Origin of the sequence: Haloferula sargassicola (assembly GCF_040362925.1) — a bacterium.
Lineage (GTDB): Bacteria > Verrucomicrobiota > Verrucomicrobiia > Verrucomicrobiales > Akkermansiaceae > Haloferula > Haloferula sargassicola.
In genome coordinates, this window is sequence record NZ_BAABRI010000009.1 from 1 (window position 1) to 55,890 (window position 55,890).

Here is a 55,890-nt window from a genome sequence, read left to right on the forward strand (position 1 = left end):
CTCCCGCGACATTTCCATGGGTTAGCTGACTTCATCGCAACACTCGGTAATGACTACTGGCTAGGTTTTGTCATATCTGGACTCTCACCAGATCAGAAGCGCCTCGCTTCGCTCGGCGCACAACGTCAGAGGCCTCCTACACCTGCCCTTGGGCGCGGCCTCGACTGTTGGTTGACGGTTGATGAATCATGGCAGATTGAACTCGCGGCGGGTCAGGTGTTAGGAGCGCCGACTTGTTCTGCGTTGTCTTTCTTGGAGGCGCCGGAGAGCGGTATCGCGAACGAACTCTTCCGAGTCTTCAGAAAGCTGCTCCAGAATGGACTCCGAAACCTTGGCGTTGTTGGCGAGGGCATTTCTCACCGAGGCATCGGAATCGACGGCGAGACGCGCCTGGATGTCTGGAGTGATTCGACGCGTCATGGCGACCTCAGTGCGAACGACAACCCGGGGATCGCTCGAAATCGCCTCAAGGATCTCGACCGGAGCTGTCTTGTTCCGCGCAACCCACTCATTCGCCAGCGAATACCGAGTGATGATCTCTCGCCAGACTTCGATTGGCGCTTCGTCATATCGGAAGCGGTGATAGTCGTCTGGATCTTCGCTCCGCATCAGCGCGAGAAACTCTTGAGCGGTGCTTATCATTTATTTGCAGATTGAGGTAGGGACGCCGGTCATCCGGCGCCCCCCTCGCAGATCCCGGCGTGCGGAATTGCCGCACCGGGCTCCTCGGATGGACGCGCTTCGATTCCGCGACGCCGTTGGTTTCTGTTTCTGACTTCATCGTTTACTCATGCGCTCCCCGCTTGTCGAGCCTCCCGCCAGCTCCAGGGTAACGGGGTTTCCACAATCCTCGGCCGCGGTATCTTCCACCGCTCCCATGCCACGGCAAACTCCGCCCAGGTGAAGCTGCGCCGCTGGCTGCGGCGGTTCCACCCTTTGAAGGCCAAGCGCCGGACGTGATGCAGCAGTTGCCACAGACGCACCGAGTTGTTCCCGATCACTCCGAAGTAGCGGCTGCGAACTACGGCTTTCACCATAAAAGTGCCCATGCCACGCCGCGTTTCAGGAAACCCCGCTCCACCGGCGACTCGCACCTCTCCCGGCGCGGGCCAATCCCGGAGCGATTCGCCCCGCGGCCCCCGCGGAGGTCGTCAAACGGCCATCCGCCGCCGCCCGATCACGGCAAGTCGTTGACCCACAGACGCGGATTGAAACCGCAAGAGCGATAGCCACACCGCCCGTCCAACCCGCCTGGGCCCGTTCAACAACCGATAGCTTCGGGCTACCGTCCGAAGCTATCTTTGGGGTTGGCCTTCTTTGGTCGATAACTCTGAGGTTTTTGCCTGCCGATCGCGTCGAAAGGACTCTCGAACAAGAAACCACATCCGGTCGCAGTCCGCCGGGCTTCCCCTCAACAAGATGAATGTCTTGCTCTTGCTCAAGATGCACTCATCAAAGCGCTCCGGCTCGAACGCCCGGTCAACAAGCAACTGATTGAAATCGGTCTCCAATATCTGGGTCCGCCACGAATCCGGCAGTTCGAGAAACACCGTGCACCGGCAATCCGGCGTCTTTCTGCTCACGGTAAAATCATAGCGATTGGTATCTTCGTCGAAGTCGAGGCTGCCAACGCACCCATAGGCGTAGAGCAGGTCCGTAAGGAGCACCCCGTAGTCCCCTTCCACACGATAGTCCTCGGTGAACACAAGGGCACCCTCTAATCCGGACCCTTGAGCAGTGGTAATTCTCGATTGCGAGTGCATCAGATCACCAAGCGCTTGCTTCTGCAACTGGACTCCCGCGGCCTCCCGCATACGGTTCATGGCCGGTATGATTTGCTCCCCCTTCTTACCGTGAAAGGTGATCTCAACCGCCCAAGGGTTGTAAAAGCTCAACGCATCGGCAGCGAGAGTTCCGAACATCAGAATACCGGCAACGAGAAGCATTGGGATCGCTCGCATGATATCGAGTAGGTTTGGGGCAAACATCAAAGGCCTCTCACCCCGCAACCGGGAGCGCGCCTTCCACTGCGGGTTAAAGGTTGTAGGTACGGAAATCATTGGGACTCCGAGCGCGTTGCCGGTTGTCCAGCACCGCCTTGGTCGCTGTTTGTTCGATGCAGCCCATAGCCGTCCATGACGATCTTTGAAATCCCCGGGCTCTGGAACCACGCTAGAATCTGAGCGTATCCAGAATCGCCCCGATTCCAAAAGGCGTTGCCTAGCTTCTGCTTCATCAAGCCCTCCGAATTGTGTTCGTAGTAGGCAAGGGCAGCTTTCGGTGAATGCTCGATCTGCGTGAGGAACGGCTCGATAGGAATCCCGGTCTTGGCGATCGCGCAGATTAGTTCGTCGATCGTCCATCCCTCTTCGTCATCGATTGCCTCTTGAAGTGCCGCCTGAAAAACATCCTGGAGAGCTCGTCGGCGGGATTCGGGCCAAGCAGTTGGTTGAGTCTCGGCAATTGCTCGTCCTGTGATCTCTATATCCGGCCACCATCCGTCTTCGGTGCAACCGACCTCGAGAATCCGTGGAAGGAAATACATGTAGTCGGCCACCTCACCCACGGTCAGAAATGCCGATGAAGAATACGAGGCTAGCTCGCCGCCAGTGATCGCCCTGAGGGGCTTGGACAGGAGAGTGCAAATATTCTTGTCGTCGATGCAGCATGGGCATCCGCCGATCTTGTGCGGCTTTGGCACGTCCCGGAACGCAGCGTAAAGAGAATCGATGCTATCCGAGAGTGACTTCATTTCTTCGCCGAACGTCGTGTGTGTCGAACCTGCGGTCGAATTCGTGAGGAAAGCAGGAGGGGCGGCCGGCCACGTCGGGAGCATTTTTGAGGAATGCTCGGGACTTGGTTGGGTCATCCTCCTACCTTCCCCGCTCGGTTCGAATCACTGCAGCCTCGCCCGGCGCATGCTCGAACACAAGACAGAAGGCCTTCCAGGGGGAATCCCGCGTGGTGGAAGGGCCAGGAGCAAAGCGAAGTGCCACGAAGGGATGCGAGCCGCAGCGGGCATGGGCCCCTCTCACCGCCGCCCACCGCAATCCCATGTTCGCCCCGCCATCCAAGCGGCTCATTGCACGCGGAAAACCGGTCAAAGTGACCCTCTGCGCCATCGCCCGAAAACTCCTCGTCGACCTCGTCACCCAACTCAAAGAAGAAATCGGAACGTCATCGTTGCTAAGGTGTGCCGCCCGGGAATTCATGACGGCCACCCCGAATCAGGAGAGTATTCCTACCAACCGTTCGACTTCTCAAGATGGATGCTGTCGAGGGTCGGCAACACCGACTTGAAGGCGATATTTTCGCTTGGAACCTTCGGATGGTAGAAGACATCCATCCTCAGCGCTTTCGTCCAACCTGAGCCAGAAACTCGTCGTGTGCGACTGGCGTCACCGCCCCTGAATCCATCTCCGCTTCGCGGCGATCAAGCTCCTCCTCGTCGGCAGAAGCCGGAAAATCAGGGATCTTGTCGAGGAGGTAGGCTAGCAATCCGTTTCGCTCCTCCAGCGTCAATTCGTCGGCCTGCTTCTGGACTTCGGCGAGGTTCACCATGGGAAAACTCTACCCGACGGACGGCAGCTCGCAAGCATTCTGAGCCAACGTCGTGTGTGTCGAACCTGGGGTCGAATTCGCGGGAAAGCAGGAGCGGCGACCGGTAACGTCGGGAGCTTCTTGAGGAATGCTCAGGCCTTGCCTGGGGCACCCTCGTAACGACATCGTTGCTAAGGCCTACTACGCCAGCCCTTGGCCGCCGCCTCGCCAGTAAGTTGGAGGTTTAATGGTCATGTTGGATTGAAATCGCGCCAGAGCAGGTGTTGAGAGCGACGCCTTCTTCGCCGTTGTGGACTCTCGTCACTTTTGGGCTGTATCACCGGAAAGTGCTGACGTCACATGATTAACGGCAGTCTCCAATGAATCGAAGTATCGGAGAGCGTATTGGGCAACCAAGCCTTCGCAGAGTTCGCGATGCTCCATCGCCCTGTCCCATCCATGGTCACGCTTTCTCCGCTCTTCGACACGCCTGCGATGCTCGTCCTCAGCGAGAAGCACAATGACAACCTCATCAGGATTCAATCTCCCCTCGTCGATCGCATCTGCCACGGCAGTCGTGCCAACATACCAACAGACACATTCTCCAGACCTCCGCATCCATTCAAGAATACCATTGAGATTCTCGCGATCTCTCACCTTCCAATCAATGTTTTTGCCCTTGTAATTCGCTAGTGAATCGCCATCAGTCGAGATACTCCGGAACCGCGGGTTATCAGCTCTAAATGTCGATTTTCCGGTTCCAGTCGGAGCTATGAGAAGGCATCCTGTCATAATAATTTCTTGCGATTGAGGTAGAGACGCCAGTCATCCGGCGCCCTCTCGCATATACCGGCGTGCGGAATTACCGTACAGGGCTCCTCGGATGGACGCGTTTCGATCCCGCGACGCCGTTGGTTTCTGTTTCTGACTTCATCGTTTACTCATGCTCTCCCGGCTTGTCGAGTCTCTCGCCAGCTCCAGGACAACGCGGTTTCGAGTTCCGGAAGCGCTGCCTGAGTAAAACGGCAAACGCCGTCCTTTGAGCGTCTGCGTCGAACCAGTCGACCCTACTGCCGACCATGCGGGCCAAGGTCGTCACGCCGTCTCGTTAGCCTTTTCTTCCGAACGGGAACCATGAGCGCTTCTTGGCAACAACACTCGCCCGGGTTGGATTCAGGATCTCGGATACACCCTGCTTGTCGAATCCATCGAACAGCGCTTCGGCACCTTCCTTCAACTTCAGTTCCATCTCGTCGGAGTGGAGAGGAACCACGCTGTGAAAGTGGATGGTCTTGTCCGAGTCGATCGCCAGTTCGTGGAAGTCCTGAGGGAGAGTAATCGGAGGGAGCAGAATGACTCCCGTCATTCGCGTATTGGATGCGAAAGGCTCAGGTGGATTACCGTTGGGAATCGTGTGCATAGCCCAAAGCCATGTCTGATACTCGTGAGGAAACCTCGCCAAGAATTTGAGCATTCGAATGGGCCAATAGCTCGCCTCATCCTTCCATGATTCCTGCGACATCGGCCAAGCTGGCGGCAAGGAAATCAGCAACTCCGAGAATCTGAAGCCGGAACAGTCTTCCGGAGCGTTCATGGCGCGATCACTCATTCCGGATGTCACCAAAGTATAGCAGTTCCGGTCGGGACGTGGCTCCACAATGTGAATATCGACATGCACCAAATCAGAAATGACCTCGTGGAAAACAGTGGCCACCGGGCCAACGTGGGCCTCGATATGCGCAGTGATGCGGTCAATATTCTCGGAATCTCCAATCGCGAACTCGAACTCGCGCTCTCGATTTTGATGCCGGTGGATCGGCGCTCCTGACTCGGATTGTTCCATGGATTCTTGGGATAACGTCAGAGGCCATCAACCCCGCCACCGGAGCGCCAGCCCGATTCAGCTTACAGGTCACTCACCTATCCTCAAGCTTCGACTCGCGGCGGGTAGCGGGGTTGGGTGCGCCGTCCTGTCAGCTCCTTTTCGTGATTGTGTCGCACTCATGAAGAATCTTGGCGAAGTGCTTTGGAATTTCACTCCGGGCCTCCATCACTTGCTCAGTTCCTTCACCAAAAGAGGCGGCGATAGAGCCCCAATGACCGAGTTCCCTGAGGGACTTAGCTAGCTCCGGGTATCGGCTGACTCGACCAGCGGACAACTCGAGTCGTTCTCGCATTGGGGCGAACCTTTCCTTCTTGGACTCTGTCGGTCGATAATCCAGCGCGTATTCCTGCGCTTGACCGGCCAACTCCTCGATCTCAAAGAGTCGCTCTACTTCTCTCTTCCAGAGCACACTACGTTTCTCCCTCGTCAGCGTGAGTCGAGTATTGAGGAGCAGGCTAATCACGGACGTGAGGGCGGCAATTGCTGCCGCCGCGAGGGTGAGATATTCCTTACTCATTTCTTGAGCTAACGTCATGATTGCCTAACCCGTGGTAAATTCGCGAAGGGAGCACGAGGGCAGCCAGTAACGTCGGGAGCATTCTTGAGGAATGCTCGGGACTTGGCTGGGTCACCCGTCCTTCCCCGCTTGGTTCGAATCGGTGCATGAGCAGCCTCGCCTGAGGCGTGCTCGAACACAAGACAGAAGGCCTTTCAGGCGAGGACGTCGTACCATCAGCCGCTGCATCCAGCCCGCCCGGCCCCACTGCCAGGCCACGCGGGAGAAGGTCGACACCCCGGAAGCCAGGGAGCGCTACAGCCACCGCATGGGCACCATCGAACCGGTCTTCGCCCATCTACGGCATGCCAAAGGCCTCACCCGGATCCACTACCGCGGCCGGAAGAAAGTCGCCGTGATCTGGAAACTGTGGTGCATCATGCACAACATCGGCAAGATCGTCCTCTACCGTCCCGGCTATGGCACGGGAGGAGCAGTCACCGGGTGAAGAGAGGCCCTTTCCTCGCCCGTCAGGCCCCCCAGACCCTACGGCGGGCGTCGTACTTAACCGATCCGCTTCATTTCCGCCGATCCAGCCCCAAATCCTGCGAACCCCCTCCTTCATCTACCGGATTCAGAAGCACTGTTTTTCAGGGAGCTTCGGGGGTTTTCAGACGGTCTCGTTCGGGCTCTTGTTTTCTTCGCGACCTTTTTCTTGGGTGCCTCAGCCAAAACCAACCTTTGGATCTTAGTCTTAGTCTTGAGATCCTTGAAGAAACGGTTTGTTGTGAACGTCTCGTCATCGGCCATCTCGTCCTTGACCAACGTCTTGACTATATCCGTAGCGGCCGGAATAAACTTGCGTGCTTCGGCTAGATCGTAGGGGTCTATGCCTCGAACTTCGCAAAGCTCATGCACTGCAAAAAGCACGTGGTAGCCACCGTCGATTAAGAAAAGAAGTGATGCATCAACCTTTTCTTTGTTCCGTATCTTCTTTTGCAGTGTTCGCTTCCTTATTTGGATCTCGTCGTAAATCCGTAAGGAAACCAAGAGTTGCTGGGGGGTGACTTCATTGTTGAAAATAGTGCCGTAAAGATCTCGAAAGACTCGTGCGCGGTCCTTTTTTGCAACCTCAGGTAGCCCGTGCGAATATGCGAGATGCGACTGCCCGGCTGATAACGCATCGATACGCTTGTTTTTAGGCTCTTTTGAGTGCTGTCGTGCCTTCCGTTCGTAGAAGAGTCCTAGATCCCTAAATGACTCTTCAAGTTTCTTCTGGATATCGTCATTCGAATGAAGATCTCGTGTGTTGATTGGAGTCTGACTATTGGTGGCCTCTGCAATCTTGGACGTGATATCTCGATTTCGAGTTTCGTAAATCCTTCCCAGCACAAGCACGTTTTCAAGTTTATCAGGATCGTTCAAATGAGCTTCAAAAAGCGCATTTGAAGTCTGGCCTCCATTTACTATCTGAACATTAGTAAGTGAGATTTTGGGACTCCTGCGTCCGGGTATATAGGAGAACGAGTCGCATGTCATCGTGATGCCGTTATTCAGATACCAAAACTCTGAACTCTCATCAGACAGTGCCGTTTCATATATCTTCTTGTTCACGGCGTTTCTCTTCGTGAGGTAGACGCGAACATTGTCATTGAAAGCATCATGTCGGACTTTTCCTTCGTCCTCAGGATCCGTGATTAGCTTGACGATTTCATTTGCTTCAAAAGTGCAGATAATACCGCGAATATTCCCATCGCTTCGTTCGAAGTAGTTCTTATCAACGGCTCTAAGTTCGGCATCAATCTTGGGCTTCTTTCGCTCAAGAAACATCTGCACAATCGAATCAAGGGAATGGTGATGCACCTCAAAGGAGTTGTAGTCCTCAAGCGACTCCCTAACTCGATCCTGTTGAGTCGACACCATCGGCTTTGTGTTTCCACAGAAGTGGACGTGAAAAGTCGGATCAGGCCTCTCGAGAGCACTCCAGATCTCTTGAACCTTAGCCCAGAGAATTGGATTACAGGTTTGCTCCATCCCATTGCTCTCGTTCAGGAGATCAGCACAGAATGAGAGAATTTTATCAATCTCGTTGGAAGGGAAGTTGTTCTTCGCTTTCTCGAATGTTCCGACATGTTTGAACTGGAAAAGGTGGATGTCGTTACAATCTCCCCGATCATCGACAAATACCGCATCTACGCCTCGATCGTTACTCCCGTCGGTAATGCTGTCGGTGACTTCCTCGGGGGAAAGTTCAAGTAGGTATTCAAGTGCAATGTGTGCGAAAGCTTTTTTCTCCGTTGTGGCGTAGTCGGACTCTCCAACGTAAGCTTTGCATTTTTGCACAAGAGCGTTCCAGTCGATCAGTGTGGCCATAGGTGAGGTGGTTTTCTTCCCGAACAGTGTTTTACATCGACTCGTGGTATCCGAAAGGTGATGCCCCGAATCGGGATATCCACTGTCATTACCCGACTGTAGACGGCGGGTCAATGCGGGGAAGGATGGTCAGGGGACGGGGGCGGGAGCCGGGGGGTCTTGGGGCTTGCGCTTGGGGGAGCGCTCGACGCGGGAGGCGCTCTTCCAGGCGGCGAGGACTTCGGGCTGGGAGGCGAACTTGTTTTTCATGATGGAATCCAAGCGGCTGACCAAGGTCTGGATTTTGCCCAGGATCTGGCCGATCGCGGCGGTGCTTTCGACGCCCTCCTGGTTGTCCTCGTGCTTGGCGGCATTGCAAGTGGTCAGGGCGTCGCGGTCTTCGCGGAGGTCTTCAACGAAGTCGGAAGAGATCTCGAAGGCGAGGAACCTGGCACGAAGGGTCGCTTTGGCAGTTGCTTGTTCGGGTGAATCTCCGGGCTGGTCTTCGAAAAGCTCGAGGAGAGCATCGGCGTGGGTGGTGATGGGCGTTTCGGTCAGGGCCTCCGGGTAGCGGAAGGCAGCGGGAGAAAAGTCGGGGTCATCCAAGGCGATGGCGCGGGCGGTGCGGGAGATGGCCTTGAAGTCTTCCAGCAAGGCAGCCAGCACCGACTCCTTGCTGACAGGTCCACGGAGCTGGCCCACACGGGCCTGCTCGAGCTGCTCGAAGAGGGGGTCGAGCTGGGCAAAAAGCTCCAGCGCTTTGGAGCCGGGAGCGAAATCGTCAGCGCGGGTTTGGCCGAAGGTTTGAACCCGAACGGCGCGTTCGGTGCGGCGGATGTCTCGATCATTCATGGTAGGATTTGCAGTGTTTACGTGTTTACCGAAGTCATTGCGGAACATGGCAAATCCGTCGGGGATGCGAAGCAGTATGTCGCACGGTCAGGGAAAAAGTTTGTCATGGCGCGGCGTCCGCCAGAGGGGGCTTGGGACGGGAGAAGCGGATGGTGGGAAGCAAGCCATGCGTGACAAGCCACGGGGCCCCGCCGGTTTGAGAAAAGCGCGCACCTACTCCGATTCGAACTGCACCGACCCCGGATCAAACACGCACCGACTCGGGATCGAAGGCGCACCTACTTGGATCGAACTGCACCGACCCTGGATCGAACTGCACCGACCCTGGATCGAACTCGCACCGACTCGGGATCGAAGGCGCACCTACCCTGGATTGAACACGCAGCCACCTTGGATCGAACTGCACCTACTCCGGATCGAACTGCACCTACCCCGGATCGAACGCGCACCTACCTTGGATCGAACTCGCACCTACCCTGGATCGAACTCGCACCTACCCTGGATCGAACACGCACCTACCTTGGGTCGAACGCGCACCTACCCTGGATCGGACACGCACCTACCTTGGATCGGACACGCACCTACTCGGGATCGCGATCGACGCAGGCGTAAGCGAATATCGGTGAACGTGCGGACCCTTCCGACGCCCCTGCCGGGGCTTGGGTTTCCAGGGGGGCGGGGTTCCCACGGGGTGAACCCCGTGGCTACTTGCCTGCGCCCCGTTGGGGCTTTGGAACGGAAGCAACTCTTACGGGAGAGTGAACATGGACCGGTCGGGGACCGAATCCGCGCTGCCTGGGCCCGGATGCGTGCATGCCCAAGATCGGACGCGCACCGTCCGGGACCGAACGCGCACTGTCCGGGACCGAACACGCACCTACCCTGGATCGGACGCACACCTTCCTTGGATCGAACGCGCACCTCCCCTGGATCGAACGCGCGCTTACCCGGGCTTGCTTCGACGCCGCTGTCGCTAAGCCTGCCATGCCAACATCCAAGTCCAATCGACTTCGGTGTCTCAGTTCGGGACATCGTGGATGTCCCCAGGGGCCTTTGCAGGATCCTATCGTCGCAAGAGGCTGGCCGGATGGAATCCGCCGCCACGGGTTAGAGCGGGAGCAGTCGGTTGGCTTGGACCAGCTTGTCGGGATTGCGGATGGCGTAGACGGCCTTCACGCGGCCAGCTTCGAGGGCGAAGGTCATGGCGGTGAGGGAGCCATCGCCACTGCGGGTGAGGATCCCGGGGGAGCCGTTGATTTGCACGAAGTGGACCGGCGGCGGCCCGGCGGGGTGATGACGCCGGAGGCCGATGAACATGCGGGCGATGCGGTCGGGACCGTAGATGGGGAGCAGGGCGGCGCGGACCTTGCCGCCGCCGTCGCTGTAAAGCACGGCGTCCTCGGTAAGGAGGCGGATCAGCTCGGCAAGCTCGCCGGTCCGGGTGGCCTCGACGAACTCGCGGACGAGGCGCTCGGCTTCGTCGGTGGCGGGCCGGGCGGGTGGTTTGCCGAAGCGGGACTTGGCGCGGGAAACGATCTGCCGACAGGAGGCGGAGGATTTCCCGACGATGGCGGCGATGCGGTCGTAATCGTGGCCGAAGGCCTCGCGCAGGAGAAAAACGGCCCGATCGACCGGCGGGAGGGTTTCGAGCAGAAGCAGGAAGGCGATGCCGAGCGAGTCGGCGAGGTCGGCCTCGGTGGAGGGGGCGGTGGTTTCCGCGAGCAGGGGCTCGGGCAGCCAGGTGCCGACGTATTCCTCCCGCTGGCGGCGGGCGAGGCGGAGCTGATCGATGCAGAGTCGGGTGAGGGTGGTGGTGAGCCAGGCCTGCGGCTCGCGGATCGCGGTGGGATCGGCCCGGTGCCAGCGGAGAAAAGTTTCCTGCACCATGTCCTCCGCCTCCATCACGCGACCGAGCATGCGGTAGGCGATGGAGAACAGGAGGCGGCGGTGGCTTTCAGGATCGGTCATGAGGCGGGTATCGCTCAGGCGGCCGGTTGGACGGGTAGGCGGAAGCCGACGCCGAAGCGATTCCAAGCGTTGATGGTGGCGATGGCGAGCGTGATCCAGGTGAGCTGGACTTCATCGAAGTGGGCGCGAATCGCGGCGAAGTCGTCCTCCCCCACATGGCCGCCGGGGAGGAGGGTGAGCTTCTCGGTCCACGCCAGGACGGCCTGCTCGGCGGGCGAGTAGAGGTGGGCGGCCTCGCGCCACGCGGGCAGGAGTTGGAGCCGCTGGGCGGACACGCCGGCTTTCACGGCGTCGTTGAAATGCATGTTCATGCAGTAGGCGCAGCCGTTGATCTGGGAGGCGCGGAGCTTGATGAACTCCAGCTGGACCGGATCGATGCCGGCGCTGCGGACGGCGTTTTCGAGGGTGAGCATGGCCTGCATCGCCTCCGGTGAGGCTTTCCAATGTTCGAGACGGGCCTGGGTGGTGTCGGTGGTTTTCATCCACCCGGGATGACGGGGGACGCGGGTCTTTTGTGACAAGAACTTGAGGAAAATGATCTCCCGATCACCCGGCGGTCGGAAGCGGTGCGTTGCGGGCGATCAACTCCTCCGACTTCAGCTTTTCCCAGAACTCGAACGGAATCCTGGCCTCAAAGGACCTGGCGTTTTCCTCGGCTTGCTTTGCATCGCGGGTGCCGGCTTGCTTCGACGCCGCTGTCGCGAAGCCTGCCATGCCAACATCCAAGTCCCATCGACTCCAGTGTCTCATTTCGGGGCATCATGAATTTCCACAAGAGCCTTTGCAGGATCCTATCGTCGCAAGAGGCTGCGCGGAGGGATCCCGCCTCCACGCGGCGCTGCCTCCCCTACGTGGAAGAGGATTGACGACCACAGGGGGCCCGGGGTCAGTGTCCGTATGAAACCCGATGAAACCAAGGAAGACCACCCTCGCCGCCCTGCTGCTGGTCGCCGTTGCCTTGGTGGGTGTCGGCGTGCGTTGGAAATCTTCATCACGTCCGGGCGATGCTTCCTCCGAGGGGAAATCGGGGGCGCTCGCCGAGCGGGCGGGCCGGACCCACGAGCCGGTCCATGCCTCCTCCCGGTCATCGGCCCGCGACCTCGACCGCGTGCTGTTCCGTTTGCTGTCGATCTCCGGCTCGGTGAGGGAGCAAGGGAAGTTCCAGCTTCCCAAGGCGCGGGATCTCCAGGCAGCTCTCGATGAGGTTCCCGTCGATCAGCTGCTCGCCATTCTGGAAAATCTCGATGCGCGGGAGGCGCTGAGTCCTCCTCATGAGGAGTTGATTCATTGCATCTTCGGCGCCCTTGCCCGGCATGATCCCGCGCTTGCCTTGGACACCTACTGGGACAGGGATCACAAGAGCGCGAAGGCCATGCATTTCCGGGTCGATTTCGCCTTTCGCTCGTGGATTCAGAAAGATCCGGAGGCGGCGGTGGCATGGTTCGAGGCGAGGCGTGCGAAGGGACATCTCACGCTGACGGACGCCGAAAAACGGATCGACGCCACCGGTGAGCTCGGCGGCTTGCTCGTCCAGGGCATCGCAGCAGCGGACCCTGCGAAGGCCGCCGAAGTCTGGTCGATGATGAGCGAGGCCCAGCGGTCGGCTTCGCTGGAAGGCGATTGGTTTTCGCGATGGAAGCCCGGGCAGCAACAGGCGGCCGCCGCCTTCCTGCGGGAACATTTCGACCACGATCCCGAGGTCCTCGCCAAGGCGGCCAGCCTGCGCCTGCGGCAAGGATCGCTGGAGGATCTCGGCGGGTTTATCGACGGGCTCTCGCCCAGCTCCGACGAGCGCGCCGCGCTCGTCGGGGAAGCCGTGCGCACGCGGATCGAGGAGGGCGACGAGCTGCGGATCGATCCCGCCGCGGCCCGGGCCTGGATCCTGGCGCAAGCCCCGGACCAGGCCGCGCCCCTTACCGGGGCGGCGCTCGCCCGGATGGTCAGGTGGCACGGTTTCCCCGAAATGGCCGATGCCGCCCGCGCCCACGACGCCACCGACCCGGCGCAGCCCACCCTCGTGGCCTTCCTGATGCAGGCGCCGGAGGAGCAGAGGGCGGAGATCCTTCAGCGGGCGGCGGATCTTTCCGATCCCGCGGCCCGTAGGAAAGTGGAAGGCCGCTTCGGCGGTGCTCCGTAAAGACAGCGGGCGGCACGCTCGGCCCGCAGTGGACGAAAGACGCAGCGCGAAGGCTATGAGGGAGGCACGAGCAGCCGGTAGCCGATGCCGGGTTCGTTGCGGATGATTTCCTCGTCGAGGCCGGCGCGGCGGAGTTTGCGGCGGAGGTGGGCGAAGTGGACGCGGAGGTAGTGGGATTGGTCGGCGGCCTTGGGACCCCAGACGGCTTGAAGAAGATGGGCGTGGGTGAGCACCCGGCCGGCGTGGCGGGCGAGCTGGGCCAGCAGGGAAAACTCGATCGGGGTGAGCGGCACGGGCTTATCCGCCACGGTGACGGCGTGGGCGGCGAGGTCGACGGTGAGTTTTCCTAAAGCAAGCACGGGCTGCTGCTCGGCGGGGGTGACGCGGCGGAGCAAGGCGCGCAGCCGGGCGAGAAGCTCGGGCGCATCGAAGGGCTTGGTGAGGTAATCGTCCGCGCCGTGGTCGAGCGCGGCGACCTTGTCGTGCGGGTCGCTTCGGGCGGAAAGGACCAGCACGGGGAGCTGCGACCACTCGCGGAGGGCGCGGACCACCTCGACGCCGTCGCGATCGGGCAGGCCGAGGTCGAGCAGGAGGAGATCGGGCTGGCTGAGGGCGAGTTCGTGCAGGCCGTGGGCGGCATCGGCGGCGACGCGCACCTCGTGTCCGGCGCCTTCCAGCAGGAGGGTCAGCAGGCGCGTGATCTGCGGTTCGTCATCGATGACCAGGATCCGGCTCATGCAGGCGGATGGTCGGAGGTTCGGACGGGCAGTTCGATCACGAACTCGGCGCCCTGCGGCGTGGCATTTCCGGCGGTCACGGTGCCACCGAGCCCGCGGACGATGCCGGCGACGATGGAAAGCCCGAGCCCGAGGCCGCCGGGGCGGGCGTGGGGGCCGCGGTGAAAGCGGTCGAACACCCGCGCGGGGTCGGCGAGGCCGGGGCCTTGGTCGCGGACGCGAAAACGCAGCCGGTCGGGCTCGGCGAGGCCGGCATCGAGATCGATGGCCGTGCCGGCGGGGGTGTGCTGGCCGGCGTTTGCGAGGAGATTGACGAGGACGGCGAGGGTGAGTTCGCCATCGAGCCAGACCAGCGCGGGGGTGCCGGAGGCGATGTGGATGGCGAACGGGTGGCCGGTGAGATCGTCCTGGCTGCGCTCGCGGGCGGTCTCGCACAGGTCGAGCAGATCCCACCATTCCGGCTGCGGCTGGACTTGGCCGGTTTCGAGCCGGGCGGACTCGACGAGCTGATCGACCACGCGGCGGAGTCGGCGGTGGGCGGCGCGCATTTCGGGGGCGAGGTCCCGGCCGGGAACCTCGTTTTCCAAGGCATCCAGAGCGGCTCCGATGATGGCGACCGGCGTGCGGAGTTCGTGGGAAACGTGATCGAGCAGCGAGCGGCGGAGTTGTTCGCTGCGTTCGAGAAACTCGGCGTGATGGATGGCGCGGAGCAGATGGTCGCGCTCCAAGGCGAGGCCAAGCTGGGCGGCGATGGCGGCGAGGATTTCGCGGTCCGAGAAGGTGAGGCCTCCGTTTTCCGGGGAAATCGAGAGCACGCCCATGGCGAAAGAGCGGCCTTGAAGCGGAAGGTGGAGAGCGGCGGCCTCCGGCAGGTTGGCGGTGCCATGACCGGCGGCCTGTCTTTTCTCGAAGACCCACTCGGCCACCGCTTGGTCGCGCGGGTCGAGTTCGAGCCGCCCGGCGGGATGGGGCGGGCCGAGTTCGTGCGTGGCGTCATCGCGCAGCCGCAGCGCACAGGGCCGGCGGAAGAGGGTCATGATGGTCTCCAAGCAGTGCCCGAGGGTGCGGGGATCGGACTGCGGGCCGGTGAGCGCGCCGGTGATTTCGAGCAGCCGGGCGTGGTGGCTTTGTTGCCGGGACAGGGCGCGCTCGCGTCGCCTCAAGCGGCTGGCCACCGAGCCGATGCTCAGCGCGGCGATCGTCAGGGCGACGAACATGATCGCATCCCGCGGGTCGTGGATTTCGAAACTGTGGAAGGGCTCGGTGAAGAGGAAATTCCAGAGCAGCCCGGAGAGCAGCGCCAGCGTGAGCGTCCCGGGCAGGGCGAAGCGAAGCCCGCCGAGAATCACACCGCAGAGCAGCAGCAGCGCGAGGTTGTCGGCCCCGAGCCAGGGGAAAACGAGGAGCCCGAGTGCTGCCAGCACTCCCGCCACGATCGCGGCGACGGCGATTTCCCGGAGCGTGGCCGAGCGGCCGGCGGGAGGCGGCGATGAAGTCGATGGGGGCGCAGGGGTTTCATCGAGCACGCCGGGCTCGATCGCGACGACATCGATGTCGCCGCTGCTCTGAAGCAGGGCGAGCGCAGGCGGCGGCCGGAAATGGTCGCGCCACCGGTGCCGCGGGGATTTCCCGATGACGATCTGGGTCGCGCCCTGCTCCCGCGCGGCCGCCAGCAGGCCCGCGACGAGGTCGGTCGCTTCCAGGATCGATGCCTCGGCCCCGAGTTCGCGGGCCAGGGCGAGATGGCGGCTCACCCGCTGGGCGTCGTCGGGGCTGAGGGTTTCGTCGGTATTGATGGCGATGGCCGACCACGGGGCGTCGAGCGCGCCGGCCATGGCGCGGGCGCGCCGGATGAGCGCGGGGGAAAAGGGGCTGGGGCCGACGGCGACCAGCAGCCGCTCGCGGACGCGCCAGCTCGGGGCGTGGCGGCGCTGCGAGCGGATGTCATGAAGGTCCACGCCGACGCGCTCCGAGGTGTATCTCAGGGCGAGTTGACGCAGCGCGGTGAGATGGCTGGGGCGGAAGAAATTCGCCGCCGCGGCCTGCGCCCGGTCGCCGAGATAGACTTTTCCCTCCTCCAGCCGACGCAGCAGGTCACGAGGCGAAAGATCGATCAGCTCGATCGAGTCAGCGCGGTCGAGCAGGCTGTCGGGCACGGTTTCCCGAACGGGGACGCCGCAGATGCCGCGGACGATGTCGGCGCGGCTTTCGAGGTGCTGGATGTTGAGGGTGGTGAGCACGTCGATGCCGGCCTCAAGCAGCTCGACCACGTCCTGCCAGCGCTTCGGATGGCGCGATCCGGGAGCGTTCGAGTGCGCGAGTTCATCGACCAGCACCACCGGCGGACGGCGGGCGAGCAGGCCATCGAGATCCATCTCCTCCAGCACGGTGCCGCGGTGGGGAAGCTTTGCCATCGGCTGCCGCTCGAGGCCCTCCAGCAAGGCCGCCGTTTCCTTCCTGCCGTGGGTTTCCACCACGCCGACGACGAGGTCGGTGCCCTGCTCGGCCAGGGCCCGCGCGGCGAGCAGCATGGCGTAGGTTTTCCCGACGCCCGGGCACATCCCGAGGAAGACTTTCAGGCGGCCGTGGGGAGATGCGTCGGTCATCGGGCGGCGGAGAGCTGGTCGAGGGCGAGATTCAACTCCAGAACATTGACCAGGATCGGTGAGCCCGCGAGCCCGGCGATCGGGCGGGAGATGTCGTGGATGAGGCCCTTGAGCTGGGTTTCCTCCAGCCCGCGGGCCCGGGCCACGCGAGCCACCTGATAGCGGGCGCCCGCAAGGCTGATGTCGGGATCGAGGCCGGAGCCGGAAGCGGTGACGAGGTCCGCGGGGATGGGATGGTCAGGGGTGGCACCGTAGCTGGCGGCGATCGCCGCTGCGCGCGCGGCGAGGTCGGGGTTGGTCGGGCTCAGGTTCGAGCCGGCGGCCCCTTGTCCGTCGTAGTCGCAGGCCGAGGGACGGGGATGAAAGTAGTCATCGCGGGTGAATTTCTGAGCCACCAGGCGGGAGCCGATCGGTTTCCCATCCGGCCCATAGAGGATGGAGCCGGTGGATTGCTCCGGAGCGACCACGGCGGCGAAACCCAGCACCGCGGGAAGATAGAGGAAGCCGATGGAGAACACGCAGAAGATGAGGAGTCGGAGGAGAGTCATGGTATCGAAAGTTGAGGGATCACTGAGCGGCGAGAAGATGTTCGAGGACCGGCCCGAGCAAGGCGACGGGCAGGAAGGTGAGTGCGCCGAGGAACAGGATGACTGCGAAGGTCATGAAGCCGAAGGTCGGCGTGTCCGTGCGGAGCGTGCCGGCGGACTCGGCCACGGAGGGCTTGGCGGCGAGCGAACCGGCGATGGCCAGCGGGATGACGATCGGCAGGTAGCGGCCGAGCAGCATGACGATGCCGGTGGCGACGTTCCATGGCGTGGTGCCATCGCCCAAGCCTTCGAGGCCCGAGCCGTTGTTGGCGGCGGCCGAAGAGAACTCGTAGAGGATTTCCGAGAACCCGCGCGGGCCGGAATTGGCGACGGTCTCCGCTCCCATCGGCGTGGCGGCAAAGAGGGCCGTGCCGCCGAGGATGAGCAGCGGGTGAAGAAGGAAGGCACCTGCGGCCAGCGCCATTTCCCGGGTCTCGATCTTTTTCCCGAGATACTCCGGCGTCCGTCCGACCATCAACCCGGAGACAAAGATCGCGATGATCATGAAGAGGAAGAAGTTGATGAAACCCACGCCGACTCCGCCGAAGGTCGAGTTGAGCCACATGCCAGTGAGGGGCGCGATCAGCGTCAGCGGATTGAGGGAGTTGTGCATCGAGCCGACCGAGCCGTTGGAAGTCGAGGTGGTAAGCACGCTCCAGAGCGGGCTGGTGGTGATGCCGAAGCGCAGCTCCTTGCCTTCGAGATTCGGCGTGGAGGCGACCGGCAGTCCGGCAAACCCGGCGGTCGGCGCGGTTTCACCCATGGTGGCGATGGCGAGCTTCAACCCGAGGAAGGCGGTCATCACGGCCACGATGACCGCGGCGTGGCGGGAGCGCCCGACGATGCGGCCGAAGGTCCAGACGCAGGCCATCGAGATGACGGGAATGGCGAGCAGCGACAGGAAGTTCGCCATAAAGCCCGGGCCCTCGAGCGGATGGGTGGAATTCGGTCCGAAGAAACCGCCGCCGTTCGTGCCGAGTTGTTTGATGGCGAGGAAGGCGGCCACCGGTCCGCGGGCGATGGTTTGAGAGGCACCTTCCAAGGTGGTGACCGGGAGCGCGCCCTGCAGCGTCATCGGCACGCCAGCCAGCACATAAAGGAAAGCCCACAAGGTGGCGAGGGGCAGCTGGAAGAAGACGAGGATGCGGGTGAGGTCGCGGGCGAAGGACCCCATATCGCGCCGTCCCGCCAGTCCGCGCGCCAGTGCGAAAAAGGCCGCGATGCCGCTGGCGGCCGAGGTGAACTGCAGGAACATCAGGGTGAGTTGCGTGAGATAACTGAAATTCGCTTCACCCGAGTAATGCTGGAGATTGGTGTTGGTGACGAAGGACACCACCGTATTGAACACGAGAGACATCTCCACCGGACCCTGACGGTCGGGATTCAGCGGCAGATGATGTTGATTCGCCATGACTCCCCAGGTGAGGGCGAACATCAGGGCGTTGAAGCCGAGCAGATGGAGGAAGTAGCGTTTCCATGAGCCACCGGTGAGCGAGGAGACACCGAGAAGCCGCCCGATCCATCGATCCGCCAGACCTCCGGCCGGTGCCTCGACGGCACGGAAGAGGAGAAGGGCGAGCGGCCACGAGATCGCGAGGGCCAGCGCGACGAAGAGCAGGGAGAGGATGAAGGGGTGCATGAGGTTCGGTGTGGGAGTTCAGGCCAGATGGAGCGCGTGCAGCGCGAGGTCGATGAGCTTGATGCAGGGGAAGGGGACGAGGATGCCGCCGAGGCCGTAGATCAGGAGGTTGCGACGCAGCAGAGAGGCGGCATCCATCGGTCGGCAAGTCACGCCGCGCAGGGCCAGCGGGATCAGCGCGACGATGATGAGGGCGTTGAAAATGACGGCGCTCAGGATGGCCGACCGGGGTGAGTGGAGGTGCATCACGTCCAAGGCGGCCAAGGGACCGGATCCTCCGCTCGCGGCGATGCCGACAAACAGCGCGGGCAGGATGGCGAAGTACTTCGCCACGTCGTTGGCGAGCGAGAAGGTGGTCAGCGAACCGCGCGTCATGAGCAGCTGCTTTCCGATTTCGATGATGTCGATCAACTTGGTCGGATCGGAATCGAGGTCCACCATGTTCCCCGCCTCGCGGGCGGCCTGGGTGCCGGTGTTCATGGCCACGCCGACATCGGCCTGCGCGAGGGCGGGGGCGTCGTTGGTGCCGTCGCCGGTCATCGCGACAAGGTGTCCGGCGGCCTGTTCGGCCTTGATGCGCTTCATCTTGTCCTCCGGCGTGGCGCTGGCGAGGAAGTCGTCGACGCCTGCCTCGGTGGCGATCGCGGCCGCGGTGCGTGGGTTGTCACCGGTGATCATCACGGTGCGGATCCCCATTTCGCGAAGCTTCGCAAAGCGCTCGCGGATGCCGCCTTTGACGATGTCCTTGAGATGGATCGTGCCGAGGACGCGGCCCTCGTCGCAGACGACCAAGGGCGTACCTCCTTGGCTGGCGATGCGATCGACTTCTTGCTGCACCTCCTGCGGCCAGGCTCCGCCCGATTGGGTGACGTGAAGTTTCACCGCCTCGGCCGCTCCTTTCCGGATCCGACGTCCGTTGAAATCGACGCCGCTCATCTTCGTCTCCGCGGTGAAGGGAACGAAGCGGGCTTCCATTTCGTGAAGCGCCCGACCGCGGATGCCGTGGAGCTGCTTGGCGAGGATGACGATGGACCTGCCCTCCGGAGTTTCGTCGGCCAATGAGGCGAGCTGCGCGGCCTCCGCCAGATCGCTTTCGCTCACGCCCGGTGCCGCGACGAAGGCGGAAGCTTGGCGGTTTCCGAGAGTGATCGTTCCGGTTTTGTCCAACAGCAGGACATCGATATCGCCAGCGGCTTCGACCGCCCGGCCGGAGGTGGCGAGCACGTTGTGCCGGGTGAGGCGGTCGATACCCGAAATGCCGATCGCCGAAACCAAGCCGCCGATGGTCGTGGGGATGAGGCAGACCAATAACGCCACGAGGCTGGCGAAGCCCGGCATGCCGTCGCCCATGCCTTGCTCGACAAAGTATTCCGCGAAGGGCGGCAGGGTGAAGGTGACGAGGAGGAAGATGAGCGTCAGGGCAATCAGCAGAACACCGAGCGCTTTTTCATTCGGCGTCTTCTGGCGCTCCGATCCCTCGACGAGACCGATCATGCGGTCGAGAAAGGATTTCCCCGGCTCGCAGGTCACGCGGACGACGATGCGATCGGAAAGCACACGGGTACCGCCCGTGACGGCGGAACGGTCGCCGCCCGACTCGCGGATCACCGGAGCGGACTCACCGGTGATCGCCGATTCATCCACGGAGGCGATGCCTTCGATGACTTCGCCATCAGCCGGGATCGCATCGCCGACCTCGCATACCACGACATCACCCGGACGCAGATCGTTGGCAGCCGCGGAGACCTCTTTTCCATCGACAAGCTTCCGCGCCGGCGTGGTGACGCGTATCGACCTCAGCGAGTCCGCTTGCGCCTTGCCCCGCGATTCGGCCAGCGCCTCCGCGAAGTTGGCGAAGAGGACCGTGAACCACAGCCAGAGGACCAATTGGAACTCGAACAAACCCGGCGACCGGAACAGCAGGACCGTGCAAACGAGGGCGCCGAGCCAGACCGTGAACATCACAGGGTTCTTCCACTGCTCCCGCGGGTCGAGTTTGCAGAGGCTGGGAAGCAGGGTGGCGCGAAGCAGTCGTGGATCGAAGAGCGAGGAGCGTGGCTTCATCGACGTCACCCTGCCTCGGAAAACGAGAGACCGGGTGCTAAGACAGATCGCCGCCGCGCTAAGATGTCGTTAAGACGAGCGCACTCAGGTTTTGAAATCGCGGAGCTGGAAGGCGAGCAGGCCGATGATGAAGAAGGTGACGTTGAGGCCGCCGAGGAAGGCGTAGGCTTCGGTCAGTTTCGGCCAGGAAATGTCCATCTCGAAGAGATAGACCCAGCAGCTCATCCGCCAAGTGATGAACCAGTGCTCGAAGGGGCGGAAGAAGGGGAAGTTCTGGAGGATCATGTCCACGAACAGGATCGCCAGGGTGAGGATGGTGGCGGCGGCCGGCTTGATGCGGAAGCAGGAGAACATGAAGGCCAGCGTGGAGAGGGTGATCATGCTCACGCCGATGCCGGCCGCGCCGAGGGCGATGCGGGAAATGCCTTCACTCCACTCGGGATAGACGGCGAAGACCTTCATCTTCGGCTCGGCGATGAAAAGCCCGCCTTCCCAGCCGACGGCGATGACAGCCATGAGGTAGCCGGTGATGCCGACAAAGAAGACGAAGGAGAAGGTATAAAGTGCGGTGGCCGTCCATTTCACCAACAGCAAACGCGCTCGCGAGATCGGCCTGGAGAGAACCAGCCGCAGGTTGCCGTCCTCGGTTTCCTTCGCCACGACGTCGCCGGCGACGAGCGCGAAGAAGATCGAGCCGAGCAGGAACATGCTCAGCAGCATGACCATGAAGGTCAGGGTGAGGGAGCTGAAGTAGAAGTCGGACTCGTAGCCGTTCCGCTCCATCAATTTCCTCATGTAGAGCTGCCCGTCGGTCATGCGATAGACCAGGACGATGATGAGTTCCATGATGAGGAACGCGCCGTAACCCATGTAGGTCCGGGGTCGGGCGAAGAGCTTGCGGAGTTCGCCGCGGAGTTGTCGGAGAAACATCATCGGGTGATCTCGAGATAGAGGTCTTCGAGCGAGCGGCGGACGGGAGCGAAGGCGGAGACGCGGACGTGGAGGCCGACAAGCGCGGCGACGATGACGGCGGGATCGACGTCTTCGGGCAGGGTGATGCGTCCGGGACCGAGCTGCTTGCAGCCTTGGAGTTCGAGGAAGGGCAGCGCGACTTCGAGCGGTTCGAGATCGATCTCGAACACGCGTTCATCGCCGCCGATGTCGGCCACGCGGCCTTCGTGAACCCGGCGTCCGGCCTTGAGGATGGCGACGCGATCGCACATCTGCTCGACCTCGGCGAGCAGGTGGGAGTTGAAGAGCACGGTCATGCCCCGCTCGCGGCGGAGGTTCAGGATGAAGTCGCGGAACCACTTGATGCCCTCGGGGTCGAGACCGTCGGTGGGCTCGTCGAGGAGCAGCACGCGCGGCATGGGCAGCAGGGCCTGGGCGAGCGCGAGGCGCTGGCGCATGCCGTGGGAATAGGTGCGGACCTTCGAGCGGATGCGCTCGGAAAGCCCGACCCTGTCGACGATGGCCTGCGTTTCCCGCGGGTCGAATTTTCCCGAGTAGGTGGTGAGGATGCGGAGGTTTTCCCAGCCACTAAGGTACTCGTAGAAGCTGGGTGCCTCGAAGATCGAGCCGACGCGCTTGAGGGCGTTGGCCCTTTCCCGCTGGACGGACACGCCGCCGATCCTCGCCTCGCCGTCATCGGGCGCGACCATGCCGAGGATGATGCCGAGCGTGGTGCTCTTGCCGGCGCCGTTGTGGCCGAGCAGGCCGTAGATCTCGCCCTCCTGCACGGCGAAGGACACGCCTTCCAGGGCGGGCTTGCCATCGAAGCTCTTGCGCAGCGATTCGACCTCCAGCATCACGCTCATTCGTCGTCGATGGAAAAGTTGATCTCGTTGGTGGTGGTCCAGTTGGCGTAGAGGATGTTGGTGCCGTTTTCCTCGCCGCTCTCGTGCCAGTTCTCCTTGTCGTAAACGAGGGGGATGCTCTCGGTTTCGTCGCTGCCGAAAAACTCCAGCCGACCGAGCCGGCGGCCGCTGACCACGGGATTCCAGCCATAACTCGATCCAGTGGCCTCGAACTCGCCCTCATCAGCCGGGCAGTGGAAGACCTCCGGGTTTTCCAGATATTCATCGAGGGTGTTTTCGATCACGTCCTTGTCCTCGTCCTTCGAATCGCGGCCGGTGGCGAGGTCGGGCATCCGCTGGCCGTGGTCCTGGGTGTAGAGCTCCACGCCCACGCCGATCTGGCGCAGGTTGCTCAGGCAGGTGGCGCGGTGGGCGGAGCGCATGCCGGCGCGGACCAGGGGAAATGAAATCCCGGCGAGCGTCGCGACGATCAACAGGGCGACGAGGATCTCGGTCAGGGTGAAGCCCGCCCGCTGCTGGCTCGGTCGGCTCATTCGCGCATCGGAAACTCGTTTCCGGACAGGCCCTTCATCACTCCGTCCATGGCCTCCAACAAGGGCGCCAGGTCCAGCTTGGTGTCGGCGCCCGCCTTTTCAAAGTAGGCCCGCAGGCCTTCCTTCGTGACCTTCGCCAGCAGCTCGTCGCTGACCTCCCGCGCGCGCTGCATCTCCTCCTCGGTGCGGCCTTCCTCGATTTCCCGAAGGCCATCCGCGACGATTTTTTCCCGCTCGGCCGGCGTCATCGCATCGACGGCTTCCATGAAGGTTTCCATCGATTTGCGGAGGGTCAGATCGACGAAGCGCTCCTTCTCGTCGTTGGTCAGCCGCGCGAACATCGCCTCGCCCACGCGGTCTTCACGGGCTTTCTGACGTTCGGAGAAATCGAGGCGATTGAACATCCCGGCGATCTCGTTGAGCTTCTGTTCGCGCAGCTCCGGGTCGCCATCGATGGACGGACCCTGCGACCAGTCCTCGAAGTCCGCGTCGTCGATCGCGTGCTCGATGTTGTCCGCGGTGACGCGCTTCGAGCCGGCGTAGGAGCGGATCGCGAACACCACCGCCCACACCAGCGCCAGGACCAGGACCGCTTGGAGAATGATCCGCCGTTTCGCCATCGCGAGCTAGATTAGACCCGATTGGTGGTCGCGCAAGGTGCCAGAGGCGGGGATTCGTCAGCGCCGGAACCCGGCTTTCAACTCGGCCAGGCTGGTGGCCTTCAGGGCGAGGGCCATCATTCCATAGACCCCGCCACCCGCCGCCACGAGCAAGCCGGCCGCCAGCCAGCGCTGCCACTCGACGCCCGCCAGCCAGCCGGCCAGTCCGCGCGAACCGCCCCAGACCACGAGTCCCGAGATGGCCGCCGCTATCAGGGTACGGGCGAGTTTTTTGACCAGGGCGCGGTCGATCTGCAGGAAACCCCGCAGCCCGCGGGTGAGCAGGAAGACGTTCACCCACGAGGCGATGGAGGTGGCCAGCGCCACACCGAAGTGGCCGATGCCCCACTGGCGGAAGAAGAAATAGAGGCTGAGGGCCGAGCCGACATCGACGCTGACGGTGATGAGCGCGAGCTTGAGCGGAGTGCGGGTGTTTTCCCGCGCGAAAAACCCGGGCAGCAGGACCTTCGTCAGCACGAAGGCCGGGAGTCCAAAGCCGTAGGCCGCCACTGCGAGGCCGGTGGCGTAGGAGTCGGAAGCCGTCCACTGCCCGCGCTGGAAAAGCACGGCCACGAACTCATCGCCCGCCGCGATGAGCGCCGCTGCGGCCGGCAGGGTGAGCAGCATGGCGAAGGCGATGCCCTCCTTCATCCGCTCACGCGCTTCCAGTTCCTTGCCGGAACGCACCAGGCGCGTGATCTGCGGCAGCAGCACCACACCGAAGGCGACGCCGATGAGGCCGTTGGGAAGCTGATAGAGACGGTCGGCCCAGCTGAGAAAGGACACCGCCTTGTCCTGCATGGATGCGATCTGGGTGCCGATGGTGGCATTGACCTGCTGGACGCCGGCGGTGGCCACAGCCGGACCCATGATGACCAGCAGGCGCCGGACCCGCGGGGTGAGCTTCGGTTTCCCCAGACGGATGCCCATGCCATGGCGCTTGCAGGAAATCCACAACATGCCGAGCTGCGCAAAGCCTGCCGCACACACCGCCCACGAGAGCCAGAGGCCGACGTGATACAAGCTTCCCTGGAGGTGCGCGATCGGGACGACGATGAGCAGGACCCCCAGCATCAGGACATTCAGAAGCACCGGCGCGAAGGCAGGCAACGAGAACCGGCCGAGCGAATTCAGCACGCCGCTGAGATGCGCCGACAGGGCCATGCACAGCAGGTAGCTGAACATGATCCGCGAGTAGGCGACGGTGATGGCATACTTTTCCGGCTCGAAGCCGGCGACGAGGATCTTGGCGAACCACGGCATGCCGGGGATGATGACCAGCGTTCCTACGGCAAGCACCGTAGCAAGCCAGGAGAAGGTGTTGCTGGCGAAGTTCCGCGCCTCGTCCGGGCCGTGGTCGGCCAGCTCGCGGTTGAAGAGGGGCACGAAGGCGGTGTTGAAGGCCCCTTCGCCGAAGATCCGGCGGAACATGTTCGGCAGGCGCATCGCCGCCACGAAGGCCTGGCTGTACATGCTGGTGCCGAGATAGCGGGCGACCAGCATGTCGCGGAACAAGCCCAGCACCCGGCTCATGAGGGTGAAACTGCCTACCGAAAAGAGCGAGCGGAGCATGCGGATGGATGGCGAAGTGAGATGAAGGTAAGACGGCCGGACGGTGAAATTCAGTCCGTGGAGGCCCGGCGGAGGCGGTCCATGATCGCCTGGCCGAGGCCGGTATCGCTGACCGGCTCGGCAACGATGAAGTCGAGCCCGGCTTCATCGAGCACGCGCATCACGTGGAACAGCCGGACCGCGGCCTCGGGCAGCTTGCCGCTGCCGGGGCTGAGCGCTTCGACGACCGCCCAGTCGTGGAGCTTCAGGTAGCCGGCCTTGGGGTCCTCCTTGTAGCTGAGGAGCCCGTAGCGCTTGCCGGGTTCCGGCTGGAAGTCCTCCGGCTTGTCGAACATCAGCAGCGGAGTACGAGGGGCATAGTGGCTGGCCAGCTGGCCGGGGGCCTCGGGGGCGTCGATCAGGCGTTTCTTTTCGACGATGACGCGGCCGAAGTTCTGCAGCTCCTTCTTGGTGACAGGCCCTGGCCGGAGGATGTGGATCTCGGGTCGCTTCTCGCCGGGCTCGACGCGGATGATGGTGCTCTCCAGCCCGTCGCGGCAGGCACCGGCATCGACGATGAGCGGGATGCGACCGTCGAGTTCCTTCATCACCGCGCTGGCCGAGGTCGGGGAAATGCGGCCGAAGCGGTTGGCGCTCGGCGCGGCGATGGGCCGGCCGAGTTCCTTGCCAATGCCGCGGAACACCTTGTGGGCGCTCTGGCGGACGGCGACGGTGGGGTGACCGCTGGTCACCAGGTCGGGAATGCGGTCGGTTTTCGGCAGGACGAAGGTCAGCGGTCCGGGCCAGAACGCGGCCATGAGCTTGCGGAGGGTCGGCTCGACTTCGGCAGGGATGGTGGCGACGTCCTCGAGCTGCCGGGCGCTGGCGATGTGGACGATGAGAGGGTCGAAGCTCGGTCGCTCCTTAGCTTCGTAGACCTTGGCGACCGCCTCGGCGTTGAAAGCATCGGCAGCGAGGCCGTAGACGGTCTCCGTGGGCACGGCCACGATTTCCCCGCTGGCGAGCAGGGCGGCGGCTTCGCGGACGGCGGACTTCATGTCGTCGTCCTGGGCGTGGATGATGCGGGTGCCGGGCACGGGTCCGGGATAGTCGTCCACCGGCTGAGCGGCAAGTATTCCGAGGCGGCGAAGCGCGGGGATTCCGCGAATGGATTGGGAACAACCCGGGGTTTCCTCGTGAGAAGAAACGACCTCAAGGTGCCGGGAGGGATGGCCTCACGCTTGTGCCGGGGTTTTCCCACAGCTGTCGAAGCCGTGGAATCCTAGGGGCTGCAAGTGGAACATCGATTCCAGCGATTTATCCACATGATGAAGAAGAAGAACTCTTTTCGGTTTTAAAAAACCCCTCTTCAACCATGGGGATAAAGCGCCCGGGAAAGGATAGGGTCTGAGCCCATGAAAAAAGGTGGCAGCCCGAACCGGGTGCCACCTTGGAGGAGGAGCGAAGCGGGGCCCGATCAGATCAGCATCAGGGCGGGCTGCTCGAGGAGCTTCTTCATTTCCGCCAGGAAGCGGGCGGCCACGGCGCCGTCCACGACGCGGTGGTCGCAGCTGATGCCGAGGTTCATGCGCAGGCCGGGGACGATCTGGCCGTCCTTCACGACCGGCTTCTCGAGGGCGGCGCCGACGCTGACGATGAGGGCCTGCGGCGGGTTGACGATGGCGTCAAAGGACTCGACGCCCCATGCACCGAGATTCGAGACGGTGAGCGTGCCGCCGTCGAATTCGTTGGGCTTGAGCTTCTTGTCCTTGGCGCGTGCGGCCATGTCTTTGACCTCCTTGGAAATCTGGAGGAGCGACTTGGTCTCGGCGTTCTTGATGACGGGGGTGACGAGGCCATCCTCGACGGCGATGGCGACTGCCATGCCGACGCTGGCGAACTGGAGGATCGAGTCGCCAGCGAACGAGGCGTTCACGGCGGGCACGGCTTGGGCCGAGTTGATCGCGGCTTTGAGGACGAAGTCGTTGACGGAATACTTGTTGCCGTGGGTCTGCTCGGCTTGGGAATTGACCTGCTTGCGGAGGGCCATCAAGGGTGCCATGTCGACCTCGGCGTGGAGGTAGAAGTGGGGGATGGTCTGCTTCGAAAGGAGCAGGCGGTCGGCGATGATCTTCCGCATCGAGGAGAGTGGAAGCTTCTCGTCGCCTTCCTTGGCGGTCGGCTGAATGGCTTGCGGAGCGGGGGCGGCGGCTGGGGTCGATGCCTTGGCCTTGGCGGCGGCGGCGAGTCGGTCGGCGGCTGATGCTTGGGAGCTTTGGGCAGGAGCTGCCGGTTTCGAGCCTTCGACGTCGGCCTTTACGATCCGGCCTCCGGGGCCGGAGCCTTCGAGGGAGGAAAGATCCACTCCGTTCTCCGCCGCGATCTTGCGGGCTAGCGGCGAAGCCTTGATCCGGTCGCCCGCATCGCGGTTGGTGGCGGCGGGAGCCGGCGACCCGGCGGGAGCCGGCTGGGAGGCAGGTTTCTCCTCGGCAGGCTTCGGTTCGGTCTCCGATTTGGAAGAAGAAGGGGCGGGTCCGGTGCCGGCGTCGTCGCCATCGAGCACCGCGAGCACGCTGCCGATCGGAGCTTTTTCGCCTTCCTGCACGCGGATTTCAGTGATGGTGCCTTCGTCGAACGCTTCCATTTCCATGGTCGCCTTGTCGGTTTCGACCTCGGCGATGATGTCGCCGATCTCGACGTCGTCGCCGACCTGCTTGTGCCACTTGACGAGAGTGCCCTCGGTCATGGTGTCCGAGAGCTTGGGCATTTCGATGTTGATAGCCATGTTTCTGAAAGAGAGGAACCGCGGGGAGGCTCACCTCTGGGGCGGGGCAAATCCAGCGTTTTCCTTGGCCGGCGGGGAAATGAAAAAGCGGAGTCCGGAAACCGGAACTCCGCTGGATGAGATCGATGAACCGAGAAACTCAGGGAGCGATCGGCTTCATGGTCGGAACCAAGCCGATGAACGGGCTGCCGGAGGAACCTTGGGCGGTGGCCATCTTGCGGGCGGCCTCGGTATTGGATCCGCAGCAGCCTTCCTTGAGGCAGTAGTAGCGGGTGCACTTGGGGCACTTCACGAACACCTTTCTGGTGCGCTCTTCATAGCGGGGAACCTTGGTTTCAGTGACTTCGACAAGGCCGGACTTGGCATCGACGACCTTTTCTTCGCGAACGATGTCGTAGCCGCAGACTTTGGCTTTGTAGGTCTCTTCCTTCACGCCGGCGAAGAAGTTTTTCGCACCGAACATGGAGCAGCAGGAGCTGAAGCCGAGGGAGAGGGCGACGAGCGACAGGAGCAGGGTCAGGTTTTTCATGTGAATCTTTTCGATGAAAAAATCAGAACAGGCAGCAGCAGGACGACACCGCGAGGCACGCGGCGGCGATCATGGCAAGACGGATGAGGTTGAACATTGTTGAAATGCTACGGGCGGGGCACGGACTGGCAACGAAAAAGGGCGGTCTTGACGGAGTTGGACCCGTTCAGCCCATGGTCAGCACCCGGTCGACGATTCGTTTCGGATTGGGAAGCTGCTCGTGCTCAATGTGCGGAGAGTAGATGGCGGGGGCGTCGAGGGTGGTGACCCGCTTGATCGGGGCATCGAGCCAGTCGAAGGCCTCGTCCTGAATCACGTGGGAAACCATGGCGGAGACGCCGCCGAAGCCTTTCGATTCATCGACCAGAACGACCCGGTTGGTTTTCCTGACGGTGGCCAGGATCGCATCCACATCGAGGGGCCGGATCGAGCGGAGGTCCAGAACGTCGGCGGAAATGCCGTGCTCGCTTTGGAGCGTCTCGGCCGCCTCCAGGGCGTGAAGCACCGAGCGGCCGTGGGCGATGAGGGAAACGTCGCCGCCCTCGCGCTTCAAGTCGGCCTTGCCGAGCGGGACCAAGTGGTCGCCTTCCGACGGATCGGGGACTTCACCCTTGGTGCCGTAGAGGAGGGTGTTCTCCATCACGTAGACCGGATCATTGTCGCGGATGGCGGACTTGATGAGGCCCTTGGCGTCGGCCGGGGTGGCCGGGGCGCAGACCTTGAGGCCGGGGAATGAGGCGAACAGGGCCTCGGGCACGTGACAGTGGGTGGCTCCCACGGCGGTGCCGCCGTTGGCGGGGCCGCGCATCACGATGGGGACGTTGATGAGGCCCCCCGACATGTAGCGGACGCAGGCGGCATTGTTGACCAACTGATCGAAAGCGACGGAGTGGAAGGACCAGAACATCAGCTCCATCACCGGGCGCACGCCGAGCATCGAGGCGCCGATGCCCATGCCGATGAAGCCGGCTTCGGAGATCGGGGTGTCCACAATGCGCTTGTCGCCCCATTTGGCCCACAGGCCTTCGGTCACTTTGTAGGCGCCGTTGTACTGGGCGACTTCCTCACCGAGGATGACGACGTTTTCATCGCGGGCGAGTTCCTCGTCGAGGCCTTCACGGAGCGCTTCGCGGTAGGTCAGGGTGCGGGACATCGAAAGTAGATAGGCTGGGAGAGAGGGGTGGGTTGCTACTAGAATCGTAGTAGAAAAATTCAGTCGGTGAAGAAGTGGCGGCCGATCTTCGAGGACTCGGTACCGTGGTCGGATTCCCAATAGACGTCCTGCATGATGGAATCGACGGTGGGAGCGTCGGCCTGCTCGGCGAACTCGACGGCGGCGGCGGCCTGCTGCTTGGCTTCCTGATCGATCTCCTTCACCATGTCCTCGGTAAGCACGGCCTCGTCGATGAGGCGGCGCTCCCACAGACGGATGGGATCGTGGTTCTGCTTGTAGTTCTCGATCTCCTCCGGCGTGCGGTATTTCTTGTGGTTGGCGTCGGCGATACTATGCCCGTAGTAGCGGTAGGTGGCGATCTCGAGAAGGGTGGGCTTCTGCTGTTTGCGCGCCCGCTCCATGGCGATGTGGGTCTTGGCGCGGACCTCGTAGATGTCGGCTCCGTTCACCAGGTCCCACTCCATGTCGTAGGCCTCGGCCCGCTGGGCGAGGCATCCCTTGAAGGATGACGAGCGCTTCTGGGAAGTGCCCATTGAGTAGCCATTGTTTTCGATGATGTAGATGGCGGGGAGCTCGAACAGGGCGGCGAGGTTGAGCGACTCGTGAAAGGCGCCTTGGTTGACGGCGCCGTCGCCCAGGTAGCAGAGGGCGCATCCGGCGAGGCCCTGGTATTTCAGGCCGTAGGCCAGGCCGAGTCCGAGCGGGGTCTGGCCACCGACGATGCCATGGCCGCCCCAGAAGTTCTTGTCGGGCGCGAAGAAGTGCATCGAGCCGCCCTTGCCCTTCGAGCAGCCGCTGGCCTTGCCGTAGAGTTCGGCCATGCATTCGTTCATGCCCATGCCGGCGGCGAGGGCATGTCCGTGGCAGCGGTAGGCGGTGATGGTGTGGTCGTTGTCGCCGCACAGAGACAGGGTGCCGACCGCGACCGATTCCTGGCCGATATACAGGTGGAGGAAGCCTCCCATTTTGCCGGCGTTGTAGTATTTCAGCGCCGCCTGCTCGAACCGGCGGATGCGAACCATCCGGCGATAGAGCTCGATTTTCTGTTCTGCGGTGAGGCCTTGGTTGACGGGCGAGCCCGCGAAATCGAGCTGCTGGGAATCGGCGGAAAACATAGGCGGAGGGGACTTAGGACGGGGGCCGGGCGGGCGCAAGGTTTATTGGCTTACGAATGCGTGGCGGTGGGAAGCGTCGCCGGGTTGGTGAAGCGGGCCGCGGGGCTCAGAGCCGAAAGGAAGGCGGCGGTGAAGAGGAAATTGGCGGCCGCGAGGTTGCGGAAGAAGAGCCAGGTGGGGGCGTATCCCTCGGGCCCGGTCCACTGGGCCTGGACGAAACCGTGGAAGGTCTTTGAATAAAGCGGGTCGAAAAGGAAGGCGACGCTGTTGCTGGCAACATAGAAGAACGCTGCAGCGAGGAGGGAGCCACCCAGGACGGCACCGCGCGATGGGTGGCGGCGGAGCCACAGGCCCAGCCCCACGCAACCGCTGAGCCCGGCGAGGATGCCCAGATGCTGGAAGCCGATGAGCGGGTATCCTTGGATCAGGCTTACCAGGGGGTCGGTGACCATCCAGGCCACGACCGGCAGGAGCCAGGCCGATTTTTTACGGAAGAAAATCAGACTGCAGAGAAAGACAGCGGGCAGGGGGGAGAAGTTCGGCAAGAGGCCGAACGCGCTGATCACGCGGAAGACGATCAGAAGACCCACGAGCAGAAGCGAAGCAAACCATGTTGAGCGCATGGCTCTTCGATGCCGTAGGATGAAGATCGGAGCGAGCCGAAAATGATCGCCGGCGCAAGGGAATTCCGTCATTCCAAGATCATGTCGGAGGTGGATGCATGGATCCGGATGGCGTGGGAGGCCCGCGAGGCGGCCTACGCGCCTTATTCGAAGTTCAAGGTCGGAGCCGTGGTGGTGGGGGAGGGTGGGGAAGTCTTCCGGGGATGCAATGTCGAGAACCTGTCTTACGGGCTCACCCAGTGCGCGGAGCGGGTCGCGATCGGCGCGGGCGTTGTCGCCGGCGAGCGGGTATTCCGATGCGTGGTGGTGGTGGCCGAAACCGCGGTCCCGATCTCGCCATGCGGTGCCTGCCGTCAGGTGCTGGCGGAGTTCGGCGACCCGGAGGTTTGGCTGGTGAACCGTGAGACATCCGTGCGGTTCCGGTTGAGCGAACTGCTCCCGAGGGCCCGCAGCGGCATCCTCGATCTGCCTTGATCGGTGTTCCACGTGGAACGTCGGCCGGTCTTGTATCCGTGCAAACCGCTGCTAGCGTCGCGGCCCCTGCATGTTCCGCTACCCGAAACGATACGATGTCCTGGTGATTGGGGCCGGCCACGCCGGTGTTGAAGCTGCGTTGGCCGCCGCCCGGCTTGGCGCCGAGGTAGCGGTTTTGACCCAGAACCTGGACACGATTGGCCAAATGTCGTGCAACCCGGCGATCGGTGGCTTGGCGAAAGGCCACATGGTCCGGGAGATCGATGCGCTGGGAGGAGCCATGGGCCTGAATACGGACGCCACCGGGATCCAGTTTCGGATGCTCAATGCCTCCAAAGGGCCGTCGGTTCGCGCCCCACGAGCCCAGTGCGACAAAAAGGCTTACCAGTTTCGGATGAAGTGGCTCCTCGAGGGCACCGAGAGGATCGAGCTTCACCAAGGGAACGTGGCGGAGCTGCGGGTGCAGGACGGCCGGATCATCGGCATCCGCACCTCTCTCGGGATGGAAATCGACGCTTTGTCGGTGGTGCTGTCCGCCGGCACGTTCATGCGCGGGCTGATGCATGTGGGCCTTCGGAATGAAAAAGGGGGCCGCATGGGGGATGCCATTTCGACCGTGTCGGACTCGCTCAAGGCCCTCGGGTTCCACGTGGAACGTTTCAAGACCGGCACTCCCTGCCGGTTGCTGGGGACTTCCATCGACTTCTCGAAATGCGAGCGTCAGGACGGCGACGACCCTCCGCCCCGGTTCTCTTTCCTCACGGATACCATTGAACGGGGTCAGCACGACCTTTTCACGCTGAACGCATGGGCGGACCCAATGTTCCACATGGAACAATCACCCTGCTGGGTCACCTACACGAACGCCTCCACGCACGAGGCGATTCGCGAGAATCTCGACCAATCCCCCATGTATTCCGGCGTGATCGAGGGGGTCGGGCCCCGTTATTGCCCTTCGATCGAGGACAAGGTGGTTCGTTTCGCTGAAAAGGAGCGTCATCAGGTGTTTTTGGAGCCGGAGGGACGCCAGACCCACGAGTATTACGTCAACGGCGTCTCCACCTCCTTGCCTTACGAGGTCCAGCTCTCGTTCCTTCGAACGATCCCCGGTCTGGAGGCCTGCCAGATCCTGCGGCCTGGCTATGCGGTGGAGTATGATTACTGTCCGCCGACGCAGCTTCACCCCACTCTGGAGACGAAAAGAGTGGAGGGCCTCTATTTCGCCGGGCAGATCAACGGAACCTCCGGGTACGAGGAAGCGGCCGGTCAGGGCCTCATCGCCGGCGCGAATGCCGCTCTCAAGGTCGCCGGCAGGGACCCCTTCCTGCTGCGGCGTGACCAAGCCTACCTGGGAGTGATGGTCGATGATCTCGTAACCCGTGGCTGCACCGAACCCTATCGCATGTTTACCAGCCGTGCCGAATTCCGCCTGCTCTTGAGGCAGGACAACGCGGACCTTCGCCTCACGCCGCTGGCAGCGCAGCTCGGGCTGGCGGTGGGCGAGCGGGTTGCGCGCGCCGGGCGGAAGAAGGAGGAATTGGATCGGGCCCTGGCATTCGGGCGTCGCTTCAGCCATGAAGGGGTGAAGCTCGATCATTGGTTTCGCCGCGTCGAGAATCGCTGGCACGCACTGCCGGCGGAGATCTTGAAAGAGTTCCACGTGGAACATTGGCCGTTGATCGAGACCGAGTTCAAATACGAAGGTCATCTTCAACGTCAGCAGGTTCAGGTGGCACGGATGGCCCGGGCGGAGGAGAAAAGGATCCCCGATTCCCTCGATTTCCACGAAATCACCGGCCTGAAGACGGAGGCGAAACAGCGTTTTTCGGAAATCAGGCCGGCAACCTTGGGCCAGGCGGGACGGATCCCCGGCATCACCCCGGCGGATGTGGCTGTTCTTGCGGTGTGGCTGGAGAAGGGGAGACCGCCGTCGGTCTGAGCCTTCACTCCTCACCGAAGCCCGGCGGGAGCCGGACCGGTCGCCCCTCTGGCATTTGAACCAGTGCAAGGGCCTGCCGCGCGGTCACCAGCAGTTCGCCGTCGCTCTCTCTCGTCATTTCGAAGTGGCACCAGAAGCGCACGCCACCCACCTCGCCCAAGGTGCCGCGAAGGCTCAACCAATCGCCGAGCCGTGCGGGCCTCCGGTAGTCGATCTCGGTGCGGGTCACGACCGGAAAGCAGCGGGACTCGGTCATTTGCCGAAGGTCCATGCCGAGTCGTGCGGCCAGCCGCGTCCGGCAGGTCTCGATCATGCGAAGGTAGGCGATGTTGTGGACCACCTGACCGCAGTCGGTGTCGAAAAACATGACCTCCTCGCGGGTGACGCACTCGATGGGTGACTTCATGGCCCTACTTTCGGATCCGCCGGACGAACGATCAATCCCAAGGGGACTGCAAAGCCCCCTTGTCGCTGACGTATAAATGACGAGGATGAAGGCGATGAAATGGGGGTTGGCGCTCGGATGGTTGCCGTTGCTTGCGGCGCAGGCAGCTTTTGTGGCTCCGCAGGAAGGTGAGGCTCCGTTTCGACGCGACCGGCTGCCGATCGATGGGGCAACCTTGCGCGACCTTTCCAAGGAATGCGTCCAACAGGCGGAATCCGCGGGAAATGCCCCCGCCGACCAACGAAGGGCTGCCCAATGGTTGGCCATGGCATTGGCGCTCGACCCTGCCAATCGGTCGGCTCGCGATCTGCTGGCCCGCCTTTCCAGCCAGGATGAGGTCGAGCCAGCCACGCTTCACCCGATGGCCCGGACGGCCCAGCTCGCCGTGAATTGGCTCGCCCAGCCCGAGGCGGGCGAGGACGCGGCCCGGTTTACCCGATGCCTCGAAGATCTGAGCGGGGCGAACGAAACCGAAAACGGGGCGTGGCAAGGCTGGGTGGCGCCCTTGGAGGAGTTCATCGGTCCCGAGGAGCCGCCCCCGGGGCAGCCGGAGGAAGCGGGGGAAAAGAACGCCCCCGAGGCGATCTCGTTTTCCGTCCGATCCGACTCCATCCGTGTGCCTTACCGAGAAAACGAGACAGCCTCGGGCAGCGCCCGGGTGATTCCCACGGAATTCACCCTGACGGCTTACCGGGAAAAGGGTGACGAACCCGGCGCGGATTGGCGGATCGAGCCGCCCGATCATTTTTCCGACAAGAGCCGCTCCCTCCAGCTTCAGGTGAAAAAGCGGATTTCCGGCCGGCCCAAACCCGCCAAGCTCACCCGTCTGAAGTTCGATCTGCCGCGCTGGTCCAAGAAGACCGTGGCGGAGCCAGCGCAATTCAACGCGGCCGCCGAGTTGCTCGTGGAGGGCGTCTACCGTGGGGTCGAGCTTGATCCGGAGGTCCTCTTCCTTGCGACGGTGGGCTCCGATGGGAAACTCGGGCTTCCGCCCTTGTTCTGGGAAACGTTGAGGACGCTCGAGCCGGATGAAGGTCGCAGGCTCATCCTGCCATCCGGTGCGGAGGACCTGCTGCCCTCAATGATCACCCTCGACCGCTCCGAGTTCTTTCTCGAGCATCAGGTGCTGCTCGCGGATACTCTGGACCAAGCCCTTCAATGGGCTTCGCTTGAGCCCCTTCCCGAAGTCGCGGAAGCCGGCCAGCTTTTCGATGAAGTCCGGAAGGCCAAGGGAACTCGGTCCTTGGGCAGCTTTCTTGCCATGCCCGGTCCCCGGCAGCGCCTTGCCCGGATCGCCGAGATCCTTCCCGAGCACGCATCGGCCCGAATGCTCGTACTTCGGGGCACCTCCCAGTGGCCCCGTCGGCTGCCGCGGGAAATGTATGCCCGCGAGATCCGCTCGGCCCTCCTTCCGCTGGGTCCCGTCCTGCTCCAGGCCGCCGGGGCTGAATCGGTCGATCCGAGCATGCTTCTGGAGGCCGATTCGCAGTGCCGCCAGCGGCTGGCTCCCGTCGAAAACCTGAGTGAAAGGGTTGATGCGCGGGATGAGCTGCACAACCTCGCCTTCAATGTTTCCAAGTCCCTCGGCAATCTCGCCGGACAGATCCGGCGGCTGGACCGGGACTACCAGACCTCCACTCACCGGATTCAGTTGCTGGTCACGCCGGTCTACCGGGATTTCCGCGAGGCGGTGATGCGGCTGACCGATGCGGTGGGGGACGCCTCCACCTTTCCCGCCCCGCGCAAGCCCTGACTTCGATCTTGCAAAAGCCCCTTCCCGGAGGCCCATTCGGGGCCTCACCCACCCCTTTTCATGAAACGTGGCTTCCGAAGCTTCCTGGTGCTCCTCGGAGTGTTCTGCGGCACCTTCGCTGCCGTCTTTTTCATCCGTAACGGTCCCTCCGGCGTCCTGCGGGCTCTGGGCGCGGCCGACAAGAATTCCAACGGCTACCGGCCCGAAGCCTACACCTTGCCGGAGCGGGCGCCGCTCGATTTCGACGATGTGGAGGTGCTCTCCCGCCTTGATGAAGAATACGCCACGCTCACCGATGCCGTCGTCAAATCCGTCGTCAGCATCAATACCAACGGCGTCCAGGCCCAGCGCTTCTTCGATTGGTCCGGCCGCCAGTTCGTGCGCCCGGTGCCCACCAAAGGCCAAGGATCCGGAGTGATCGTGACCAAGGAGGGCCACGTGGTCACCAATCACCATGTCATTGAGAATCAGCAGGAAATCAAAGTCACCCTGCACAATGGCGAAACCTACGGGGCGCGGCTCATCGGCTCCGATCCGCTGCTCGACATCGCCGTCTTGAAAATCGAGGGAGCCACCGACCTGACGCCGCTCCGGCTCGGGGACTCCACCGGTGTCCGGCGCGGCCAGATTGCTTTTGCCATCGGAAACCCCTTCGGTCTTGGGGAAACCATCACTCAAGGCATCATTTCCGCGGTCGATCGGTCGGTTTCCGATACCCAGCGGGATCTTCTGCAGACCGATGCCGCCATCAACCCCGGCAATTCGGGCGGGCCGCTGGTGAACATCCGCGGCGAAGTCATCGGCATCAACTCGGCCATCTACCGGCCGGACGACCGCGTCAACGCCGGCTTTCAGGGCGTGGGATTCGCCATTCCCTCGAACGACGTCATGACCGCCTTGCAGACCATTCTCGAGCGCGGACAGCCGATCTACGGCTACCTCGGCGTCCGCCGGGTCGACGACCTGGACCGCGCCCTGCGCTATTCCCTGGGCTACGATGGAGAAGGTGCGGTGATCCGGTCGGTGATCGAAAACTCACCGGCCGATCTGGCGGGCCTGAAGCCGCTGGACGTGGTCGTTTCCTACAACGGCGAGAAGGTCGAGAATGTCACCACGCTCCTGAACATGGTCCGCCGGTCGAAGGTCGGAAAACCGGTCCCCGTGGAGATCTGGCGGCAGGGCAAGAAGCAGACTCTCGACGTGACCATCGGTGAAGCGAACGTCACCCCGCCCGCGCCCGCCGAAGTTCCCGGGGAAGACGAAGTTTGGCAAAAAGTCGGCATCACGCCGTCTTCGGCCGACGTCTCGCAGGGCATCATCGTTGAAAAGATCGCCCCCGGCTCGCTGGCGGAGGGCCACCTGCTGCCGGGCGACCGCATCGTCCAGATCAATGGTAGCGCGGTCGGGACGCTCGACCACTTCCGCCAGGAACTCGCTTCCTCGGTGGCCGCGCAAGCGACCGCGCTCACCATCATCCGCGGCAACCGCCGTGGTCAGGTACGGCTGCCCCGCCTCAGCCGATAAAAACGACCTCGCGCGTCCGTTCCCCTTGCAGCGATCCATCCCCTTCCGATGCCATGCGCCACCAAGCTCCCTACCTGATCCTCGCGCTCGTCATCGGCGCCGTGGCCACCTTTCTCCTGCTGAACCGCTTTTCCCCCCACCCGGTGGGGGTGGAAGCCCCGCAGCCGCCCCCGATCACCCGGGCTGAGGATCCGGATCCCGTGCCGTTGCCGGAGAAAATCCCCGCCCTTGAGGAAAACTCCATCGACACCACCGCGGCGGAGTTTCCCGAGGATCCCGGTCCGGGCATGACGCGCCGGGATCCCGGCAGCCTGGTCGGGGAAATCGGTGAGGCCTTGGAAAAGGGTGACCTGCAGACCGCCGGCAAGCTCATCGGGAGCGCCGCCCTCACCCCGGAAGCCCGCCAGCGCCTGGCCGAGCTGGCCGCCGCCGGCTCGCTCAAGCTCAAACGGCCCGATCCCGCCCACGAAGTCGGCGAAATGGAGGTCAACGCCCGCATTCGCTGGTCCCTTGAGCTGGATGGTGCCGAGCCGGGGCGGGATCGCATCCTGCTCGACCTGAACCGCGGGCAAGCGGGCTGGAGGGTCGGGAAAATCACCCTGCCGCCAGGACCCGGGGAGCCGGTGCCCCGAGCCATCGTCGTGGATCCCCTCGGCATCAGCGATGCTTTCCTGCAGGCCACCCTCCGGCAGGACTTCGAGCAGGCGAAGGAGTTCGTCGATACCAGCCGCGTCTCCGACGCCAAGATCGCCGGGCTCTGCATCCTGTTCGAGGAGGGCCACTACCGGCTCAGGCCGGAAAAGCCCTTGCGCGGTATGTTCGAGCGCGACGATGCCGCCGGCTTCCTTGCCAATGTCCTCGCCGGCGACGGGGACGCGATCGCCCAGTTCTCCATGACCCTCGGCAGGTCCGCCGCCGAAGGCTGGCTGGTCACCGAGATCAACCTCGATGAGCTGCTCGCCGACTACGCCCGTCGTTTCGCCGGCGGCGATGTCTACTACACCCCCCTGCTGAAGAACCCCAGGGGCGGCGACACGTTGGTGCTCTACTTCGACTTCGATGCCGACACCCTCTCACCCCGCACCGCCCGCCAGCTCGAGATCGTGGCCGATATCCTGCGGCTCGATGTGGGGAAAAAGCTCACCATTTCCGGCCACACCGACGCCCTCGGCAGTGAGAACTACAACGAGCAGCTTTCCGCCCGGCGCGCTGCGGCGGTGAAGGAATTCCTGGTCCGCAATGGGGTCGACGAGCTGCAGATCGTCACCCTCGCCAAAGGCCAGAGCCAGCCGCGGCGGCCGAATTTCACCGAGTCCGGCGAGGACAACCCCTCCGGCCGCCGTGCCAACCGCCGGTCCGAGATCTACCTCGACTTCTGAAGTACTATACCTACCGTAGAAACATGGCCCGCCCCCGCATTCATCCCGTGTCCGTCGTCCTGCTGCTGCTGGCGGCGTGTCTTGCGGCGTGGGTGTTCCTGCGCGGGCCATCGTCCCGCCTGCCGGATGTCGAATCACTGGCCACCTACCAGACCGCCGATGCGCCGCTGTTCCTGCCGGAGGACGGGAAGCCGAGGCACCGGCTTCACCAGCTTTCCGCCTGGGACCTGGCCAGCGTGCCCGAGGCGGCGCGCTTCGATGCCCCCATGGGCGGTGCGAATGGCGCGCTCACCTACAATGCCCAGCCTTTCTGGGAAATGAACCAGGGGAGGGGCGGCCACCACACCGGCGACGACCTCAACGGCATCGGCGGCATGAACACCGACCTCGGGGACCCCGTCACCGCCACCGCGGACGGGCTGGTCATTTACGCCGGCGAGCCTTCGCCCGGGTGGGGGAACACCGTCATCCTCGCCCACCGCGCGGCCGATGGCCGCCTGCTGCAGTCGATGTACGCCCACATGCACGAAATCGACGTCGCCGTCGGCGCGCTGGTCGCCCGCGGTGACCGGATTGGCATGGTGGGGACGTCCAATGGCTACTACCCCGCGCACCTGCACTTCGAGATGCGGGAAAGCGACGGCGCCGACATCGGCGCCGGCTACAGCCTCAACCCGCTCAATCGTCTCGATCCCGAAGGCACCGTGGCGGAGCTTCGGGGAGCCCCGGCGGATCGCCCGGCTCCCCCGATGTTGCCGCTCGCGATGTTTCGCGACCAGCCGTGGAACCTGCTCGAGCTTTCACCCGAGGATGCGGCCCGCCTGGGCGACATCATGCAGCGGAAATAAGCGTCGGCCGGGGAGGAGTGCTGCCAGGGAACCGCGGCAAATCCGGACGAGCTACCGTTGCTCCGATCAAGGCCTGGCGGGGTTCGCCTGCCGAACCTCCACGGCCCCTGACAGCAGGGCGGAGTCAACACCGCCGCCCGGTGCCGTGCAACGGGTTTTTCAACGCCCGCCGGGACACCTCAGTCGATGGGCAGCCCGGGAAGAATTTTTCGGCTTTTTCAGGAACACCCGATCGGATCGGGAAATGGCCCAAACGATGGGGTGCGAGCGGATCGGACCCCGAATTCCAACTCCCGAAAAATCCCAAATGAAACCCACCTCTCCACTCCTCAAGCTCTCCGTGTCGCTGCTCGCCTGCGGCGCGGCCTCCGCGGGCACCATTGTCCCCGATTTGAACGATGGCAGCGCGGTCTTCAGCAGCACCACGGCCACCACGACCACCATCGGCGCTACCAACCTGGCCGATGGCATGACCATGGCAGCCAGCTTCACTCCCAGCGCGACGGACCTCGCCAACAGCGTGACCGGGGCGGTCGCCATCCTGGAAATTGGCGGCACCACCAGCGGCTCGGGCCTGTGGATCATCGGGGGCAGCGTCTGGTTCCTCTCCAGCTCGGGAAACTCCGCCGCCTTCCCCACCGGGCCGGGCGACACCAGCGGTCTCGGCGATGCCCTCGGCATCCAGCTCGGCACCGTGGCTGCCGGCGTGCCGACCGACATTTTCGCTTCCTTCGATGGCGCCAATGCGACGCTTGTCGTCGGCCAGGACGGAGCGTTCACCACCTACGCGCTGACCGACGTCACTTCGACCTGGAACTGGCGCGGCAACAGCACGGTCAGCCTCGGCGTCCTCGACAACAATCAGCCGACTGCGGGCGTCAACGGCTTCCGTGGAGGTCTCACCGACAATGCGGCCGCCGGGGTCTATTTCACCAACAACGCCTCGGCGCTGGATGGCACCCTGACCCTCGGGCAGGTCTTCAACGACGTTTCCACCGTGCCGGAGCCGGGTTCCGCCGCGCTGGCCTTGGCGGGCCTGGCCGGATTGGCGATTCGCCGCCGCCGTTGACCTGGGTTTTCCACAGAAAAAAGGCCGGCTCCGGGATGGGGCCGGCCTTTTTTCGTCGTCAAAGCACCAGCATGCAGTCGCCGTAGCTGTAGAAGCGATAGCGCTCCCGCACCGCCTCGCGGTAAGCCTCCAGCACCAGCTCGCGGCCGGCCAGGGCGCTGACCAGCATGATCAGCGTGCTCTCCGGCAGGTGGAAATTCGTCAGCAGCGCGTCCACCACCTGCAGGCGGTAGGGAGGGTAGATGAAAATGTCCGTCTCGCCGTGCTGGTCCACCTCGGCCAGCGTTGCGGACTCCCGGCCGAGATGCTCGAGCACGCGCGTCACGGTGGTTCCGACCGCCACCACCCGTCCCGCCGCGTTGATCCGGGCGGCGCTGTCGGCGGATAAAGCAAAGCGCTCCGAGTGCATCGCGTGGTCCTCCGGCCGCTCGACGCTGACCGGTCGGAAGGTGCCCACGCCGACATGAAGGGTCAGGAAGGCGTGATCGAAGCGGGCCAGCATTTCCGGTGTGAAATGCAGCCCGGCGGTGGGCGCGGCGATCGCACCCTCCTCGCGCGCGAAGACCGTCTGGTAGCGCTCCTTGTCCAGCTCCTCGTCGTCGCGGTTCATGTAGTGCGGCAGCGCCAAGTGGCCGTGGTCATCGAGCCGGATCGCCCTTTTCCAGCGGATCAGGCGGTCGCCGTTCTCGAACACCTCGGCGACGGTGCCGACGGTGCCACCGACGACCACCTCGCGGCCCGGCTTCATCTTTTTCCCCGGCCGCACCAGGCATCGCCACTCGGTGGGCGACAGGCGGTCGAGGCACAGCAGCTCGATTTTTCCGTCATCGGAAAACACCCGTGCCGGGATCACCCGGGTGTCATTCAGCACCAGCAGGTCATCGGCCCGCAGATACTCCGGCAGGTCACGGAAGTGGCGATGTTCGATCTTTCCGGATCCGCGGTGCACCACCATCATGCGCGATCCGGCGCGATCCTCCAGCGGCCGGGAGGCGATCAGTTCCTCCGGCAGGTCGTAGTGGAAATCGCGGGTGGTCAGGCCCATGCGCCCCTCTATCCGCGGATCGCGCCGCTGCCAAGTGGCGGCATCGATTCCAATGGGCCGGGGAAAATGGAGCTGCCGCCGCGAGCCCGTCCCGGCTAACCTCCCGGCCATGCCGGTCAAGGTCAGTAAGGTCGCCTGTCAGCAGTGTGGCGCGGATCTCGAAGTGGACGAAAACGTCCGCTTCGTGACCTGCCGCTACTGCTCTTCGCGGCTGGAAATCGTCCACGACCCCTCCGTTTCCTACAGCAAGATCCTCGACGACGTCATGCGCCGGCAGGATGCCGTGGAACACGAGGTGAGGCTGCTGCGACTCGAGCGGGAACTGCGGAAGCTGGAGGAAACTTGGGCGACCTATCGGCAGGCGACTTGCCGATCCGGGAACGGAATACTCGTCGAGCCGAACCCGCTCGGCGGCTATTTCATCTGGGTGGTCGGCATGGTCGCCATGGGTTTCACCTTCGTCCTGGCAGGGCAGCAATCCGCGCTCGCCGGGTTCGGCGCGGCCCTGCTCGTCGGCGGCATCGCCTTCGTGCTCGGCAAGGTCCAGATCGATTCCGGTACCCGATATCAGCGCGCCCAAGCGAACTACCACGCCAAGCGGGCCCAGCTCCATGCCATGCTCCACGGGCTTGAAACACGCGGGGCGATGCCGCCGATGAAGCGTTCGGGGGGGTGACATCCGGGCGACCTCGCCCCTTGCACTCCGCCGGCGATGGCCTAGGAAACTTCCATGCATCCGTTTCTTGCCGACGATTTCCATGTCCGCTGGTCCAGCCTGGTCGCCACCGCCATCGAGCCCGACATCCGCTACGCCCTGAAGGTGGCGCAGGAAAACATCGACGCCATCGTCGCCCAGGATCCCGCCACGGCCAGCTACGAGTCCACCTTCGGCGCGCTCGAGGATGCCACCGAGCTGCTCGACCGCGGGTGGGGTCGGCTCAACCACCTCGACTCGGTCAACGATCATCCCGAGCAGCGCGCCGGGCTCAATGCGATGCTGCCCGAGGTGACCGCCTTCTATGCCTCGATCCCGCTCAATGCCGGGCTGTGGTCGATCCTGCATGCCTACGGCGAGTCGGCGGAGGTCGACCAGCTCGATCCCGTGCGCCGCCGTTTCGTCGAGGAGACCATGCAGGACTTCATCCAGGCCGGTGCCAACCTGCCGCCGGAGGAAAAGGAGCAGGTCGCCGCGATCCAGTCGGAGCTCTCGAAGCTGACCAAGCAGTATTCCGAGCACGTGCTCGATTCGACCAATGCCTGGGAAATGGTCATCGAGGATGAAGCCCGCCTCGCCGGCCTGCCGGACTCCGCCAAGGCCGCCGCGTTCGCCAACGCGCGGGCCAAGGGACTCGCCAGCGAGGACAAGCCGGCCTGGCGCTTCACGCTCCAGTTTCCCTCGATGTTTCCCGTGATGCAGCACGTGGACGACGCCCGCCTCCGCAAGCAGGTCTGGGAGGCCTCGGTCTCGGTGGCGGCGGAGGGCGACTACGACAACACGCCGCTCATCTGGAAGATCCTCGATCTCCGCCAGCGAAAAGCCGAGCTGCTCGGCCACGCGCATTTCCCCGATCTCACCCTGCTCCGCCGCATGGCGCGCAACGGGGAAACCGCGCTCAAGTTCGTCGAGGACCTCCACGACCGGGTCGATCAGCCTTTCCAAAACGAATGCGCCGAGCTGGCCGCCTACAAGGCCGCCAAGACCGGCACCGCCGAGCAGCCGCTGGAGCCTTGGGAAACCTCCTACTGGGCCGAAAAGCGGCGCAAGGAACAGTACGACCTCGATGATGAAGCGCTGCGTCCCTACTTCCCGGTGGACCGCGTGATGAGCGGTATGTTCGAGCTGTGCAGCCGGCTGTTCGGCATCCGCATCGAAGAACGGGAAGTCTCGTACTTCGAACCCGGCCAGCGACCGGCGGACAGCGAAGCCATCGAGGTCTGGCATCCGGAGGTGAGGTTCTACGACCTTCACGATGCGACCTCCGGCGAGCACCTCGGCTCGTTTTATGCCGACTGGCATCCGCGCGAGTCGAAGCGCGGCGGCGCCTGGATGAACGCGCTCGAAACCGGCCTCCCGCCGGCGGGCGAAGAAGCCCGCAAGCCCCACCTCGGCCTGATCATCGGCAACATGAGTCCGCCGGTGGACGGCAAGCCCGCCCTGCTGACGCACAATGAGGTCGAGACCATCTTCCACGAATTCGGCCACCTGCTCCACGGCCTGCTCAGCGACGTGTCCGTACGCTCGCTGGCCGGCACCAACGTGCCGTGGGACTTCGTCGAGCTGCCCTCGCAGATCATGGAAAACTTCTGCTGGGACCGCGCCTCGCTCGACCTCTTCGCCCGCCATCACGAAACCGGCGAAGCGATCCCCGACGCGCTGTTCGACCGCATGATCGCCGCCCGCAACTACATGAGCGCCTCCGGCTTCATGCGCCAGCTGGCCTTCGGCAAGCTCGATCTCGAGCTCCACCTGCACCTCGATCAGTACCGCGGCCGCGACCTCGACGAGGTCGATGCCGAAATCCTGGCCGGCTACAAGGCACCGCTGGCGACGGCGACGCCGAGCATGGCCCGCCGCTTCAACCACCTCTTCAGCTCGCCCACCGGCTACGCCGCGGGCTACTACTCCTACAAGTGGGCCGAGGTCCTCGACGCCGACGCGTTCACCCGTTTCCAGGAAAACGGCGTCATCTCCGAGGAAACCGGCCGCGCGTTCCGCGAGCACATCCTTTCCAAGGGCAATTCGGAGCCGGTCGACGAGCTGTATCGCCGCTTCATGGGCCGCGATCCCGAGCTGGAGCCCCTGCTCGCCCGCAGCGGCCTGGTCGCGGACCTGGTGGCGTGACACGCGGCGGCCACCTTTGGCTTGCCCGCCGTGGCGGGTATTTCCACCGTTCCGCATGCGCATCGGCATCCTCTACCTCGTCTCCGGTCCATCGGGTTCGGGGAAATCCACGCTCTGCCGCCGGCTCGCGACCGATGGGCTGGCGAGCTTCTCGATTTCCTGCACCACCCGTCCGCCACGGGGATCCGAACAGGACGGGCGGGAGTATTACTTCCTCGACCGCGACCAGTTCCAAGCCATGGCCGGCAAGGGCGAGTTCCTCGAGCACGCCGAGGTTTACGGGAACCTCTACGGCACCATGCGCGAGACCGTCGTTTCCCTCCTGCGCGAGGGCACCGATGTGGTCATGGACATCGATGTCCAAGGCGCCGCCCAGGTCCGCGCGTCGAAGGATCCGCTCATCCAGGGCTCCTTGGTCGATCTTTTCGTCATGCCGCCGAGCGAGGTCGAGCTGGCCGCGCGCCTCAAGAGCCGTGGCACCGACACCCGCGAGGTGATCGAGCTGCGCCTGCGGAATGCGATCGAAGAAATGTCCCACTGGCAGGAATACCGCTATCGCCTGCTTTCCTCCACGCGCGAGGAAGACTATGCTCGCTTCAAAGCGCTGCTCCTCGCCGAGCGCATGCGCGTTTCCCGAATCGTCTGATGAACATCGTCCTCGGCATCACCGGATCAATCGCGGCCTACAAGGCGGCGGACCTGGCTTCGCGGCTGGTGAAGGCGGGGCATCGGGTCGATGTCGCCATGACGCGGGCGGCGACGGAGTTCATCACGCCGCTGACGCTCCAGACGCTGACCCGCCGGCCGGTGCTGGTGAGCCTGGAGGATGAAAAGCAGAGCTGGAAGCCGGGCCACATCGAGCTGGCGGACGAGGCCGACCTGTTCCTGGCCGCGCCGCTTTCCGCCAATACGCTCGGCCATTTCGCCCACGGGCTGGCTCCCGATCCGCTGTCGTCGATCTACCTCGCGCTGCCACGTACGACGCCTGTCGTACTTGCCCCGGCGATGAACGGCAAGATGTGGCTGCACCCGGCGACGCAGCGAAACGTGGCCCTGCTCCGGGATGACGGCTGCCGCTTCGTCGGCCCGGCCGAAGGATCGCTGGCGTGCGGCTATGAAGGCATCGGCCGCATGGCCGAGGTGGAGGACATCCTCGCCGCGCTGCCCTGAGCGGTCTCAGACCTTGGCGGCGACCACCGGCGCGGGCACGAATTCCGCCGCCAACAGGCAAACGTCGTCGTCGAAGCGGTTCTCCTCCGCGTGCGAGAGCACGGTGTGGACGATGTGGTTGAGCGACTCCTCCAGCGAGACATCGCGCGTTTCCATGGCGGCTTCGGCCAGGCGGTGCTCCATGAAGGCCTGGCCGGTCTCGTCCTCGGCCTCGATGATGCCATCGGTGAACAGCAGCAGCCGCTGGCCCTTGCGGATCGTTTCGGTCACGCTCGGGAAGCGGGCGTCGGCCATCAGGCCGAGGCCGGGGCCGCGCTCCTTCTTTTCGCGGGAAATGTTGGTGATCCCCTTGTCCCCGACCAGGATGGCGCAGGGGTGGCCGGCGCAGGCGCAGCGCAGCTCTCCGGCACCGAGGTCGATGACGGCGTAGTAGGCGGTGGCGAACATGGTGATGCCCGCACGCTCGAAGATGGCGGAAAGGCCGCGGTTGAGGCCGGTCAAAAACTTCGAGGGATCGGCGGCATTGCGGCGTTCCTTTTCCATCAGGCCGCGCAGCATCGAGACGACCAGGGCCGAGCGCACGCCGTGGCCCATCACGTCGCACACCAGCAGGCCGACGCGGTCGGGCCCGAGCGGGACGATCTCGAAGAAGTCGCCGGCCAGGCCGGAGATCGGCAGGTAGCGGGAGGCGAAGTTGAGGCTGAGCCCGCCGCCGGAAATGTCGGGCACGTCGGGTCGCGCGAAGGCTTGCTGGATTTCCCGCGCCAGGTGGACCTCCTCCTCGTAGGCCTGGTTGCGCTCGGCCAGCTCGCGGGCGAGGGCGGCGGTCTGGCGCTCTACCAGCACCAGCTTGGTCACATCGCTCGACACGCCGAAGGTCCCGCGCAGGTTGCCCTTTTTCCCGTACCACGGAAACTTGGAAGTGAGCACCCAGGTCTCGGTGCCGTCCTCGCGGAGTTCGTGTTCCAGCTTGCCGGTGATCGGCTCGCCGTTCTGCATGATGGCTTTTTCGTCGGCCTCGGCGTCTTCCCAGTGTTCGGCGGCGAAAAAATCACGGTCGTGTTTTCCAACCACTTCGCTGGGATCACCCAGACCGTTCCACTCGGCCATCTTGCCGTTCACCAGGACGAAGCGGGAGTCGACGTCCTTGAAGTAGATCTGGACCGGCACGTGGTCGATCAGCTCCCGCAGCAGGTGGCGCTCCTCCTCGATCTGCGCCTCGGCCTTCTTGCGGCGGGAAATGTCGATCATCGACCCCGCGATGCGCCTGGCCTCGCCCCGGCGGTCCCGCACCACGGTCCCGCGGATGCGCAGCCAGGTCCACTCGCCGGAGCCGGTGCGGACGCGGCAATCGACGCCGAGGATCTCCGGACCGCCCTGGCTCAGGGCGCCGCGCAGCCGGGCGGCGAAGCTTTCCTGATCGTCCGGATGGATCGACTGGTGGGGCGGGAGGAAAATGTTCGGCGGCCGCCGGTCGCCGCACTCGAGGAACTCGAGAATACGGCGGGAGTAGTAGATTTCCTGGCGATCGGTCCACCAGTCCCAGATGCCCTCGTTGGATGCCCGCAGCGCGAGTTCGAGCCGTGGATCCGAGGGATCCGGCGGGGTATCCGGTGGAGGACTCATGGGCTGTCAATCAAGCAGAGGGCCGCACGTCCGGCAAAGCCTTTCAGCGGCTGCATCGGGGTCAGCGTGGCTTCTTGAGCCACTTCCGGGTCAGCGGGCCGAAGTAGGCTTTTTCCGAAATGTCGGTGAGCAGCATGCCGCCGGGTCCGAAGAATTTCCACTCGTGGCAGCCGTAGCAGAGCTGCAGCACCCGGCGGGTGCCGCCGGAGGTCCAGACGATGGCGTAGTCGGGGTGGAAGCCGGCGCACTTCGTCTTCGGGCCCCAGGCCTGGTGCGAGTCGGGATCGTTGTAGAGGGCGAGCACCTTGTCGATGTTCTCGCGCGGCACGTCGAGGGGTTGCTCGAAGAACTTGAAGCCCTCGATCTCGACCCAACCGCCCTTCGCGACCTGCTTGTCATAGGTCGCCTTGGCGGCCTCCGGATGCGCCAGGCCGCGATAGACCTTGGCATGGGAGGTATTGCCGAAATCCACGACCGCCTGAGTGCGCGCGCGCTCCTCGATATCGCGTAGCGGAATGCCGCCCGACCAGCAGGTGGCGCACGAGGCGAGCAGGCAGGACAGCGCGGCGAGCAGCAGCAGGGGGAGCTTCATGGTCGGGAAACTAACCGAGCTTCCCGGCGAGGCAATCCGGGATTGGGAGCGCGGGCTTGTGAAACGGGCGGTGGGTCGATAGCGTTCAGGAGTCATGGAAACGATCGCCCGCTTCGAGGTTCCCGAGCAAGCGCACCTGTTCCGCGGCTGGCTGGGATCGCGCGACATCGCTGCGACGGTCCTCGACGAACACGTGGTCCAGCTCTTCTGGCATTACAGCCAGGCCATCGGGGGCGTGCGCGTGGTGGTGGCGGACGAGGATGCGGAGCGGGCGAAGACCGAATTCGAGGCGTATCGTGAAACCCTGCGACGCAAGCCCGAGGAAATTCCACAGGCAAAGGTCTGGCCGATCGTGCTGGTGGCCAGCCTGGTGTTCGGCTTTCCGCTCATCCTGTTCGGCCGGCGGCCCGGGCGTTGAGGCGGGCGATCGCCCACGCGGCGTGCTCGGCGATGAGCGGATCGGGATCGGCCGCCGCTTGGCGGAGGGCGGGGAGGTCGTCGGAGCTGCCGGTGTTTCCGAGGACGATGCAGGCGTTGCGCTTCAGGCGGGCGAGCTTGATGCGCTTGATCGGACTCTTCTTGAAGATGCGGGAAAAGTCGGCCTGTTCGAGGTCGAGGATCGCGCGCGGGGTGAGGTTGAAGATTTCCTCGCGGGCGTGGAACGACGCCTCGCGCGAGATCTGGGCGAAGCGGTTCCATGGGCAGACTTCGAGGCATTCGTCGCATCCGTAAAGGCGGTCGCCGATGGCGGCGCGGAATTCTTCGGGGATCGCGCCCTTGTGCTCGATGGTGAGGTAGGAGATGCAGCGCCGGGCATCGACGCGATGAGGCGCGGTGATGGCGCAGGTCGGGCAGGCGTCGATGCAGCGCGTGCATTTTCCGCAATGATCCCCGAAGGGCTCGTCCGGTGGGAGATCGAGGGTGGTCAGCAGTTCGGCGAGGAAAAACCAGGTGCCGAGGCGGCAGTGGATCTGCACGGTCGATTTGCCGTTCCAGCCGAGCCCGGCATCGGTGGCGAAGTCGCGTTCCAGCACCGGCCCGGTATCGACGTAATAACGCTGCGTGCCGCCGAGCGTGGCCATCGTTTCATCGAGCGACTTCAGCTTGGCTTCGACCAGGTCGTGGTAGTCGTCGTTCCACGCGTAGCGGGCGATGCGGAAGCCCCTGGCCGAACTACGACCGGGATAGTAGTTGAGTGCGAGCGTGACCACCGACCGGCAGCCGGGCAGGACCTCGCGCGGGTCGGTGCGGCGGTGGGGGTTGCGCTCCATCCAGCCCATGTCGGCGTGGCAGCCGTCGGAAATCCACGACTCGAAGGCGGCGGCGTGCGTCGCCCGGCCGGCGGCGGCGATGCGGCAGTCGTCGAAGCCGAGCGCGGCGGCGGCTTGCTTGATGGTGGCGGCGTGGGACACGTGTCGCGCCCATCAATGTCCGGCGTGGCCGCCACGCCAAGGGATTTGACACGGCGGAATCCGGGCGGTTGGGTCGCGCCATGAAATCCGCCCTGGCCCTCTTCGGCAGCCTGCTAACGCTCGGCGCGCCGCGCACGGGTGCTGAAACGATCGGCACCTACAACATCCGCTACGACAATCCCGGCGACCGCGAGACCGGCAACGACTGGCCGCGCCGCGCACCGGTGGTGGCCGGGCTGATCCGCTTTCATGAGTTCGACATCGTGGCCACGCAGGAGGGCTTCAAGCACCAGATCGATGACCTGAAGAAGCTGCTGCCCGACCACGCCTGCTCGACCCACGGCCGCGATGATGGCGGGGAAAAGGGCGAGCAGATCGCGATCTTTTTCCGCAAGGACGCCTACAGCCTGGCGGACGAGGGCTGCTTCTGGCTCTCCGACACGCCGGAAAAGCCGAGCCGCGGCTGGGATGCCGATCTTTTCCGGATGTGCGGCTGGGCCAAGCTGCGACCGGGCGACGGCCGGCCGGACTTCTACGTTTTCAGCATCCATTTCGACCACCGCGGCGAGCAGGCCCGGCAGGAGAGCGCGAAGCTGGTGCTGAAGAAGATCGACGAGATCGCCGGCAGCTCGACGGCGTATCTGCTGGGCGACTTCAATGCCGACCAGACCAGCGCGGCTTACCAGATCCTCGAGGACTCGCCGCGTTTCACCGATGCCTTCAAGCTGGCCGACATCCGCTACGCGCCGAACGGCACGATCAACGGCTTCGACCCCGACAAGCGGACCGAAAACCGCATCGACCACGTGTTCGTGCCCGAGGGCGCGCGGGTGCTGCGCTATGGGATCCTCACGGACACCTACCACACGCGGGTCGAGGAAAACGAGGCCGCCACCGGGTCGCCGAACTTCCCGCAGGAGGTCGAGTTCGGCGGCGGCTACGTCACGCAGCTGCCGTCCGATCACTTCCCGGTGCTCATCGAGCTCGGCGGTCAGTGAGCGAAGTGATAGCGCGCGCTTTCGAGGATGCCGCAGGCGGTTTCCTCGGGGTCGAGGCCCGCGGTATCGATCTCCAGATCGGCTGAGGCACGGTAGAGCGGCATGCGCTGGTCGAGCAGAGCCTGGATGCGGGCGGCGGGGTCGTCGGTTTCGAGCAGCGGTCGGTCGCGGTTGCGGCCGGTGCGCTCGAGGATGGTATCGACCGGAGCCTGCAGCCAGACGACGTAGCCGAGCTGCTTGAGCAGCGTGCGGCTGCGGCGGCGGGTGATGATGCCGCCGCCGGTGGAAATGATGCGCGGCGGGCCGGGCGCGGCGAGCTCGTGGAGGACGGCGGCCTCGACGAGGCGGAAGTAGGCCTCGCCGCGCTCGGAAAAGATCCGCGAGATGGGCATGCCGGCCTTTTGCTCGATGAGCAGGTCGAGATCGACGAACGGACAGCCGAGCATCCGCGCGAGGATGCGGCCGATGGTCGTCTTCCCGCAGCCCATGAAGCCGATGAGGACGATGTTTCTTGGAAGGCCGGAGGCCGGGTTCATAGGCCGACTCTAAAGGGGCCGGGGCGCGGCGTCGAACACCGAACTTCGAGGTTGCCCGCCGCCGCCCTGCGGTGCAAATCCCGCCTGTCCGCCGGCCCGGCGCAACCGTCCGGGTGGCTGCTGCTTGAACGAAGATCGGAGCGCGTCGTTGCTGTCGTCGGTGGTCGAGGGTCTGGTGACCCGCGGCTGGGTGTGCCTGGATGGCTTCCTCGGGGAAACGGAGGCGCGCGAGCTGGCGAGCGAGAGTCTCGAGGCCTGGGAGGGCGGGGATTTCCGCCGCGCGGGCGTCGGCCGGGGCGAAAATCTGACCGTGCGCGAGGACATCCGCCGCGACCACGTGCTGTGGCTCGATCCGGAAAACGCGGGCCCCGCGACCCGGGCGTATCTCGACCGGCTGGAAGCGCTGCGGGGGGCGATCAACCGCGAGCTGTTCCTCGGTCTCTTCGAGTATGAGGGCCACTTCGCGGTCTATCCGCCGGGGGCTTTCTACAAGGCGCACCTGGACCGCCACAAGGGCACGGCGGACCGCGTGGTCACGGCGATCCTTTACCTCAACGACGGCTGGCTGCCCGAGCACGGCGGCCGGCTCAAAATCTGGACCGAAGCGGGACGGCAGGACGGCCCGTTCGAGCACGTCGAGCCCCGGATGGGCACGCTGGTCGTGTTCCTGGCCGGCGACTACTGGCACGAGGTCGAGATGGCTCACGCGACGCGGATGAGCGTGACCGGCTGGTTCCGCGTGCGCGGGGCCTGATGCGGGCTTGATGGGCGGGCGATCGCCCCGGATGCTGGCGGCCGATGAGTGCGCCGTGCCAGCCGGAGGATGTGGTGGAAATGCTGCGGGACGAGGGTCTCGTGGACCTTCCCGCGGGCGCGGGCGCGGATACGGATCTGTTCGACGCGGGATTGGACTCGATGGCGGTGATGCAGCTGATCGTGATCGTCGAGGAAAAGTGGGGCGTGGCCCTCGGCGCGGCGGATGCCCACCGCGACGCGCTCGGCACCCCGGCCCGCCTGGCGGAAACGATCAACGCGCGACGATGAAGGCGGACGTGCTGGTCATCGGCGGCGGCAGCGCCGGCCTCGCGGCGGCCGTGACCGCGGCGCGGACCGGCGCGAGGGTGGCGGTGGTGGAGCGACACGGCGCCTGCGGCGGGATGGGTACGGCATCCCTCGTACATACCTTTTGCGGGCTGTATTTTCAGGACACCGAACAGCCCGAGTTTGCCAACCCGGGAATCGCCTCGGAGATCGCGGAGCGGATGCAGTCGATCACCGGTCTGCCGCCGGTGAAGATGGGGCGGGTATGGGTGCTGCCACAGCATCCGGTCGAGTTCGCCGCGCTGGCGGATGCGATGCTGCGCGAGGTGGGCGTGGAGGTGCTCTTCCACTGCGAGCTGGTCGCGCTGGAGCCCGGATGGCGGGCGCGGGTGGCCTGCCGCGGGTGCCTTTTCGAAATCGAGGCCACGGCGGTGGTCGATGCCAGCGGCGATGCGGTCGCGGCGGCGGCCTTGGGCGCGGAGCACGGGCTCACGGAGTCGGCGAAACTCCAGCGCCCGGCCTACGTTTGGGGCATTCAAGGCGTGACTCCGCCGATCGCCGGCCTGGAGCTGGCCGGGCGGATCGTCGAGGGGGTGCGTGCGGGCGATTTGGACAAGTCCGCACTGGGCATGCATTTCCGCGCCAGCGGGCGGCCCGGCGAGGTGTTCGCGACGCTGGACCTTTCCGGCGCCGAAACGGGCGATTACGACCCGACCGATCCCCGCTGTCTGGCCACGCTTGAGGCCACCGGCCGGCGGCTCGCGCAGTCGGTGCTGCGGTATTTCCGCGACCGCGCGGCGGGCTGGGAAACGGCCTACATCTCCCACTGGCCGACGCGGGCGGGCGTGCGCGAAAGCCGCCGCTGGATCGGCGAAGCGGTGCTGACCGGCGAGGACGTCATGGCGGGCCGGCGTCGCGACGATGAAGTGGCGCTGGCGAGCTGGCCGCTGGAGCTGCGGGAAACGAACCGTGGCCCGAAGCTGCGCTACCCGGAGGGCCCGGCGGGCATCCCGCGCGGGGCGCTGGTGGCAAAGGGTTTCCAGCGCCTGTTCGTGGCCGGGCGGTGCCTGAGCTGCGACCACGAGGCGCAGGCCTCGATCCGCGTGATGGGCACGGGTTTCGCCACCGGCGAGGCGGCAGGCAGGCTGGCGGCGGGATAGGTCGGGCTCCGGCATCGTTTTGACCATTGGCAGCCGGGATCCGAGCGGCCATGGTGGGCGCGGGAAAAGGCGGACTTTTCCTGCCTCTGCGATGAATCAATCCGAGCGAACTGCGTCCAATGAAAACCCGGCGGCCGGTGACGAACCGGACGACACGGAGTGGGTGCTGCGCGCACGGGAGGGCGACGCGGCGGCCTACGATGTGCTGGTGACCCGGCACCGGGGACGTGTTTTCGCCATGATTCGCCAGATGGTCAAAAATGAAGCCGACGCTTGGGACCTCGCCCAAGAGGTCTTCATCAAGGCTTGGAAGGCACTCCCGCGCTTCGAGGCCAAGGCGAAGTTCTCCACCTGGCTCTACCGCATCACGCACAACACCGTCTACGACTGGCTGCGCCGCAAACGCCCGGAGGCCGGCGGCGAGCTGAATGATGAGATCTTCGGCGCGGAGCGGATCGACCCCGCCTCGCTGACGACGCCCTCGATGGACCGCCGGCCCGACGAGTCGCTGCAAGGCGACGAGCTCCGCGAGAAGATCGAGGCCGCGCTGAACAAGCTTTCCCCCGAGCACCGCGAATGCGTGGTGCTGAAAGATGTGAACGGACTCGCGTATAAAGAGATCGCCGAAGTGATGGAGTGCTCCATCGGCACCGTGATGAGCCGCCTTTTCTACGCCCGCAAGAAACTCCAAGCCCTGCTGCAAGATGAATACGACGCCCGATGACGAGATCCTGGCCCGGTGGGTCGAGGACGAGCTGGACGAGACCCGCGCGCGGGAGGTCGAGGCCTGGGCGCAGGGCCAGCCGGAGTGGCTGGCCCGGCGCGTGTTGGCGCGGGAAAGCAAATCCCTGTTCGCCCGCGCGGGCTTCTCCGGCAACGACGTGCCGTCCGGTGAGTTTTTCAACGCCCGCATCCAGCGCGAGATCGCGCAGGCCGGTCCTGCCGCGGTGCCGGCGCGGCCGAAAAAGTCCGCCTGGCTGGTGCCGCTGACGGCCGCGGCCGGGATCGCGCTCGGTTTCTGGGCCGGTCGTGGAGCGTCGCCGGATGCGGTGCCGCCGCCGATGGCTGAACTGGCGCCGGTGATTTACACTCCGGAAAAGGGTGTGGATGCCCAGCTGGTCTCGATGCAGGAGGCGACGGTGATCGTGCTCGATGGGGTGAACGCCATTCCAGACACTTGGGAGCTGCCGGAAACGGCCTCCAACGACCCCGGCCTGCTGCCCATCGCCCACACCCGATGAACCGCCGCCTGCTGCTCGGGCTCGTGTTGCTGGGCCTCTCCGGATTCCCCGCCGTGGCCAAGGACGCGGGCCGCGACGTGGTGGGCCGGGCCAAGGTCGAGGTGTTCTACGCCACCGATGGCGACGCGGCGGCGGCGGGCGAACGGGCCGGACCGGCCGCGGAGGAGGTGGTGAAGCGTTTCCAGGCCCAGAAAGCCCTGGATTTCTCCCACTACCGACGGCTCGGCGGGGAAGTGAAGCCGATCTACCGCAGCTATGAAAACTGGGCCCAGCCGATCGCCGGCAGCGACGAGGTGCTGTGCCGCTTCGAGGTGGAGTCCCGGCTGCCGGAAAACGGCCTGCGGCTCGACCTCGAGCTGTGGTTGAGCCGCAAGAAGATCCTCAAGTCCGGGGTGGTCCTCGGCCCCGGCAAACCGGTCTACGTCCTCGGCCCCGAATGGCGCGGCGGGCGGCTGATCATCGCCGTCGAGCTTGTCCCCGAGGGCTCCTGATGCATAGTGCCGGCACGATGAAGACGGCCCTCGCATTCCTGTTCTCCCTGGTGGCCCTGGCCGCCGCCGCGCCCGCGAAGCTGACTTTTGAAAACACGGTCGAGAAAGCCACCGCCGACCTCAACGAGCGGCAGATCATCGTGGATTTCCCCTTTTCCAACAAGACCGACGCCCCGGTCACGATCGAGCGCTACGAGGCCTCCTGCTCCTGCACCTCGGTCAAGGTCAAGGGCGGCAAGATGCGCTACGAGCCGGGCGAGGAGGGGCTGATCCGCACCGTGTTCGACCTCGGAAACTTCGTCGGTGACACCACCAAGGGCATCCAGCTGTGGATCGAGGGGGATCCCGTGAACCAGCCGTCGGTCCTGCTCCAGGCGGAGATCCACATCCCGGTGCTGGTGCAGCTCGAGCCGAAGACGCTGCGCTGGGACGTGAACGAGAAGCCCGAGCCGAAAACCATCGGCGTGAGAATGGAGGATGACTCGCCGATCCACATCACCGAGGTCACCTGCGGAAACGAAAGCTTCACCACGAAGGTGAAGACCCTCGAGGACGGGAAACACTACGAGATTTCGGTGAAACCGAACTCCACCGAGAAGCCGGCGCTGGCGATCGTCAACGTCCAGACCGATTGCAAGATCGAGCGGCACGCCACC

At 64.2% G+C, this 55,890-nt stretch carries 55 protein-coding genes and 1 other RNA gene (1 of these 56 only partly in view); 23 read left to right on the forward strand and 33 right to left on the reverse strand.

What is annotated here, in order from left to right; all coding sequences use genetic code 11:
* A partial coding sequence (locus ABXH26_RS08995) for a hypothetical protein (RefSeq protein ID WP_353566724.1) occupies positions 1–657 on the forward strand: 657 nt, incomplete at its 5' end.
* A gap of 638 nt (positions 658–1,295) precedes the next feature.
* Here ABXH26_RS08995 and ABXH26_RS09000 read toward each other — a convergent pair.
* The 5 genes from ABXH26_RS09000 to ABXH26_RS09020 form a co-directional block, all read right to left on the reverse strand.
* Complete coding sequence (locus ABXH26_RS09000) at positions 1,296–1,961, reverse strand: hypothetical protein (protein WP_353566725.1); 666 nt, start codon at positions 1,959–1,961, stop codon at positions 1,296–1,298.
* A gap of 95 nt (positions 1,962–2,056) precedes the next feature.
* On the reverse strand, positions 2,057–2,752 hold the full coding sequence (locus ABXH26_RS09005; RefSeq protein WP_353566726.1) for a hypothetical protein: 696 nt from the start codon (positions 2,750–2,752) through the stop codon (positions 2,057–2,059).
* A gap of 596 nt (positions 2,753–3,348) precedes the next feature.
* Complete coding sequence (locus ABXH26_RS09010; protein WP_353566727.1) at positions 3,349–3,561, reverse strand: addiction module protein; 213 nt, start codon at positions 3,559–3,561, stop codon at positions 3,349–3,351.
* Between the two features lie 1,087 nt (positions 3,562–4,648).
* Positions 4,649–5,383 carry a suppressor of fused domain protein gene (locus tag ABXH26_RS09015; protein WP_353566728.1) on the reverse strand — a complete coding sequence of 245 codons (735 nt, stop codon included), beginning with the start codon at positions 5,381–5,383 and terminating at the stop codon, positions 4,649–4,651.
* A 130-nt stretch (positions 5,384–5,513) separates the two neighbouring features.
* The gene (locus ABXH26_RS09020) at positions 5,514–5,942 is read right to left on the reverse strand and encodes a hypothetical protein (protein WP_353566729.1); all 429 of its coding nucleotides are present in this window, start codon (positions 5,940–5,942) and stop codon (positions 5,514–5,516) included.
* 91 nt (positions 5,943–6,033) lie between these two features.
* Here ABXH26_RS09020 and ABXH26_RS09025 point away from each other — a divergent pair, with 91 nt between their 5' ends.
* Complete coding sequence (locus ABXH26_RS09025) at positions 6,034–6,429, forward strand: transposase (RefSeq protein ID WP_353566730.1); 396 nt, start codon at positions 6,034–6,036, stop codon at positions 6,427–6,429.
* A 113-nt stretch (positions 6,430–6,542) separates the two neighbouring features.
* On the opposite strand, the gene ABXH26_RS09030 is transcribed toward ABXH26_RS09025, so the two are convergent.
* The 5 genes from ABXH26_RS09030 to ABXH26_RS09050 form a co-directional block, all read right to left on the reverse strand.
* Positions 6,543–8,294: an AIPR family protein gene (locus ABXH26_RS09030; RefSeq protein WP_353566731.1), complete on the reverse strand. Its 1,752-nt coding sequence runs from the start codon at positions 8,292–8,294 to the stop codon at positions 6,543–6,545.
* Positions 8,295–8,423: 129 nt separating this feature from the next.
* Entirely contained in the window at positions 8,424–9,125 is a 702-nt protein-coding gene (locus ABXH26_RS09035) for a hypothetical protein (RefSeq protein ID WP_353566732.1), read from the reverse strand.
* A gap of 1,107 nt (positions 9,126–10,232) precedes the next feature.
* Positions 10,233–11,093, reverse strand: a complete 861-nt coding sequence (locus ABXH26_RS09040) for an RNA polymerase sigma-70 factor (protein WP_353566733.1) — start codon at positions 11,091–11,093, stop codon at positions 10,233–10,235.
* A 14-nt stretch (positions 11,094–11,107) separates the two neighbouring features.
* A complete protein-coding gene (locus tag ABXH26_RS09045) occupies positions 11,108–11,575 on the reverse strand; it encodes a carboxymuconolactone decarboxylase family protein (protein ID WP_353566734.1) in 468 nt (155 codons plus the stop codon).
* A 64-nt stretch (positions 11,576–11,639) separates the two neighbouring features.
* Positions 11,640–11,843 (reverse strand): hypothetical protein, encoded by a 204-nt coding sequence (locus ABXH26_RS09050; protein WP_353566735.1) that lies wholly within the window; start codon positions 11,841–11,843, stop codon positions 11,640–11,642.
* 157 nt (positions 11,844–12,000) lie between these two features.
* Here ABXH26_RS09050 and ABXH26_RS09055 point away from each other — a divergent pair, with 157 nt between their 5' ends.
* The gene (locus tag ABXH26_RS09055) at positions 12,001–13,230 is read left to right on the forward strand and encodes a hypothetical protein (protein WP_353566736.1); all 1,230 of its coding nucleotides are present in this window, start codon (positions 12,001–12,003) and stop codon (positions 13,228–13,230) included.
* A gap of 53 nt (positions 13,231–13,283) precedes the next feature.
* Here ABXH26_RS09055 and ABXH26_RS09060 read toward each other — a convergent pair whose 3' ends face one another.
* From ABXH26_RS09060 to ABXH26_RS09135, 16 genes are all read right to left on the reverse strand, one after another.
* On the reverse strand, positions 13,284–13,967 hold the full coding sequence (locus tag ABXH26_RS09060; RefSeq protein WP_353566737.1) for a response regulator: 684 nt from the start codon (positions 13,965–13,967) through the stop codon (positions 13,284–13,286).
* Entirely contained in the window at positions 13,964–16,573 is a 2,610-nt protein-coding gene (locus tag ABXH26_RS09065; RefSeq protein WP_353566738.1) for a DUF4118 domain-containing protein, read from the reverse strand. Before ABXH26_RS09065 ends, ABXH26_RS09060 begins: the two co-directional genes overlap by 4 nt.
* A complete protein-coding gene (locus ABXH26_RS09070) occupies positions 16,570–17,121 on the reverse strand; it encodes a potassium-transporting ATPase subunit C (RefSeq protein ID WP_353566739.1) in 552 nt (183 codons plus the stop codon). Before ABXH26_RS09070 ends, ABXH26_RS09065 begins: the two co-directional genes overlap by 4 nt.
* A gap of 19 nt (positions 17,122–17,140) precedes the next feature.
* A complete protein-coding gene (gene kdpA, locus ABXH26_RS09075; protein WP_353566740.1) occupies positions 17,141–18,799 on the reverse strand; it encodes a potassium-transporting ATPase subunit KdpA in 1,659 nt (552 codons plus the stop codon).
* Positions 18,800–18,817: 18 nt separating this feature from the next.
* A complete protein-coding gene (kdpB, locus tag ABXH26_RS09080; protein ID WP_353566741.1) occupies positions 18,818–20,863 on the reverse strand; it encodes a potassium-transporting ATPase subunit KdpB in 2,046 nt (681 codons plus the stop codon).
* An 84-nt stretch (positions 20,864–20,947) separates the two neighbouring features.
* Positions 20,948–21,796, reverse strand: coding sequence for an ABC transporter permease (locus tag ABXH26_RS09085; RefSeq protein WP_353566742.1), 849 nt, complete (start codon positions 21,794–21,796; stop codon positions 20,948–20,950).
* Positions 21,793–22,680, reverse strand: a complete 888-nt coding sequence (locus ABXH26_RS09090) for an ABC transporter ATP-binding protein (protein WP_353566743.1) — start codon at positions 22,678–22,680, stop codon at positions 21,793–21,795. The genes ABXH26_RS09085 and ABXH26_RS09090 overlap by 4 nt, the downstream gene beginning before the upstream one ends.
* The gene (locus ABXH26_RS09095) at positions 22,677–23,213 is read right to left on the reverse strand and encodes a type II secretion system protein (RefSeq protein ID WP_353566744.1); all 537 of its coding nucleotides are present in this window, start codon (positions 23,211–23,213) and stop codon (positions 22,677–22,679) included. The genes ABXH26_RS09090 and ABXH26_RS09095 overlap by 4 nt, the downstream gene beginning before the upstream one ends.
* Positions 23,210–23,833, reverse strand: a complete 624-nt coding sequence (locus ABXH26_RS09100) for a hypothetical protein (RefSeq protein WP_353566745.1) — start codon at positions 23,831–23,833, stop codon at positions 23,210–23,212. The genes ABXH26_RS09095 and ABXH26_RS09100 overlap by 4 nt, the downstream gene beginning before the upstream one ends.
* A 57-nt stretch (positions 23,834–23,890) precedes the next feature.
* Positions 23,891–25,444, reverse strand: coding sequence for a murein biosynthesis integral membrane protein MurJ (gene murJ / locus ABXH26_RS09105; protein WP_353566746.1), 1,554 nt, complete (start codon positions 25,442–25,444; stop codon positions 23,891–23,893).
* Positions 25,445–25,494: 50 nt separating this feature from the next.
* Positions 25,495–26,541, reverse strand: coding sequence for an L-threonylcarbamoyladenylate synthase (locus ABXH26_RS09110; RefSeq protein WP_353566747.1), 1,047 nt, complete (start codon positions 26,539–26,541; stop codon positions 25,495–25,497).
* Between the two features lie 359 nt (positions 26,542–26,900).
* The gene (locus ABXH26_RS09115) at positions 26,901–28,208 is read right to left on the reverse strand and encodes a dihydrolipoamide acetyltransferase family protein (RefSeq protein ID WP_353566748.1); all 1,308 of its coding nucleotides are present in this window, start codon (positions 28,206–28,208) and stop codon (positions 26,901–26,903) included.
* 139 nt (positions 28,209–28,347) lie between these two features.
* Positions 28,348–28,737 (reverse strand): hypothetical protein, encoded by a 390-nt coding sequence (locus ABXH26_RS09120; protein WP_353566749.1) that lies wholly within the window; start codon positions 28,735–28,737, stop codon positions 28,348–28,350.
* Between the two features lie 166 nt (positions 28,738–28,903).
* Positions 28,904–29,890 carry an alpha-ketoacid dehydrogenase subunit beta gene (locus ABXH26_RS09125; protein WP_353566750.1) on the reverse strand — a complete coding sequence of 329 codons (987 nt, stop codon included), beginning with the start codon at positions 29,888–29,890 and terminating at the stop codon, positions 28,904–28,906.
* A gap of 59 nt (positions 29,891–29,949) precedes the next feature.
* Entirely contained in the window at positions 29,950–31,026 is a 1,077-nt protein-coding gene (gene pdhA, locus ABXH26_RS09130) for a pyruvate dehydrogenase (acetyl-transferring) E1 component subunit alpha (protein ID WP_353566751.1), read from the reverse strand.
* A 50-nt stretch (positions 31,027–31,076) separates the two neighbouring features.
* Positions 31,077–31,721 (reverse strand): DUF6580 family putative transport protein, encoded by a 645-nt coding sequence (locus tag ABXH26_RS09135; protein ID WP_353566752.1) that lies wholly within the window; start codon positions 31,719–31,721, stop codon positions 31,077–31,079.
* On the opposite strand from ABXH26_RS09135, the gene ABXH26_RS09140 reads away from it, so the two are divergent.
* Positions 31,692–32,123, forward strand: coding sequence for a cytidine deaminase (locus tag ABXH26_RS09140; RefSeq protein ID WP_353566753.1), 432 nt, complete (start codon positions 31,692–31,694; stop codon positions 32,121–32,123). The two genes, ABXH26_RS09135 and ABXH26_RS09140, sit on opposite strands and share 30 nt — an antisense overlap.
* 70 nt (positions 32,124–32,193) lie before the next feature.
* On the forward strand, positions 32,194–34,062 hold the full coding sequence (gene mnmG / locus ABXH26_RS09145) for a tRNA uridine-5-carboxymethylaminomethyl(34) synthesis enzyme MnmG (RefSeq protein WP_353566754.1): 1,869 nt from the start codon (positions 32,194–32,196) through the stop codon (positions 34,060–34,062).
* Positions 34,063–34,066: 4 nt separating this feature from the next.
* Here the strand turns inward: mnmG and ABXH26_RS09150 are convergent, their stop codons facing one another.
* A complete protein-coding gene (locus ABXH26_RS09150) occupies positions 34,067–34,468 on the reverse strand; it encodes an acyl-CoA thioesterase (protein WP_353566755.1) in 402 nt (133 codons plus the stop codon).
* Between the two features lie 85 nt (positions 34,469–34,553).
* Here ABXH26_RS09150 and ABXH26_RS09155 point away from each other — a divergent pair, with 85 nt between their 5' ends.
* The 4 genes from ABXH26_RS09155 to ABXH26_RS09170 are packed head-to-tail and all read left to right on the forward strand — an operon-like array spanning position 34,554 to position 40,011.
* The gene (locus ABXH26_RS09155; protein WP_353566756.1) at positions 34,554–36,260 is read left to right on the forward strand and encodes a hypothetical protein; all 1,707 of its coding nucleotides are present in this window, start codon (positions 34,554–34,556) and stop codon (positions 36,258–36,260) included.
* Positions 36,261–36,320: 60 nt separating this feature from the next.
* On the forward strand, positions 36,321–37,784 hold the full coding sequence (locus ABXH26_RS09160; protein WP_353566757.1) for a trypsin-like peptidase domain-containing protein: 1,464 nt from the start codon (positions 36,321–36,323) through the stop codon (positions 37,782–37,784).
* A 53-nt stretch (positions 37,785–37,837) separates the two neighbouring features.
* A complete protein-coding gene (locus tag ABXH26_RS09165) occupies positions 37,838–39,163 on the forward strand; it encodes an OmpA family protein (protein WP_353566758.1) in 1,326 nt (441 codons plus the stop codon).
* A 23-nt stretch (positions 39,164–39,186) separates the two neighbouring features.
* Positions 39,187–40,011, forward strand: coding sequence for a M23 family metallopeptidase (locus ABXH26_RS09170; protein WP_353566759.1), 825 nt, complete (start codon positions 39,187–39,189; stop codon positions 40,009–40,011).
* 18 nt (positions 40,012–40,029) lie between these two features.
* Here ABXH26_RS09170 and ffs read toward each other — a convergent pair.
* Positions 40,030–40,124: signal recognition particle sRNA small type (gene ffs / locus ABXH26_RS09175), an RNA gene on the reverse strand.
* 194 nt (positions 40,125–40,318) lie between these two features.
* Here ffs and ABXH26_RS09180 point away from each other — a divergent pair.
* Positions 40,319–41,080 (forward strand): PEP-CTERM sorting domain-containing protein, encoded by a 762-nt coding sequence (locus ABXH26_RS09180; protein WP_353566760.1) that lies wholly within the window; start codon positions 40,319–40,321, stop codon positions 41,078–41,080.
* A gap of 58 nt (positions 41,081–41,138) precedes the next feature.
* On the opposite strand, the gene queA is transcribed toward ABXH26_RS09180, so the two are convergent.
* Entirely contained in the window at positions 41,139–42,119 is a 981-nt protein-coding gene (gene queA, locus ABXH26_RS09185) for a tRNA preQ1(34) S-adenosylmethionine ribosyltransferase-isomerase QueA (RefSeq protein WP_353566897.1), read from the reverse strand.
* Positions 42,120–42,234: 115 nt separating this feature from the next.
* On the opposite strand from queA, the gene ABXH26_RS09190 reads away from it, so the two are divergent.
* The 4 genes from ABXH26_RS09190 to ABXH26_RS09205 are packed head-to-tail and all read left to right on the forward strand — an operon-like array spanning position 42,235 to position 46,137.
* A complete protein-coding gene (locus ABXH26_RS09190; RefSeq protein WP_353566761.1) occupies positions 42,235–42,801 on the forward strand; it encodes a TFIIB-type zinc ribbon-containing protein in 567 nt (188 codons plus the stop codon).
* A gap of 54 nt (positions 42,802–42,855) precedes the next feature.
* Entirely contained in the window at positions 42,856–44,967 is a 2,112-nt protein-coding gene (locus ABXH26_RS09195; RefSeq protein ID WP_353566762.1) for a M3 family metallopeptidase, read from the forward strand.
* Positions 44,968–45,022: 55 nt separating this feature from the next.
* Positions 45,023–45,613 (forward strand): guanylate kinase, encoded by a 591-nt coding sequence (gene gmk / locus ABXH26_RS09200; protein ID WP_353566763.1) that lies wholly within the window; start codon positions 45,023–45,025, stop codon positions 45,611–45,613.
* Positions 45,613–46,137, forward strand: a complete 525-nt coding sequence (locus ABXH26_RS09205; protein WP_353566764.1) for a flavoprotein — start codon at positions 45,613–45,615, stop codon at positions 46,135–46,137. The genes gmk and ABXH26_RS09205 overlap by 1 nt, the downstream gene beginning before the upstream one ends.
* Before the next feature lie 6 nt (positions 46,138–46,143).
* Here ABXH26_RS09205 and ABXH26_RS09210 read toward each other — a convergent pair whose 3' ends face one another.
* Entirely contained in the window at positions 46,144–47,763 is a 1,620-nt protein-coding gene (locus tag ABXH26_RS09210) for a SpoIIE family protein phosphatase (RefSeq protein WP_353566765.1), read from the reverse strand.
* Positions 47,764–47,824: 61 nt separating this feature from the next.
* Entirely contained in the window at positions 47,825–48,355 is a 531-nt protein-coding gene (locus tag ABXH26_RS09215; RefSeq protein WP_353566766.1) for a hypothetical protein, read from the reverse strand.
* Positions 48,356–48,449: 94 nt separating this feature from the next.
* Between ABXH26_RS09215 and ABXH26_RS09220 the strand changes: the two genes are divergently transcribed.
* Positions 48,450–48,773 (forward strand): putative signal transducing protein, encoded by a 324-nt coding sequence (locus tag ABXH26_RS09220; protein WP_353566767.1) that lies wholly within the window; start codon positions 48,450–48,452, stop codon positions 48,771–48,773.
* On the opposite strand, the gene queG is transcribed toward ABXH26_RS09220, so the two are convergent.
* Positions 48,742–49,767, reverse strand: a complete 1,026-nt coding sequence (gene queG, locus ABXH26_RS09225) for a tRNA epoxyqueuosine(34) reductase QueG (RefSeq protein ID WP_353566768.1) — start codon at positions 49,765–49,767, stop codon at positions 48,742–48,744. The two genes, ABXH26_RS09220 and queG, sit on opposite strands and share 32 nt — an antisense overlap.
* A gap of 80 nt (positions 49,768–49,847) precedes the next feature.
* On the opposite strand from queG, the gene ABXH26_RS09230 reads away from it, so the two are divergent.
* On the forward strand, positions 49,848–50,765 hold the full coding sequence (locus ABXH26_RS09230; RefSeq protein WP_353566769.1) for an endonuclease/exonuclease/phosphatase family protein: 918 nt from the start codon (positions 49,848–49,850) through the stop codon (positions 50,763–50,765).
* Here ABXH26_RS09230 and ABXH26_RS09235 read toward each other — a convergent pair.
* On the reverse strand, positions 50,759–51,301 hold the full coding sequence (locus ABXH26_RS09235) for a shikimate kinase (RefSeq protein WP_353566770.1): 543 nt from the start codon (positions 51,299–51,301) through the stop codon (positions 50,759–50,761). The two genes, ABXH26_RS09230 and ABXH26_RS09235, sit on opposite strands and share 7 nt — an antisense overlap.
* A gap of 124 nt (positions 51,302–51,425) precedes the next feature.
* Here ABXH26_RS09235 and ABXH26_RS09240 point away from each other — a divergent pair, with 124 nt between their 5' ends.
* The 7 genes from ABXH26_RS09240 to ABXH26_RS09270 form a co-directional block, all read left to right on the forward strand.
* Positions 51,426–52,055 carry a 2OG-Fe(II) oxygenase gene (locus tag ABXH26_RS09240; RefSeq protein WP_353566771.1) on the forward strand — a complete coding sequence of 210 codons (630 nt, stop codon included), beginning with the start codon at positions 51,426–51,428 and terminating at the stop codon, positions 52,053–52,055.
* Positions 52,056–52,099: 44 nt separating this feature from the next.
* The gene (locus tag ABXH26_RS09245) at positions 52,100–52,345 is read left to right on the forward strand and encodes a phosphopantetheine-binding protein (RefSeq protein ID WP_353566772.1); all 246 of its coding nucleotides are present in this window, start codon (positions 52,100–52,102) and stop codon (positions 52,343–52,345) included.
* Positions 52,342–53,502, forward strand: coding sequence for an FAD-dependent oxidoreductase (locus tag ABXH26_RS09250; RefSeq protein WP_353566773.1), 1,161 nt, complete (start codon positions 52,342–52,344; stop codon positions 53,500–53,502). Before ABXH26_RS09245 ends, ABXH26_RS09250 begins: the two co-directional genes overlap by 4 nt.
* A gap of 91 nt (positions 53,503–53,593) precedes the next feature.
* On the forward strand, positions 53,594–54,226 hold the full coding sequence (locus ABXH26_RS09255) for an RNA polymerase sigma factor (RefSeq protein ID WP_353566774.1): 633 nt from the start codon (positions 53,594–53,596) through the stop codon (positions 54,224–54,226).
* Positions 54,207–54,743 (forward strand): anti-sigma factor, encoded by a 537-nt coding sequence (locus ABXH26_RS09260; RefSeq protein WP_353566775.1) that lies wholly within the window; start codon positions 54,207–54,209, stop codon positions 54,741–54,743. The genes ABXH26_RS09255 and ABXH26_RS09260 overlap by 20 nt, the downstream gene beginning before the upstream one ends.
* A complete protein-coding gene (locus ABXH26_RS09265) occupies positions 54,740–55,234 on the forward strand; it encodes a hypothetical protein (RefSeq protein ID WP_353566776.1) in 495 nt (164 codons plus the stop codon). Before ABXH26_RS09260 ends, ABXH26_RS09265 begins: the two co-directional genes overlap by 4 nt.
* Before the next feature lie 17 nt (positions 55,235–55,251).
* Positions 55,252–55,890: the 5' portion of a DUF1573 domain-containing protein gene (locus ABXH26_RS09270; protein ID WP_353566777.1), read on the forward strand. 60 nt of this gene lie beyond the right edge of the window; 639 of the gene's 699 nt are visible here — the first part of the coding sequence; the start codon lies at positions 55,252–55,254; its stop codon lies off the right edge, out of view.

Coding starts and splice junctions, on each gene's coding strand:
- ABXH26_RS09215 (WP_353566766.1), bottom strand. CDS start 48,355: ATGAAGCTCCCCCTGCTGCTGCTCGCCGCGCTGTCCTGCCTGCTCGCC.
- ABXH26_RS09060 (WP_353566737.1), bottom strand. CDS start 13,967: ATGAGCCGGATCCTGGTCATCGATGACGAACCGCAGATCACGCGCCTG.
- ABXH26_RS09265 (WP_353566776.1), top strand. CDS start 54,740: ATGAACCGCCGCCTGCTGCTCGGGCTCGTGTTGCTGGGCCTCTCCGGA.
- mnmG (WP_353566754.1), top strand. CDS start 32,194: ATGTTCCGCTACCCGAAACGATACGATGTCCTGGTGATTGGGGCCGGC.
- ABXH26_RS09210 (WP_353566765.1), bottom strand. CDS start 47,763: ATGAGTCCTCCACCGGATACCCCGCCGGATCCCTCGGATCCACGGCTC.
- ABXH26_RS09015 (WP_353566728.1), bottom strand. CDS start 5,383: ATGGAACAATCCGAGTCAGGAGCGCCGATCCACCGGCATCAAAATCGA.
- ABXH26_RS09255 (WP_353566774.1), top strand. CDS start 53,594: ATGAATCAATCCGAGCGAACTGCGTCCAATGAAAACCCGGCGGCCGGT.
- gmk (WP_353566763.1), top strand. CDS start 45,023: ATGCGCATCGGCATCCTCTACCTCGTCTCCGGTCCATCGGGTTCGGGG.
- kdpA (WP_353566740.1), bottom strand. CDS start 18,799: ATGCACCCCTTCATCCTCTCCCTGCTCTTCGTCGCGCTGGCCCTCGCG.
- kdpB (WP_353566741.1), bottom strand. CDS start 20,863: ATGAAGCCACGCTCCTCGCTCTTCGATCCACGACTGCTTCGCGCCACC.
- ABXH26_RS09190 (WP_353566761.1), top strand. CDS start 42,235: ATGCCGGTCAAGGTCAGTAAGGTCGCCTGTCAGCAGTGTGGCGCGGAT.
- ABXH26_RS09095 (WP_353566744.1), bottom strand. CDS start 23,213: ATGAGCCGACCGAGCCAGCAGCGGGCGGGCTTCACCCTGACCGAGATC.
- ABXH26_RS09085 (WP_353566742.1), bottom strand. CDS start 21,796: ATGATGTTTCTCCGACAACTCCGCGGCGAACTCCGCAAGCTCTTCGCC.
- ABXH26_RS09035 (WP_353566732.1), bottom strand. CDS start 9,125: ATGAATGATCGAGACATCCGCCGCACCGAACGCGCCGTTCGGGTTCAA.
- ABXH26_RS09230 (WP_353566769.1), top strand. CDS start 49,848: ATGAAATCCGCCCTGGCCCTCTTCGGCAGCCTGCTAACGCTCGGCGCG.
- ABXH26_RS09235 (WP_353566770.1), bottom strand. CDS start 51,301: ATGAACCCGGCCTCCGGCCTTCCAAGAAACATCGTCCTCATCGGCTTC.
- ABXH26_RS09150 (WP_353566755.1), bottom strand. CDS start 34,468: ATGAAGTCACCCATCGAGTGCGTCACCCGCGAGGAGGTCATGTTTTTC.
- ABXH26_RS09030 (WP_353566731.1), bottom strand. CDS start 8,294: ATGGCCACACTGATCGACTGGAACGCTCTTGTGCAAAAATGCAAAGCT.
- murJ (WP_353566746.1), bottom strand. CDS start 25,444: ATGCTCCGCTCGCTCTTTTCGGTAGGCAGTTTCACCCTCATGAGCCGG.
- ABXH26_RS09000 (WP_353566725.1), bottom strand. CDS start 1,961: ATGCGAGCGATCCCAATGCTTCTCGTTGCCGGTATTCTGATGTTCGGA.
- ABXH26_RS09260 (WP_353566775.1), top strand. CDS start 54,207: ATGAATACGACGCCCGATGACGAGATCCTGGCCCGGTGGGTCGAGGAC.
- ABXH26_RS09055 (WP_353566736.1), top strand. CDS start 12,001: ATGAAACCAAGGAAGACCACCCTCGCCGCCCTGCTGCTGGTCGCCGTT.
- ABXH26_RS09135 (WP_353566752.1), bottom strand. CDS start 31,721: ATGACGGAATTCCCTTGCGCCGGCGATCATTTTCGGCTCGCTCCGATC.
- ABXH26_RS09040 (WP_353566733.1), bottom strand. CDS start 11,093: ATGACCGATCCTGAAAGCCACCGCCGCCTCCTGTTCTCCATCGCCTAC.
- ABXH26_RS09180 (WP_353566760.1), top strand. CDS start 40,319: ATGAAACCCACCTCTCCACTCCTCAAGCTCTCCGTGTCGCTGCTCGCC.
- ABXH26_RS09155 (WP_353566756.1), top strand. CDS start 34,554: ATGAAGGCGATGAAATGGGGGTTGGCGCTCGGATGGTTGCCGTTGCTT.
- ABXH26_RS09065 (WP_353566738.1), bottom strand. CDS start 16,573: ATGACCGACGCATCTCCCCACGGCCGCCTGAAAGTCTTCCTCGGGATG.
- ABXH26_RS09100 (WP_353566745.1), bottom strand. CDS start 23,833: ATGGCGAAACGGCGGATCATTCTCCAAGCGGTCCTGGTCCTGGCGCTG.
- ABXH26_RS09140 (WP_353566753.1), top strand. CDS start 31,692: ATGATCGCCGGCGCAAGGGAATTCCGTCATTCCAAGATCATGTCGGAG.
- ABXH26_RS09010 (WP_353566727.1), bottom strand. CDS start 3,561: ATGGTGAACCTCGCCGAAGTCCAGAAGCAGGCCGACGAATTGACGCTG.
- ABXH26_RS09090 (WP_353566743.1), bottom strand. CDS start 22,680: ATGAGCGTGATGCTGGAGGTCGAATCGCTGCGCAAGAGCTTCGATGGC.
- ABXH26_RS09020 (WP_353566729.1), bottom strand. CDS start 5,942: ATGAGTAAGGAATATCTCACCCTCGCGGCGGCAGCAATTGCCGCCCTC.
- ABXH26_RS09115 (WP_353566748.1), bottom strand. CDS start 28,208: ATGGCTATCAACATCGAAATGCCCAAGCTCTCGGACACCATGACCGAG.
- ABXH26_RS09050 (WP_353566735.1), bottom strand. CDS start 11,843: ATGAGACACTGGAGTCGATGGGACTTGGATGTTGGCATGGCAGGCTTC.
- ABXH26_RS09205 (WP_353566764.1), top strand. CDS start 45,613: ATGAACATCGTCCTCGGCATCACCGGATCAATCGCGGCCTACAAGGCG.
- ABXH26_RS09220 (WP_353566767.1), top strand. CDS start 48,450: ATGGAAACGATCGCCCGCTTCGAGGTTCCCGAGCAAGCGCACCTGTTC.
- ABXH26_RS09120 (WP_353566749.1), bottom strand. CDS start 28,737: ATGAAAAACCTGACCCTGCTCCTGTCGCTCGTCGCCCTCTCCCTCGGC.
- ABXH26_RS09070 (WP_353566739.1), bottom strand. CDS start 17,121: ATGACTCTCCTCCGACTCCTCATCTTCTGCGTGTTCTCCATCGGCTTC.
- ABXH26_RS09045 (WP_353566734.1), bottom strand. CDS start 11,575: ATGAAAACCACCGACACCACCCAGGCCCGTCTCGAACATTGGAAAGCC.
- ABXH26_RS09005 (WP_353566726.1), bottom strand. CDS start 2,752: ATGAAGTCACTCTCGGATAGCATCGATTCTCTTTACGCTGCGTTCCGG.
- ABXH26_RS09165 (WP_353566758.1), top strand. CDS start 37,838: ATGCGCCACCAAGCTCCCTACCTGATCCTCGCGCTCGTCATCGGCGCC.
- ABXH26_RS09125 (WP_353566750.1), bottom strand. CDS start 29,890: ATGTCCCGCACCCTGACCTACCGCGAAGCGCTCCGTGAAGGCCTCGAC.
- ABXH26_RS09025 (WP_353566730.1), top strand. CDS start 6,034: ATGCTCGGGACTTGGCTGGGTCACCCGTCCTTCCCCGCTTGGTTCGAA.
- ABXH26_RS09160 (WP_353566757.1), top strand. CDS start 36,321: ATGAAACGTGGCTTCCGAAGCTTCCTGGTGCTCCTCGGAGTGTTCTGC.
- ABXH26_RS09250 (WP_353566773.1), top strand. CDS start 52,342: ATGAAGGCGGACGTGCTGGTCATCGGCGGCGGCAGCGCCGGCCTCGCG.
- ABXH26_RS09170 (WP_353566759.1), top strand. CDS start 39,187: ATGGCCCGCCCCCGCATTCATCCCGTGTCCGTCGTCCTGCTGCTGCTG.
- pdhA (WP_353566751.1), bottom strand. CDS start 31,026: ATGTTTTCCGCCGATTCCCAGCAGCTCGATTTCGCGGGCTCGCCCGTC.
- ABXH26_RS09245 (WP_353566772.1), top strand. CDS start 52,100: ATGAGTGCGCCGTGCCAGCCGGAGGATGTGGTGGAAATGCTGCGGGAC.
- ABXH26_RS09195 (WP_353566762.1), top strand. CDS start 42,856: ATGCATCCGTTTCTTGCCGACGATTTCCATGTCCGCTGGTCCAGCCTG.